Here is a 43585-nt window from a genome sequence, read left to right as displayed (position 1 = left end):
CTCTATGCCAAACTGAGTTAGATACAATTCAGAATGCTGTTTACTACGTGGCAAATATTCTATCACGCTAAATCTCCTTATGTAAATTATCAAGCATTATAACATAAATAGTGAGTACCATGCCATGTACTTCATATCTTAGTTTAATATATCATTTCTGTAGAACCTATTGCGACTAATGAGGAGCTTATCAAGCTTTACACCATGTGAACTTAGTTGGTGGTGTTACGAAAAGGTTCTTCTATGTCCTTTTTTAGGTGCGGATTTCCGAGGGGTATGATCTAGAGGGAGGGGTTGTTTTTCCAATGGGTATCATTGTTCAAGAGCAAACGGGGCTGTTTCATCTACAGTCGTCGGGCATGAGTTATATTATTCAGATTGTGGATGGATTTCCTGTGCATGTATATTGGGGAGATAGGCTGAAGCACCGCGAATCAATGACCGATCTATTGCTTCACACTTCTGCGACGGCTGGATTGGATCGGCTACCGCAAGAGTACCCGCAGTATGGGAGTGGGGACTTCCGTAACCCTGCGTATCAAGTAGAACTTGAGGATGGAACTCGTATCACGGAGTTAAAGTACGACGGTTACCGGATCATCAAGGGAAAGCCATCATTAACCGGACTTCCGGCCGTATATACCGAAAATGAAGACGAAGCGGATACGTTGGAACTGGAGTTAAAAGATGACTTTTCAGGTCTTAAAGTTGTTCTTCTTTACACCGTCTTCGCGGATCGAAACGTAATCGCTCGTTCGGCTCGTTTGAGTAATGCAGGGGAAAAGAATCTTAGGCTCCTTCGTGCACTAAGTGCTTGTGTCGATTTTTCGGGTAAAAGCGATTTAGAGTTCATGTATCTTTCGGGAGCATGGGCTCGGGAGGGAAATATCACCCGCAAACCGATTCTTCAAGGTGAAACCCGAATTGATAGTAAAAGGGGCATGAGCAGCCATCAACTCAATCCTTTTACTGCATTGGTCACTCGGGAGACAACGGAATGCTATGGAGAGGCATTCGGCTTTAGCCTCGTCTACAGCGGGGGCTTTGAGGCGGGAGCGGAAATGGATGCATTTGGCTCTACACGGTTTAGCATCGGCGTGAACTCCTTTGACTTTTCGTGGTTACTGAGCCCAGAGGAGAACTTCCAAACGCCAGAAGTAGTTATGGTTTACTCCGGTCAGGGACTGGGAGATATGTCGCGGACGTATCATCGCTTGTATCGGACCCGACTTTGCCGAGGGAAATATCGGGACGAAGAACGCCCTATTCTGGTCAATAACTGGGAAGCTACCTATTTTGACTTCAATGCAGATAAGTTGGAATCGATAGCGAAAGAGGGGGCTGAGCTAGGCATCGAACTATTTGTCTTAGATGACGGTTGGTTCGGAAAACGGGATTCCGACAATTCGTCTCTCGGCGATTGGTACGAGGATCGTCGGAAGCTGCCAGACGGACTTGCGGATGTCGCGAACCGTATCAATCGGCTGGGGCTTAAATTCGGGCTCTGGTTTGAGCCAGAGATGATCTCTCCAGACAGCGAGTTGTACCGGGAGCATCCGGACTGGTGCCTTCACGTTCCGGGACGGAGGCGCAGCGAAGCCAGATGGCAGCTGGTGCTGGACTATACTCGCAAGGAAGTGCGCGATTTCATCTACGATTCGCTTTCGGCCATTTTCTCCAGCGTGCCGGTTTCTTACGTGAAATGGGATATGAACCGCTGTCTGACGGAAATCGGTTCTGCTGCTCTGCCGCCGGAACGCCAATCCGAGACTGCCCATCGCTATGTTCTTGGATTGTATGAGCTGTTGGAGCGCATCACCACCGAATTTCCACATATTCTTTTCGAGAGCTGTTCAAGTGGCGGAGGACGCTTTGATCCAGGCATGCTTTACTACATGCCTCAAGTCTGGACTAGTGATAATACCGATGCGGTGGAACGCCTGAAGATTCAATATGGAACTAGCCTTGTCTATCCTGTAAGCGCAATCGGAGCGCATGTTTCGGCAGTTCCGAACCATCAAGTTGGACGGATAACGCCCCTTGATTTTCGAGGTGATGTCGCCATGTCCGGAAATTTTGGATATGAGCTTGATCTCACGAAATTCACCGATGAGGAAAAAGAGACGGTCAAACGCCAAATCGCAGTATACAAGCAGATACGTGGCTTAGTACAGAAAGGTGACTTGTATCGCTTAAAGAACCCGTTTGAAGATAACGAATCGGCTTGGATGTTTGTTTCTGAAGACCAAGAGGATGCCATCGTCTACTATTTCCAAGTGATGGCTGTTCCGAACGCGCCTTGGCGAGCCCTGCGCCTTGACGGACTAAATCCAGAGCTCGAATATGAAGTTAAGTCAGGAAATAGCGGGCAAAAGTCTATCCATGGGGGGGATCGGCTTATGAAGTTGGGCCTCCCTCTTCTCTACAGACAGAAAGACTATGAAAGTGGATGGTTCAGGCTTCGGGCAATAAAGCCTGGTAAGGCTTAAGGATCAGTACAACAGTATAATTGCCGAAAGAGAATAGAGTTATGCCCCTTTTTATATGAAAAGGGGCATTTTGCGTACAGCAGCTGTACTGATCGAGGAGGGGGAAGCCATTTTTTTATACGAATGATGAATGACATGAAACTGAGGAAGATGTAGGAGTTACATTTGAATGTTGATTGAAAACAGGATCATCAACAGAGTAAGTCGTTACGCTGACGGCTGCTTCATTCCTTAATTAATGAATTCATTTCTAAATTTCCGGAATTCATTAGGTGTTTTTTTATGATGTTTTTTAAAAGACTGAATGAAGTGATTTACATGATTAAACCCCACTCTGTGGGCTATTTCAGTTATTGTAGAATCTGTTGAAATTAATAACTCGCTGCTTTTCTTGATACGGTACTTAATTAGGTAGTCGTAAGGTGTCATATGAATGGTTCTCTTAAAACTACGAGTGCATTCCGAAATACTTAAATGTGCTATAGCAGCAATTTCTTGCAGTGTTATATTGTCTGAGTAGTTTTGATGGATAAAGCTGAGCATCAATTGAAGTCGCTCCTGTTGCAATTTCATGTATTTAGGTGCTTCCTCAGAAGACAGCGAAATATTAGATATTAAGACTAACCATAATTGTGCCGTTTTGATGGAAACCTCGTATTCCCAGCCCCATTTTTTTTTCATATCAAATTTCTGTTTCATATCCCAAAGCATTTGCAGTATTTGAATTTGCCATTCAGCATCTCCTTTGATTACTAATGACAATAAGAGAGAGTTTGTATAAGGCAGTACATAGTTTTTTTCCATCGCACTATCTGCATAAAAGGCCAGCAGCTTCTCAGGGAAATTAAAACTGACATATTGACCGTTATGTGTAAGGTGTGTAGTAACGTGAAGAACACCTTTATTAATTAAAATGGCCTGACCTGTTTCTAATTCATGATCAATGCCGTTAACTTGTATCACTAGCTTTCCTTTGGTAACCAAAGTGATTTGCAGTTCCTCATGCCAATGTAAATCGTTGAATCCTCTACCTTCAGGACTACTTGCATGAATAGTATGGGTGTACATGATGTATGGAAATGAAACATCGGGATATAGAATGGTCTCATGCAATTGTTTTTCCATTTTAGAGAGGTCCTTTCTGATGACGATATTTCTATATAAATTAAAGATATAGTTACACAAATAAAATAAAAGTGGTGATATTATTATACCAGATCTTCGGCTTATCATTACAATCCTGTGCACAGGCGATTGGATAAGACATCTTGGAGGCGTATATGTGAAAATAAATCAATCGTCGTTACCGTTTCATCCGTATATTTTGCTTTTAATCAGCATACTGTCTGTTTCTATCTCATCCATCATGATAAAATCCTCAGATACTCCAACCTCTGTGGCTGGGATGTACAGATTGTATATGTCAGTACTCATAATGCTTCCCTTTGTACCTTGGAAAATGTTTCGTTCCTTAGAAATGAACAAAAAAGATTGGAGTACTGTTTTCATCGCTGGTCTTTTTCTCGGGTTGCATTTCTTATTCTGGATGGAATCTTTAGTATATACCTCAGTTGCGAGCTCCATGGTCATCTTATCCTTACAGCCTTTATTTGTAATGATGGGTTCATACTTTATGTTCAGAGAACGAGCAAATATATTAACCATTCTTTGTTTGATCGCCGCTCTTGTCGGTTCAATCATTATAGCTTGGGGAGACATAGGGATTTCGAGAGAGGCATTAATCGGAGATGGATTATCTTTATTAGGAACAATCTTGGTTTCAGCATATATGTTGGCAGGACAGAAAGTAAGCCACAAAATAAATGCAAATTTATATAGTGTTATTGTTTTTTTTATTGGTGGCAGCGTCATGTTGGTCTACAATATGTTGAATCATTATTCCTTGATCGAATATGACTCGTCGGATTGGATGTATTTCTTTTTACTTGCAGTAATCCCAACTATTTTTGGACAATATATTTTTAATTTGTTGTTGAAATCGATGGGTGCAACTACGGTCTCAGTTGGTATTATTGGAGAGCCTGTTCTTGCCATAATTCTCGCCTACTTATTCTTGGGAGAAATAATCTCTGCATTTCAATTCATAGGTGGAATCATGACTTTATTCGGTATGGGGATGTATTTTTGGGCAAAATCTTTAAAGTATACTACGGTTGCAAAATATTAAATTTGAAATTCATTATCGCGAAATTGAAGAAAACAATCGATGAGGAGAATGTTTAGATGGCAACGATTGATGATTTTTTGAAACTAGATATTCGAGTTGGAACCATAATTAAAGCTGAGTTTTTTGCAGAAGCAAAAGTACCTGCTATTAAACTTGAAATTGATTTTGGACAAGATATCGGAATAAAAGCTTCGAGTGCACAAATCACAAAAAGATATGTGGCTGAAGATATTATAGGGGAACAAATCATAGGTGTAGTCAACTTTCCACCTCGACGGATAGCAGGCTTTAAGTCAGAGGTGTTAGTCCTTGGAGGAATTCCCGAAAAGGGGGATGTGGTTTTATTGAAACCAGATATCAAACTACCTAATGGAACACCTATTGGATGATTGATCGGCTGTTTAATCCGTAAAATATATAACTTCACAACAGGCAGGACATTGAACTAACGGGATACGATTCTTCAATAGCAAGTTGAAATAGATAGCGGCAGACTAGGACTTTATTTTCACGTCCTAGTCTGCCGCTTTTTCTTTTATTGGTCTGTCTAAAGCTTATTTGATTCATTAAAATCTGCAACAATTAGGCTGGAAATCACGAGTGTCACCAATCCAGTAAAAGCACAATTCTCCATACCAGCTATACGCCTTATACCTATCTGGCTGGGATGCTGCGTGTCCCCTCTGTCATCGGGGAGGCGCAGAGCGGGCATACCGGCGGTGTGCCTGTGCTAGCCGCGCTTGTACGGCGTCCGCTTGTTGTGTCGCGCCGCATCCACGCCTTGCAGGCGCCGTCGGTGCATTTCCACACGGGCACGTTGATACGTGGCTCTGCCGAAGACCCTGCCACCGACGAGGTCGTCCGTGCCGTAGCGCTGCTTGGTCCCGGCCTGCTGCTCACGCGGGTCGCTGTGCCAGACGCTGGCGATCCAGCGCCAGCACGGCTGCTATACCCGGAAGCACCCTTCGGTTGGCCGAAGCTGCTGCGGCGTGCTTCTGGCTTGGAAGCCTCAGGGGTGATCCCATAGGCTTCCAGCAGGAAGCGTGACACGGCGGCAGGCTTGCCATGATTAGAGGCGGGAGAGGTGATGTACAGCAACTCCTTCGCCCGGGTGACGGCCACGTAAGCGAGGCGGCGCTCTTCTTCAAGCGCTGCATCGTTATCCACAGCCGTAGTCGGGGCGGCGCCTGCCCGCCGATCCTCCGGCAGCTCGCTGTGCAGCGCCGAGCTGTGCGGCAGAATGCCTTCGCTGGCTCCGATCCAATATACGCAAGGGAATTCCAGCCCCTTGGCGCGGTGAATCGTCATGAGCCGAACAGCATCGCTGTCTTCCTCTCTGCGCAGCGATTCCATTTGGTGGTGACGCTCGGAAAGCTCGTCCGCAAAGCTGACGAACGCCTCCACGGTGTCAAACCGCTTGGCTGCCGTTTCGAGCTCCTCCAGACTTTCTTGCATCGTTTCCTTATAATGAGTCCACGCGCCCGTATCTCCGCTCTCCAAATATTTATCATAAAAGATGCGCCGCATTTCTTGAATGGCATAGGCAGGTTTCATTGTAGTGAGACTGCGAATCAAACGAATACGCTCTTTCACCTGTTCACGCTGAAAATCACGTAGTCGATCCCAGCGGCTGAGATGAATCAGCGGGTATTTTTTAGCCTGCTGTTTCTCCTCGCGCATAATCCATTCCATCCCCGCCTCACGGGAGACGTACAGCGGCCCAAGAGTGCTCGGAATGGATTCCATACGCCGGGGATTCAGCGACAAACGCAGGTGATCCATTAAGGGACGAATCAGGGACTGATCATAAAATACAGCTCCTGCTCCGTACTGAATAAATGGGACATCCCGCATAATTAATTGCTCAAAAATAGATCGGCTTCCGCTGGCTGTTCGGTGCAAAATAGCGATATCCCGGTAGCGCAGCCGACCTTCCTCTACCTGTCCGAGTAGATGGGTAACAATATGCCCCGCTTCCTCCTCGGGTCCGGATGGGGTGGCAAACTGCGGCGGCAAGCCTTCACGCCCGGCAGCCGAAAGACGTTTGGAGCGTCGATGAATATTTTTGGCGACAATGTTAGAGCCCAGCCCCAAAATCCGCGCATCGCTGCGATAATTAATATCCAGGGTGATGACCTTTGCATCCTTATAGACCTTGTCAAACTCCAGAATGGATTCCTGGCGTGCCCCATTAAAGGTATAGATCGTCTGATCATCATCCCCCACAACCATCAGATTGCGATGTCGGGCAGCCAATCGTTGCACCATCTCATATTGCAGGGCATTCGTATCCTGAAATTCATCGACCATGATATGTGAAAAACGCCGCTGAAGCGGCTGAAGCACATCCGGGTCACGCAGCAGTGCGGAGGCACGCAGCAGAATATCGTCAAAATCCATTTTATTGCGCTCCTGTTTCCACGCTTCATAGGCGAGCATGGCACGCTTGGCATCCGATTCCTCGCGCACGGTTTCCGGCAGCTCGTCCGCGCTGCGGCCTTCCGCTTTCCAGGCGGAGAGAGCAGACAGCAGGCTTTCCGGCTGGAAAGCCTCGCTGAGTCCAAGCTGCCGCAGCATCATTTTCATGACGGTATGCTGGGCCTGCGTTTCACCGAACACTTCATCTTGCACGCCGCGATGACGCAGCATCGCCAAAGCGAATGAGTGAAACGTGCGAGCCTGAACTGCACGTGCAGCGGCAGGGCGCACACCGGGTAATCCCGCGATGCGCAGTTTCATTTCGGCAGCTGCCTTGCTGGTGAAGGTCACCAGCAGAATGGACGATGCAGGGACATCCCGCATCGCCATCAGGTAGCCTGCGCGGGCAGCCAGCACTGTGGTTTTGCCGCAGCCAGCCCCTGCAAGGGTCAGAAGGGGGCCTTTGCCGTGGCGGACGGCCTGGATCTGCGGGCGGTTCAGGTGAATGCCGGCGTTCTCTAAAGCACGAAAATAGGCCGAGTCTTGGTCGGTGTCGGGCACCAGCGTCATACTGGTATCCATGGAAGCACGACGTGCCTGAGGGCTCGACGTTGAATAAGGAACCCCGATGGGTCGGGGGTAAAAAGAAGGATTTGGGTCCATAATCCTGAAACCCCTTTCGTTCTTAAAATCTTCCATTTTCACAAATGGGGGTAGTTTTTGGTATGATAGAGTTCTAGTCAGCTTTAGCTGACGATAAGAACAAGGCGATGGACTAAAATAATGCTGAAATTCATGCGGATCTTGCCGGAGCGACAGAACGTCAATACGTTGACGCTAATGCCAATAGCCTTCAAACAGGCAATATGACCGCATTCCATTATACAGGAGTTCGAGGTTTGCCAACAGAAAAAAACTTTGGGATATACGGACGGTATAGTGAAATCCGGCTGGATAATGGGGAGGAAATAACGATGAAGCTGATTCAACGTATAAAGGAAGGCGCTAATCGCGCAACAGAAAAGGCGCAGCATGCTGTCGAGATTAGTAAGATCAATTCACAAATTACAACGATTCAGCAGGAAATGGATGTTCATTTCTTACGAATGGGTCAGATCTTTTACGAAGGTTACCGTGCATCCGACATGTCGGTGGCAGAAACCGAGATGACACAGCTATCCACTGCATGTGATGAGCTTCAGGATGAAATTGACGAGCTGCGCAGTAGAATTGCAGAATTGAAAAACGCTCATTTATGCACCTGTGGAGCGGTTGTGCCTCTGGATGCCAACTTTTGCCCCAAATGCGGACGCAAGCTCAATGAAGGACAGGCTGCTTCCAAACAAGTAGCTGCTGTGCGTGAAGAGGTACCAACGGACGTCTATTCTTTTGATCTGCGCAAGCCAGAGGTAGTGAAGGATGCTGCGCCTGCTTACACGGAGTATGCAGAACAGGAAGTAGTCGATCGGCATGAACAGGAACAGGATGAGCGGTATGAAACACACGAACCAGCGGGACTAGACCGCGATTACACAGTATCTGATTTTACACCGGAAGAAAAAGCGGCATTCGACGCTGAGTGGGAGCGCCGTCGTCAGGAAGAACTGGAAAAAGAACACCGTCGTCTTGAAGAACTGGAACGCGAGCGTGAGCGCCAGGAGGAGCTGGACGAGCGAATCCGATATTGGAAGGCCAACAACTCCGGGGCCGAGAAGCCGGCAACGCCGTCTGCACAAGTACGTGAAAATGTAAAATGCCAAATCTGTACTGTAGAACTACCTAAAGGGTCCAAGTGGTGCCCGCGTTGCGGAGCTGAACAGATTTGACGCAGCCGAACAGGCTGCTGCAGGACACAGACATAACGCCGGGCAGCATAGGGGGAACAGAATATATGGAGCGTTTGCTGCATCATCTGCGGAATCTGGGTTTTACGGAAATGGAAGCCAAGGTTATGGTCGAGCTTTCGAGGCAAAATGCGGCTTCCGGCTATGAAGTGGCTAAGCGTCTGGGTGCATCGCGCTCCAACGTGTACGCGGCTTTACAGCGTTTGGCCGGGCAGGGATACCTCAGAACCAGTGCTGGAGAGCCTGTACGTTACAGCATGCTGCCACCGGGTGAACTGACCCGGATGATCGAAGGACAAATGCAGGAGTCCCTACGCGCAGTGGAGAAAGAAATGCCACGAACAGAACCAACCAAGCCGACCTTTTATAATGCGGAAGGCGATCGGAAGGTGCTGGAAAGTCTGACACGTGAATTGGAACGGGCAGAGCATGAGATTGTGTTGGATTTGTGGCGCGAGGAAGCTGAGCTGCTGCGGACAGAGTTGGAGAAAGCTGAGAGTCGAGGTGTGCGTCTGCTCTGGTCCTGCGATAACGGAGAAAGCATGATGGGACCGTGGTTACCGTCTGGGTCTGGTACAGACGGACAGGAACCAGCAGGGCGGAAGTTTTCTTTTGTTATTGATCGGCGTTGGTGCATGCTGGGTATGCGGGGAGAGAATTGCCCGACACAGGCGCTTATTACCGAGCATCCGGTAATGACAGGCCTGCTGCTTAATCATTTTGCTCAGGATCTTATTCTGTATGAGCTGGAGCATGATATGGGCAGAGAACTGTCGACCCGGTATGGCTGGCGGTATGAAGGCATTATCGGCAAATATATGTCAGCTGGAGAATAGCTAAAGATTACCGGGTAGGAAGTTCCATCAGTGCCCGGCATATAGATGTAATATAGCCCGCCTTATGAGGCACGAATTGATCCGATGTAATCAGGCGGCGGTTTTTTTCTGGATTTGGCCCCGACGTAATGCCATGGGCTTCGATAAAGGGAATATGGCCTTCAAAAAGGGCCAGTGCTTGGTCAAGATCTGCTTCGTACAGTCCGGCTACTTCTTCTTGCTGAAGGTGATAAGCTTCCAATGGCTGGTTCGATAGCAGTCCAAACACCGAGCTAACCTCCCGATCCCAAAAAGAGGTGCCCTGTGCGGTACCTTTGCTTTCATACCGAACGGTCATCAGCGGTGTTAATGAGGTAAAGGGAACATGAATGCCCAGTTCTTCCTCCAGCTCACGAGCCGCCTGAGACATATCTTCGCCTGCCGTCAAGTGACCGGCTGCTGTAATATCGTAGCATCCGGGGAAGGTGTCCTTCGTATCCTGACGCTGTTGGAACAGCAAGCGACGGCCTGTCGAAGTGTCTCGTGCTAGCCAGCAGTGAAAGGTATGGTGCCAGTATCCCTTGGCATGTGCGTCTTGTCGCGAGGCTGTGCCAAGAGGGTTGTCTTCATCATCGTAGATATCCAGAAGCTCGCTAGTCATCGTGGTTCCTCCTATAGTAAGCAGAAATCAAAGGTCTACTTTACAGTATAACGTGTTTTCTGTCCTGACGATATGAAGGCGGGTGTGGAATGTGGAGTGGCATTTGGGGTATGCTGGGAACATGAGGATTTGCAACATCACACAGATTTACGATTGAAAGGAGCGATTTTACATGGAATGTATAGTACATTTTCGAGTCATGCATCCGGAGGAACCCAAGGAACTGCGCGGGTTGATTATGCTGGAAAGCGGAGGCAAGCCGGGGATTGATCAAATCACGGATATGTTCAAAAATATGGGCTATGATGTCCGCCCAGACAATCCGGAGGAATTGATTTTTAAACCAGTCGATGTCAGAGCCAATTATACATATATCCGGGTTATTGAACTGGATACAGGTGAGGAAGTCTACCAGGAAGACAGGGATTTGCGCGCGATTTTGGAAAATTTGCTGAATAAACGTTAAAGATCAGGAGAACTAATCGATGGAATGAGATAAAGCGATCCTGTCGCCATTCATAGGAACGGAGAACCAATAATGAGATTGTATATTATCCGACACGCAGACCCCGATTACCCCAACAACACCATCACGCCGGAGGGGCATTTGGAAGCCCAGGCACTGGCCAAACGGCTTTCCAGTCACGGACTGGATCGAATTTATGCCTCTCCTTTGGGGCGGGCTTTGGATACAATGCGCTACACCGCCGACTCTCTGGGTATGACTCATGAAGTGGAACACTGGACACAGGAGCTGGCTCTAAAGCTGGAGGAAACTCCATACGGCCGTCTTTCCCATTGGGATTTGCCAGGTGAAGTGATCCGTTCCGAAATGCCCCTGCCGACTCATGACTCTTGGCAGGAGATTTCCTATTATCAGGGAACGCAAAGTCCCGAAACCTTCGAGCGGCTGAAGCTTCATTCCGATGAATTCCTGAAACGGCAAGGCTTTGAGCGGGTGGAGGGCAGGTACCGGATTCTGAAGCATACCGAAGATCAGGTGGCCGTATTTTGTCATGGCGGCTTCGGGCTGACCTGGCTTGCTCATCTGTTGGAGCTGCCATTGGCCTTGGCCTGGTCCGGCTTTTGGATGCCGCCTAGCTCCGTAACCACGATCTTGTTTGATGAGCGCTCCCAGGAATGGGCAGTTCCCCGTTGCATCGGCTTCGGTGATGTTTCTCATCTGTACGCTGAGGGTTTGCCCGTCAGACCCCGTGGCATTATCACCAATTTCAACTAATCAGATCTCTCACACCATACCAAAACGGCTTAAGACGGTACATCGTCTTAAGCCGTTTGTTGTAGTCATATAGGTGTGGGTTGAGTCAGCGTGCTTCGACGTACCCTTCCAGCTTGGAAGTGCAATGTGCGCAACGGGTAGCGGCTACAGGAATTTCGGATAGGCAGTGTGGACATTCCTTGATCGTTTTTTCCTGAGGAGGTTTTTCTTCCTCTTTGCGTTTCAGCATGTTAATCCCTTTGACCAGCATGAACACACAGAAGGCTACGATCAGGAAGTCCAGCAGGACGTTAATGAACTGACCATAGGCGAGGACTGCAATCCCTGCTTCTTTGGCCTGTGCCAAAGTCATGCGTGTACCGTCAGCATTTAAAGGATCGGCAGCTCGTAAAGCTACATACAAGTCTGGAAAATTCATGCCGCCCAGAAGTTTACCAATCGGAGGCATGATAATATCGTTTACCACAGAAGTGACAATCTTGCCAAACGCTCCACCGATGATAACACCGACCGCGAGGTCAATCACGTTACCCCGTACAGCGAATTCTTTAAACTCTTTTATAATACCTTTTCCGCTCATATGAGTGCTCACCTTCTTTACATAAAATCATTTATCTATAATACATGCTATGTCAATGGAGGGCAATTCCCAATTGATGTATTACACATTGTCACAAAATCACATGTTCATTTGTCTTCTATATGTAAACCAATAATGGAGGCGATGTATCGTGAGTTTGAGATTCAATCACAGAGCAGTGAGTCCTAGCACATTCAAGGTAATGATGGAGATGGAAAAATACATTTCCGGTCGTTTTACAGACAAAGTATTGTACGAACTACTGAAAATTAGAGTATCCCAAATCAATGGATGTTCCTATTGTCTGGATATGCATGCGAAGGATTTGCTCAAGCTGGGGGATTATGCTGACCACATTTTGCAGCTAGCCTTATGGCGGGAGGTTCCTTTGTTCACGGAAAAAGAACGTGTTATGCTTGAATTAGCTGAAGCGGTCACTCGCATCTCTGAACAAGGGGTACCTACGGATTTGTACAATAGGGTCAGAGAACATTTTACAGAGGAAGAATACGTAGATTTGATTACCGCGGTTAACGTGATTAACAGTTGGAACCGGATTGCGATTGCAACGGGGATGTATCCGGGCATTCTTTAAATGAACAGGGGGCTATGCTTTGTCTGGCAAAGAACACAGAATTGAACAAGAATCGGTGGATTTAAATCTGGAGGAGCTGTATCAAAGATATCGCAAATATTCTTTTGCCATTGCTTATCGCATGCTTGGAACGGTTACGGATGCCGAGGATGTAGTTCAAGACTGCTTTGTCGAGCTGAAGAATAAGCCCCTGGATGATATACACAATCCCAAAGCCTATGTAGCCAAAATGACGATGAATCGGTGTCTGAATCTGTTGAACTCTGCGCGCAAGCAAAGAGAGACATATGTAGGACAGTGGCTGCCAGAGCCGTTGGGTGAAAGCGCAGATCTCCCTGCGGATTGGTTAGAGCGTAAAGACATGATATCTTACGCTTTTCTGGTTTTGCTGGAGCAGCTAAAGCCGATAGAGCGGGCTGTTTTTGTGCTGAGGGAAGCTTTTCAATATGATTACAAAGATATTGCGGAATTGCTGGGGAAGACTGAGAGCAACTGTCGTCAGTTGTTCAGTCGCTCCCGTCGTATTCTATCTTCAGGAGAATCTGCTCTTGAGGCTCAGTCCAGTCGTAATATGAATAACTCATCCCGAATAAAACTACTAGAACGTTTTACAACCGCCTTTCTTGCCTACGATGTGACTGCTATGCTGGAACTACTGGCTGAACAACCTGTATTCGTGTCAGATGGCGGAGGTAATGTGCATACGGTGATGAGACCGATGGTTGTGCGCAAAGGCGTTCTTGCCCTGTTGACTTCTCGTCGGGTATTAACCGTTTTACGAGAAAGAGATGTGTTCCACACCGTCATCAATGGCGAGGTCCAGCTGGCATTTCTGGAAGATGGAAAAGTGAGAGAAACCTTATGTCTCAGACTGACACCGGACGGGGAGCATATTCAGAGTTTTTATTTAATGGTTAACCCAGATAAGTTGGGATACATTCATATAGGACAGAAGAAGCGAACATGCGATAAAAAGTAATCATCGAAACAGCAAAAACCTTGAATCCTGCTAAGGATCAAGGTTTTTTGTTGTCTTCACAACTGCCGGGCTTGATGAAGAGCCAGATCACCTACCCAGGGAAGCTTGAGCCACTTGCCTTGTCCCGCGCGAATTAACAGGATGACCCACAATACAAGGCCTGCCAGCGTTAGCAGGGAAGCGAGCAGAGGACCGAGCAGCGGAATGAATCCAACAAGCACATGCCCGATCATGAGGGTGACAAACAGAAATATGGATTGCAGCGCGTGAAATAATACAAATCGACTTTTCTTTTCCAGCATGACAAAGGCCAGTGCGCCAATAAATGCGAACAGATAGCACAGGACAGCTGCTATATTTTCATCCAATCCCGTGGAAGACTTATAGACTGACATGTCAGGCAAATCCCCCTTTATAAGTTATCCGTACTATACAAGCTATGAGGACAGGAATTAAAGATATACCCGAAACGCCAGAAAAAGTTCAATCAGGGAATGTGTATAAAAACACGAAAAAGACTGAACGAAAAGGATTCGCTCAGTCATTCACAGGGTTATACACAGGTTTTGCACATGTTGTACGCATTTTATCCACTATACGCCACTACTTGTCCACAAAATAAGCGTGGGTTATGCACAAATTGTGCACAAACTGTAGACAATATAGCGATTAAGCTCATTTTGCACACAGATTGTCCACAAAATATCAACAGATTCGTATTAACCGTGGATAAGTTGTCTTATTTAGCGATCTCCGCGTTGTAAACGACGGCGTGGATGTGTGATTTTACCCTTTTTATCCTCATCGTCCTCTTTGGGGATAAGTCGTTCATCAGTACGTCCTTCATGATGATTATCAAAGGCGTATTCGGTCATTTTCCACTCGGAAGTACCCAGAACAACATCAGCGGGAAAATGCTGACCTCTGTGCAAATGCTGCTCATGTCCATCCTCATCAATATAAACACCATCCACTTCTACCTTTTCTCCTGTTAGTGGGAGCAAATCCTTCCCTTTGTGTTCCATAGGTATCCCCTCCGTCTGACTTTATTCTTCGTTAATTTGTCCGGACGGAAGGTCTTTTATCCACAAGCTGATGCAAAATATCCTCGGCAATCTGGTCTGCGGGATGAGGTTTGCGAAGCAACTCAATCGCCTGCATCATCTCCTCGGCAAGAGAGGGGGTGGAAATCAGGTCGAGACAATGCTGAATCAGCTCCTCCGTAGTGCGAGCAATACGGGCAGCTCCTTTTTGCTGCAAATACAGAGCATTATTTAGCTCCTGACCGGGTACGGGCTTGAACACAAGAATAGGTAAACCGGATGCAATGCTTTCCGAGAGTGTGATGCCGCCGGGCTTCGTAATCACCAGATTGCTCGCACGCATAAGTGCTGGAACAAAGTCCACGAATCCATAGGTGTAAATGTTTGGGTGGTCTGCATACAGCGCATCCACTTCTGCTTTCAGTTGCTGGTTACGTCCGCAGACGATCAGTAGCCGCAACTGAGGAAGCTGGCTTAATTGCCGACAGATATCCAGTATGCCGGATAGCACACCATAGGCGCCAGCCATAATGAGTAGCGTAGTAGTCTCAGACTGTAGTGATGGAATTACCTGTTCCTGAACAGGAATTTCGTCGGCAGACATGTTATAAAAAGAAGCGTGAATCGGAATACCCGTAGCGATAATGCGTTCGATAGGTATTCCCCGCTGGGCGGCTTCCTGCTGGATATCCTCAGTGGCTACATAGTAGCGGTCAATATCGGGATGCAGCCAGCGCCCATGCAGATCGAAATCCGTAACCACGTTGACAATAGGCAAATTCATTCCCATTTTGCGGCGTAACGCCGGGAGCGCGAGCTGCGGGAACGTATGTATCACGAGATCCGGCAACTCCTTTTTCAGAGTGAGCGTAAGTTGACGCATTCCGAATGAATGCAGCACATGGCCGAAGGCCGATTTAGCCTGCATACCGCGCGTGATGTTATAGACCCAGCCGTAAAGCTGAGGAATGGTTTTGAAGCTTTGCATATATACAAATTTGGTCAGACCGTTCAACCAGGGATGAGATTCAGCCATCAGGTCGAGAAGTTGTACCTCGCAGCGTCCGAGTCTTCGTAAACTGTCCATAATTGCCCGAGCGGCCTGCACATGGCCTTCCCCGTAACTGGCGTATAATATTAGAATTTTTGGTGCTGAGACTTCCATGATTGTTTAGCCCCCTATATTCAATAAGCACATTAAAGCTCATATCAGGAACGTTCTAAGTTGAGGGAGGATACGGCTGGCAAAACGTAGCGCTCCAGCAGTGTTCGCGGATTTTTCCAGCGGCTCACCTTGCTGTCTGCTGTAAATACCACGACTGCGTTCGCTTCTGGCACAAGATAAATTTGCTGTCCTCCATGTCCGTGCGCACACGCGTAGTTGATGCCGTGGAGTCGTCCTGTCCACCATTGGAATCCGTAATCCCCGAATTCTGGATAGCCTTCAACCTGTCGCTGTGTCGCCTGATGCAGCCAATCGGCCGGAATCAATTCTTTTCCGTTCCAGCTGCCTTGATGAAGGCAGCAATCGCCGAATTTAGCCATGTCACGCGATGTCAGATATAGCCCGATGTGTCCCATGGTGTAGCCCTCTGGATCTTGTGCCCAACCACTTCTTCCAAAACCTAAGGGTTCGAACAGATGCTGGAGAGCGTACGTATAGGCGTCAATCCCACAGCATTGGGTCAGCAGCACGGACAACAGGTGAGAATCAACACTACGATATTGGAATACACCGAGTTGGTCCTCCTGTACAGGTAAGCGCAGGGCAAAGGACGGCCAGCTTTTGCTGCGATGAAAACGGTGGATAAAAGCTTCTCCGAGCTTTTTGCCCGTCTGCCAATACAAGCCGGATGTCATGGTCAACAGATGGCGAATCGTAATCTGCTCTAGCAGTGTTTCCTTCCGCCTAGGTAAATACTCAGACAACAGCTTATGCACAGCCGTCTCTGGCCCGGGCATATCACCACGAGCCATAGCTATGCCGATGAGCGTGGAAGTGAAGCTTTTGGTTGCGGATCGCAAATCGTTCAGAGAGCTTACTTCATGCCCGTTATAATAGCGTTCCCAGATCAGTTTGCCGTGGCGCAGCAGCATGAAGCTGTGCATTTTAGGAAACTTGGCTTGGATTTCACGGTCTGCATGATCAAGTAGGGAGACATTGATGCCCTCCTCTTCACAAGTTCCTATGTTCAGGGCAGACATACGGGCAACAGGTGCAGTGAACAGCGGAGCATAGCGGCGCATCCTTTTCCCTCCTTGTTATGTTTATTTATTTTACCCCAAACACATACACTCCAAAAACCGATAAATAAGGTATACCTCCTGTGCAACAGCTGATTGAGTACCCCAAATGACATGATGCGTAAAAGATAGGTAAAATCAATGTAAATTTACTGGAAAGCTGAAAGCTGTATCTGAATATGTTATAATGGGGTAGTGATTCAGCCAAAAGAAAATCGGTTAATAATAGTGTCAGGTACATGCCTTGTATAAGGTGTTCCCGACCTAAGCTGCAATTAGACATACTACTTCACTGCATAAGGACATCAATACTTTTCGGCATTCTCTTCAACGGAGCACTTATTTTCAACGTTTTGGGAGGGAGTTACATGGCAACGAAAGGTCACAATGAAGTTAAGGAAAGTCTGCGGGAAATGACTCGAATTTTCCGGCCTAAGGATCCCAAAAAATTTGTAAAGGAATATGTGCGAAAATACCGGATTACAGGAGGGTATGAGGAAGAGTTGACCATGGTGGTGGAAAACGAACTCGGTCGCATAAATTCTTCAGTATCTTAAAGGGTTCGATTACCCGAAAAACTAGAAATACGACTTTTATAAACCGTCTATCCACAGAGGAGACGGTTTTTTTGTGTCCGCCCTGCATACAATGGGATAGGTTTAGTGAATTTGTATGCTCAAAGGAGGAGGATTCCAATAGAGATAGCAATACGAACACCGGAGGAAATCGGCTACATGAGGGAGGCCGGACGTATTTTGGCAGATTGCCATCGTGCGCTGGAAAGTCGTATTCTTCCGGGAATTACAACGCTTGAAATCGATGCTTGGGTTGAGCAGTTTTTAAACAAGCGTGGAGCCACGCCTGAACAAAAGGGCTATAAAGGTTTCCCTTATGCCACCTGTGCTTCGGTCAACGAGGTGGTGTGTCACGGTTTTCCATCGGAGCGAGTACTTCATGATGGGGATATTGTGACCATCGACATTGTGGTTAACAAGGACGGTTGGCTGGCTGACCGAGGATGGACCTATGCGGTAGGTAACATTAGCCGCCCGGTAGCACGACTGTTGCGGCAGACCCATAAGGCACTGATGCGCGGGATCGAGGTTGCTCGCCCGGGGAGGACGTTGGGGGATATCGGGCATGCTGTGGAAAAAGCGGCAGGCTGGCGGCGGTTCGGCAACGTCAAGCCTCTGATCGGGCATGGCATTGGCCGCCAAATGCATGAGCCGCCAGAGGTTCTGCACTACGGTCGTCCCAAAACGGGATTACCACTGCGCGAAGGGATGGTGATTACCATTGAGCCGGTATTTACCCTCGGAACCGAGGGGGCCGTGCTCTGGGGGGACGATGGCTGGACCATCAGCACAGCAGATGGCAGTTGGGGGGCTCAATACGAGCACACGATTGCGATTACAAAGAACGGTCCTTATATTTTGACCTCATAAAAGAGAGTTGTGCCATAGGGAGTCAATGTGCGGGGCGTTTGCATAAGGCTCTCTAGGTAAGTTTTTTCAGGGTGACACATTCATCGTGGTTGTAGAGATTTTTCGGTAAAGCAACAGATAAATCCCCAGCTCGACAGGCGAGGAAACAGCCATCACAATTCCCGCCACTTTGCCGTCCAGTCCTGGAAAAAAGCAGATACACAGAATAAGCGCGAGAATCGCAAAGCTTACAGAAAACAGCCTGCCGATAAAGATAGGTTTGGTATTACCGATTAATATTGACCTTCCAATAAAATATTCCACCCAAGGATAAAATGCGACATAGACAGCCAGTATGCGAAGCAATCCTCTGGTTTCTAGCAACAATTCTCCTTCCAATCCCAATACATTCCGTAACACAGGATCGCCAGCAAATCCGAAGGAAAGTAACAGGAGTAGCAGCGGCGACAGGATAGACAAAAAGCTCAAAAATATCAGCACTTCCCTGCGTTTGGACGTATAAAATTGAATCACAATTTGATGCAAAGAGCTGCAAAACCAGACCAATAGATTTAGGATTTGCAGTGCTACAGAAAAGGATGCCACGGCCAAAAGTGGATCAGTTGTATTGTTCAGCGCAGCTTGGATGGAAGGATTCAGGATAACCAGCACCAGCGCCGAATATAGCAAAGGAAGATAAAAAGGTAGGAGATGCTTCGCGTGATGGATGGTTTGCTCCGCGTTGTCAGGAGGCAGCTTTCTTTTGAGAACCCGGCCTTCTAAAAAAGTAACGACCAGCTCTATGAGAATACCTGCAATAAAAATGGCGGCACCGACTCGTCCGTCATTCGTCCAGCCAGCACGGATCAAAAACCAGGAAGCAATTAGCATCACGATAATACGTATGGACGAGCTGAATGTCATCCATGCCGTTCGGTGCTTGTTAATAATAAGTCCCTGATATATGTTACGGACAGCTACCAATATGTATAGTAAAGTAAGAACCTGAAATACGTTCTTGGTGGGTTCGATCAATACTGGGGACACACCAAATACATATTGAAAGACCAGATTGCCTACGGGCGTCAACCCGATGCTCCAGCCTATGATCAATACAGCCACAGCGACGAACGTACATAAAATACCGATAGAATGAACGGACTTGCGATCATAACCGAATTTCGTGGTCATCTGCCGTACTGCGGTTAACGGAGTTTCCAACAGTAGGCACAGGCTGACGGCAACCGCATAGCTGCTTAATGTAAACGAAGGATGTTCCGAACGAGCAAGCACAGCATTGACGATGACATGCGTTAGTGCAGCAATTAATGACGAAATGCCAAGCGGCACATAAAATGAAACAATTTTATTCAAGTCGAATCCTCCAGTAATGAACGAGTAGTGTAGTGAACGGTTATCCTACCCAACTTCACTAAACAATGAATATTCCTATTATAGATCAAGATTTGGATCGTCGGTATAATAGAGTGCATAATATTGGAAACTAGGAGTGGAACTTACATGAACATCAGGGAAGCAACGATATCAGATGCCGAGGGCATCGCCAAGGTGCACGTAAATTGCTGGAGGACGACGTACAAAGATGTAATGCCTGCCCAGGTTCTGGAACAGCTTTCCTATGAGCAAAGAACAGAACTGTGGAATGCGAATCTATCCAGTGAAGACGGTCATCGGGTATATGTTGCTGAAAATGAGAAGGGGGAAATCATCGGATTTGTGAGTGGGGGTCCAGAAAAGTCAGGTGAATATCCCCCGTATGGGGGAGAAATAACGGCTATTTACGTTTTGAGTGAATACCATAGTTTAGGCTTGGGGAAGAGACTATTTTTACGTCTGCTTCAACATTTTAATAGTATGGATATTCACTCTGTAATCGTATGGGTGCTAGCAGATAATCCAGCATGTACTTTTTATGAAAAGCTGGGGGCCAAACTTATAGTAGAACAACATATTATAAGTTTGGGTGGCAAAAACCTGAACATGTTGGCTTACGGTTGGATACTATTCGGATAGAATACGCTTTTGTCCTTCCAAAGCACGAATCGGTGCAATATTTTGCGTAAATTCCAACGTTCCCAGATAGCGGCCTTCTGCATCACGGATGGCAAAATAACGGATGTAGACAAATTTGTCCTTGATTGGAATCCAAAAATCTTCAGCATCCTTGCGGCCTGCTTTAAAATCTTCGAGTAGCTTCTCAACGACATGCACGCTTTGGGGCGGATGGCAATTCTGTACGGTACGACCAATGACGGCTTTCGTGCGCGCGAAGATTCGTTCCTTACCATGGGAAAAATAGCGAACAACATCATTTTCATCGATAAAAGTCAGGTCAACGGGTAGATGATTCAACAGCAATTCCAATTGTTGTACGGATATAATCCCCGTCTCGAATCTCACGAAGCCTTGCGGTGTTCCGGATGTGCCTTCCGTTTGCTCAAGGGCTTCTGCAGGTTCCTCTGCCCGTTCGGGTATCCATTCACGTTCGGGAGCGGTCAGGCAGAACCCGATTTCCTCGCTTTCCCGGGCTATTTTCAGCCACTCATCCTCTGTCAGCTTACTGAGTGCCATCGGCAGCAAAATATTTTCTTCCTTGAATATCATTTCATTCACTTCGCTCATGATATGGGCAAGTGCCTTCCCAATCTGTTCACGATCTCCGTTATATTCGGTGAGCAGACTCTTTGCCTCCTTAATCGCAGCACGAATGCTGTCGTCCACACCCCACATAACTTTAGTTGGACCAAAAATCCCATAGCGTTCTAGATAAGGAAAGACCAGATTTTCTTTGCGGCTATAGTGCTTGTCGAGATCGAGCAGCAGACTTAAATCTTCCAGTAGCTTGTAGATGATTTTGGGGCTGTCGTCCTTTTGAAATTGGTCCGCGTGCAATGACAACTTGAAGTTGACCAATTGTTCGATCTCCCGATTTTCCAGCTTGAAGGTATGAACGGGATGTCCCGGTTGTTCCTCTGGTCCTGAAGGACGGTGGATATCCTCAATGGAACCCTTGAATATCGATGTATGCACGGAACAAAGACGCTGCACTTCCGATACGGGAATTCCTTCCTCAGTCATCAATGCATGCTCCATAGCCGAAATTTCGGCTACGCTTACTCCGCCAACAGCCTCTGCGAAACGCGCTTTGACTTCCTCCACGCTTTTCCCGGCATGTAATTCTTTTATAATTTCCTTTAGCGTTTGTTGGCGTTCCGTTAATTCCTGTGCTGTATGTTCACGGTTGTTAATTAGCTCGCTCATGATCGTTAGCTCCTTTATTTTTGAATGGTAAAACCATGTTGCAAAAACGTGCGTTCCACGGTTTCCATAGCTACTTTTTTTAATGCAATACCTTTGGACAGTGTCATAAAACGACCTGCGGTTTGTAACATGCCAGGCTTGGCGATATCGTGAAAACCCAGCTCTACCATAATGTCCTTCACTTCGGGATAACGGCTAACAAGGTTAAATATAGGCTCATCCCAGTGCAGTAGCTTATCCATTTGTTCATCCCCTTGATTGAGAACGTTTATCATTTACAGAGTAGCATAGGTCCTGGCGAGCTTTTGTGATTGTACGCACAACTTACATTCAGGTGTTGACAGTTGTAATTCATGGTTTATATACTGTGTATAAGGATATATACAGTAATAACACTGATTACTGTAATAACAACTTCGTATGAAGAGAGAATGAGGTCGTCATTACAGGCAGTGCAGAAGGGATCAGGATAAGAAAATGACAATCATCAAACAGGCATGGAAGATTACCCGGCACGATTTTCGCAACAATCCATATGTCATGCTGTGGACATTGCTGTTTATTGCGTATTTGGGATTTACCATGAGTTTTGCTGTAAGTGTGCATTGGGATGAGCGTGGAAACTTGAGTCCAGTAGCCGATTTTATCATGCTGGTGTTGATTCCGTTTCTCGGATTCATTTATAACCGTCGTGCATTTAAATATCTTCAGGAAGATTCCTATACGCATATGCTAGCCTTTTTCCGCACCTTGCCTATACCGATGAATGCGGTGATTATGAGTCGAATTCAACAGGCGCTTTTGGCGTTTGTTATGAATAGTGTAATATTTTTCACTCTCTTTTTTACGTTGTCAGCTACGTTTCGGGTATATGCGAGTACAGGTTTCTTTGTATCGTTTGCACTTACCTGGATAGGCTACGGCATGCTGATTCAAGCCATTTATATTCATTTGGAATTTCTTAAAAAAGGAAAATCCTACTTTTGGATATCCATTGTCATCATGCTCATTTGTGGGATAGTTACGATTATAGTTCGAGTATGTGGGGCCAATCTGGTATTGATAACGGCATTTTATAGTAAGGAATGGCAGCTGTTGTCTCCGGTGATGTGGGGAGCGTTGCTGGCAGGAGTTCTGGGTATGTGGGTGTCCTATAAGGTGACACAGCGTAGGCTTATGAAACGGGACTTGACTTAGCGGTATGTGTACAAAGATAGATAAAAAGGGGGGAGAAGCAGGTGAATATACCAGTGCAAATTGATGAGAATAGCGCGGAACCGCTGTATGCGCAGATTGAAAAGCAACTTCGTTCACTCATCGTAACCGGACAGATTGCAGCGGGGACGCTGCTTCCCTCCATTCGGGAGTTTGCAGGGACGCTCCGCTGCAGCGTCATCACCGTCCGGCGGGTCTATCAGGATTTGGAGAACGAGGGCTTGCTTCGTACCCGGCAGGGGACGGGCACCTTCGTAGCTTTGGTTGAGGACGATAAGCGCTCAGGTTACCGCCTTAAAGCAGTGACCGAGGCGTTGGAAACGGCGATTGACACAGGCATTGCTGTGCAGATGACAGAACAGAAATTGTTGGAGCTTTTCGCAGAAATGGTGAAGAGAAGGTATGAAGTCCAAGTGAAGGAGTGAAGCCCGTGAAGAACGATGTAAACCATCATGTGGAAGTTCCTATGGAGATACAGATAAAAACACCCATTATTGAGATGAGCCAAGTCTATAAAACCCGAGGTAACCGGGAAATTGGACCGATTAATCTAACCATTGAACCGGGATATGTAGTCGCTTTGGCTGGACATAACGGATCGGGCAAAAGTACATTGATTCACCTGCTGACTCAGCTTATCCACCCGGATTCCGGTGAAATCCGTTGGTTCGGTCAAGCGTATCCAGACGGCATGCCAGCAGATACACGACAATGGGTTGGGTATGTGTCAGAGCAGTCGACGCGTGAGGAAGATCGACTCACAGCAGAAGCAGCAGCGGCTTTTCGAGCCTTGTGGTATCCCGGCTGGGATGAAACACGTTTTCAGCGTCTGATGGAACGATTTCAGGTTCCTCAGCATACGAAATTATCGCGCATGTCCAAGGGAGAGCGCCGTAAGTTCGAGCTGGCTGCAGCCTTGGCGCCTCACCCCCGTTTGTTGCTGCTGGATGAGCCTTCGTCGGGTTTAGACCCTTTTGCCTGGAAAATCATGCTGGAAGAACTGCGGGATTGTATGGAGAACGGCAAAACGACGGTCATTATTGCTACTCATATTATAGACGAGATTAAGCGTTTGGCGGATTATATTGTTCTGATGCATGATGGCAGGCTGCTCGGCAAGCTGGAAAAAGACCATTTGCTCGAAAATAGCAAGGAAATGTGGTTTGAAGGCACGCCAGAGGAGGCATCGGAGCTTCCGGGAGTGGTAGAGACGGAGAGCGAAGGCGGATTGCAACGAATTGTAACGTTGGCAGCCGGAGAGACCAGCGCCATATTGGAACAAGCGGGCATTCGCCCCATCCGTGTGCGGCGTTTGGAGCTGGATGATATTTTAATACATTGGTCTGCTGGACAACTATCAGATGATGCGGAGACATACTTGCAGAAAAAAGGAGCGGAGTAATCATGAGCATGCTGCAATTGAAAGAGGTCGTGAAGCAATATGGGAACCACACGGCGGTGAACGGAATTTCGCTGAATGTGAACGGCGGGGAGATTTACGGACTACTGGGAGGCAATGGAGCAGGCAAAACGACAACGATGCGCATGGTGCTCGGCCTGATTTACCCTGATGGGGGAAGCATTCAATATGAGGGAAAGCCCTACAGCAAGGAGCTTCAGCGGACGATGGGCTATTTGCCTGAGGAGCGTGGACTATACCCCAAGGTGAAGGTGAGCGAGCAAATTAACTATTTGGGCAGGCTGCGCGGCATGTCGGTCAAGGAGGCAGACAAAAGTCTACGCTACTGGCTGGAACGCTTTGGAGTGCCGGAATACTACGACAAGCGGATTGAGGAGCTATCCAAGGGGAATCAGCAGAAAATGGGCTTTATTGCCGCTGTTGTGCATCGCCCCACGCTGCTTATTTTGGATGAGGCCTTCAGTGGGCTTGATCCGGTGAACGTTGAATTGCTTAAGGATACGGTGAAAGAGCTGCGGGATGATGGGGCTGCGATTTTATTCTCGACCCACCGCATGGAGCATGTGGAGGAACTGTGCCGCCATATTACGATTTTGCATCGCTCCAATACAGTTGTGCAGGGAAGTGTGCAGGAGATTAAGGGCCGTTACCCACGTGAAAAAGTTCGTCTCATTACTACAGGTGAAGTGAACGGACTGGAGCAGCTGCCCGGCGTGCGCCGTGCAGAGCCTATGGATCGCGGCTGGATGCTGCATATTGAGCAGCCGGATGCGGCGAAGTTGATTTTACAAACGGCGTTGGAGCAAACGGATGTGGAGCATTTTGAGATCAAGGAACCTACGCTGAACGAGATTTTTATAAGAGAGGTGGGTGATTCCCATGAATAGACTGGGTACGGTGATCGGTTTTACGTTTCGTCAGAAGGCGAGAACCAAATCTTTTATCATTACAACGCTGGTACTGGCCTTGCTCATTACAATTGGTATGAATCTGCCGTATATGATTTCTTTGTTTAAAGGAGATGGGGCAGGAGGTTCGGGCACAACGGCAGCCGAGCATCATCGCTTGGGACTGATTGCTGGGAGCCGGATAGAAGTGGCGAATCAGCTGGAGCAATTTACAAAGAAGCAATCCAACCCGGCAGCCATCTGGGTGCGTTATGACAACGTACAAACGCCGGCCATGCAGCAAGCCTTGAAAAACGGGGAGCTGCAAGGTTACGTGCAGTTCACGGAGCCTGACGCCAAGGGAGACACGTTTCCTAAAGTGGAGTACGTCTCTGTAGAAAAAGAGCCATCTCCTGCTGTAATTACATTGTTGCAGACGGGACTTCAGGAAGCTAAGGTCAAAGCCATTATGGGTGGCAATGCATTGACCAGCGATCAAATTCGTGAAATTAGCACACCTGTAATGGTGGATAGCAGGGAAGTAGACGGTCCATCTGAGGCAGGAGGAGCTGTGGGGACAGAGGAAAAAGAGACCTCTATGATTAACTATGGTTTGGTCTATGTACTGATGATTTTATTCTTCACCTCCTCCATGATGACGGGGAATATGATTGCTGCAGAGGTGACATCGGAAAAAAGCTCACGTATCATGGAGATTCTCATCACAAGCGTATCGCCGTTGACCCAGATGTTCGGAAAAATTATCGGCATCTTCCTGGTCGGTCTACTGCAAATTGCTGTTTTTGCAGCCGTTGTATGTGCCAACCTTATGCTGCCGCATAATAATGTCATTCTTAGCTCAGCCGGGCTGGATCTGTCGCAACTGAATATCGCGGTGTTGGGTTATGGTCTGGTATTCTACATCCTCGGCTACTTTCTGTACGCAGTATTGTTCGCTGCGGTGGGCTCCATCGTTAGCCGTACCGAGGAGTTGGGACAGGCGATCATGCCGATTACCGTGCTGTCACTGGCAGCCTTTTATATCGGTATCTTCAATATCGCCGCACCTGATACGATTTTCGTAAAAGTGGCCGGGTACATCCCATTTTTCTCGCCAACCGTCATGCTGCTGCGGATTGGTCTGGAGCGGGCGAGCCTGCTGGAAATCTGGCTGTCCCTTGGTATTCTGGTCGCCTCCATTTTGTTGTTTGGTTGGCTGGCCGCCAAGATCTACCGTACGGGCGTCTTAATGTATGGCAAACGTCCTTCATTCAAAGAGTTAAGAAAAGCTATGAAGGCTTACAAGATTTAAGAAGCTGTTGTCGATGTGTGATGTGTGGTGTCATAATTAATGAGATTTTTTTTCATAATTAGTGAGAAATGTAATTAATAAATGAAATTTTATTTAATATATGTTTTGGACAGAGTGGGGGCCTTGACTCATCAGAAGTACCGATGGATCAAGGCATTTCTACTTTAAATGGTGATGATTAATAATTTGGAGTGAACGAAATTGTAAAAGGAGAAAATTAGTGGTGTTTCTAAACAGAAGCATCAATTGGGTGAACTTCTTTCCAAGATAGTTGCCGATGATACCTTAGTTGTGACTAGAATGGAAGGTCATGATCGAAATACTGACAGTTGTTGCAGCTGGTTGAACAACTTCGTGAAAGAAACATACATTTTATTATCTTAAACTTAGGAATTGATACAAGAACACCTACTGGTAAATTCTTTTTAACTGTTATGGCAGTATTCAGTGAGCTAGATCGAGAAATGATTAAAGAAAAGCAACGTTCGGGGATAAAATTGGCTAAGCAAAAGGGAAAATATCGAGGAAGGGTAAAAAAAAATACAGATAAACACCCAGGAATGAACCATGCAATTGAATTACGAAAAACAACAGATAAAACTGTAAAGGAAATTTGTACTATTACAGGGGTTAGTCAGGCAGCGTTTTAAAGGAAATAGAGGAAAAAGGGGTATAATAACTGGGGATTATTTTATATGTGGCCTCTCAATCCCCGAATCGTTTCCGTACCCCTCTTAGGAACTAACTACAGGTATTGAACGAATATATTTCATATCCAGTTATCTCCTTACCATTGTTAAATATTATTTTACTATCCAAAGGAATAATATAAATGGGTATGTTGGAAAGCTGATTAACTAACCAGCCAATGACCGATCTGTCTGAAAAATCCCTTCAGTTTCACTCAGTACTAGTTTCCTTTTGCTGTATTAATATTGTTTGACATGAATCCTTTTGTAATCACAGTCGCTAATAAAAAAATAAAACAAATATTTATATTAAATATAATAACTAATTTACTAAATAATGCTACACCAATACTCATACCGATAAAATTGCATAAATTATAAACACCAATACTTATTTTCTTGGATTCTTTCAGTTCCAAATCTAATAAATTATTTAAAGCAACTTGTACAACAGAAAAGGCAATGAAGCAACAAACACTTGTTAAAATGTATACTATGCCTATTTTTGAGTTAAAAATACTAATTAAATAACCTATGAAAAAAATATATAATCCTATTCTATAGAATTTTTTCACATTTTTATTAGTCATATTCTTCCCAATCCCTATACTTGCAAACCCTCCTATTAAAGCACTTATAAAAAATAGGATTCCAGACTGTATGGGATTAAAAGTATAAGAAAAAATATAAGAGAGAAGAAAAACATTTGCTCCTAGCAAAAAAAATAACAAAAAACTAAGACTAGTTATTCTAACAAAAATTGTATTATTAAATATTTTTTTATCAATAATTGGGGAAGAAACGGTATTGATATGGCGAATGAATACTAGGGAAAATAAACTACAAAAAACAATAAAAAGAAAATTAATGTTCAAGGCACATAATAAAAAGAGAATACATAATAATAAATAAAACGTCCCTAACCAATCAAATGGAGTCTTATTTTCTACCTTATTTTCTGGAAAAGTAAAATATAAAATTGGTATAAAAATTATTGCACAACTCATAAATAAAAATAACATGTGCCAATCCGTTATGGATAGAATAATACCACTCAGTAAAGGTCCTAAACCTGATCCTAAAGCCATAGCAAAGCTTATAAAAGCAAGACCTATCGGTAATAATGCTCGATCAAGTACATCTATAATTGCAACCATTGTCAGTGAAATAAAGGCTGCCCCTCCGACTCCTTGTGCCATTCTAGATAATACAAGTAAATAAAAATGATCCATAAAAAAGCCCAAGATAGAGAAAAGAACAAAGATAACTAAAGCAAATAGATATAGTTTTTTTAATTGAATGCTTTCAGCAAGCTTACTGTATATTATTGAACCTACTGTAACCATAATTGAATACCCTAAGATAAACCAACTGCTAAAAGATATAGAAATATTTAAGTCTTTAGCAATTGGTACGAGAGCTAAATTAAAAAAGAAACTATTCATTACTCCGAGTAATACAGTACTTAGTAAACAAAACAATATAATCTTATTCTTCAAAGACAAACCCTCCGTTTAACTATTCCATAAAAATAAGACCTTCTTTCCTTTTGTTATAGTTCTAATAGAAATATAATTGAATTGCGGTCAGGATAATCATATTTAATTGGCAAATCTTCTTTATCAATCTCTTTAAATCCAGCCTTTTTATAGAAACTGTGTGACCTAGTGGCTTTAGATGGGGTATCTAAAATTATCTTAGAAAAACCTTGTTTCTTAGCAAAATCAAGCAGTGCTTCATAAAGCTTTTTTCCTGTCCCAAATTCTTTACCACGGTAGTCTTTATAAACAAAAAATTTCTTTAATACAGCAACCTCCTTATTTTTCTTTTGCAAACCAATTGAACCTACGACCTCTCCGTTATCATTTAACGCTATCCAAAAATTACCGCCATCATTTATATAATTTGAATGAATGTCCAGAATGTCCGGTTGTTCTTTAAGACTAATACCCACTTCATATTCGACATTCTGTACATGCAATATTAATTTAATGACTTCTTCTTTATAACTATCATCGTAAACCGTAATCATTTATTAACTCCTCCAACCGTGTTTATTAAAAGAATGCTATTATATATACCTTTTATTAAGATTTCGCCGCTTTTGCTGCTCCCCAAAGTGCACCTGGATTAGCTCTATTTGGATAGAGTTCTAACATCTTATGGTAGAGCTCCTGTGCTGTTTCCGTTATTTCATTCAATCGGTTAAAATCTCGGATGTAATTTTGTGTCTCGGCGATAATTTTGGGATTATCTTCATTTTCGGGTTTCCTATGTCCAGCAACCACTGCACGTGGTTTTAGTACCTCAAGTTTGTCGAGCACAGCTATCCACTCAATTCGAGTTTCGTTAGTGGTTTCAGCCAAGTAAAGATGAATGTCGTTATAAGTTGCATCCCCTGAAACGATTAAATCAATTGATGGGACGTGTAGAGACGTTGTATCTCCAGTATCAGTAAACCCAGATAAGTTTTTGTCCTTCTAGCTCGAACTCACTTCCTTCAAGTTCCTGAGCGACGACTAGATCCTCAGGTATCTCACCAGGAAAGAGTTTATGCCAGAAAGATTCAGGAGATATTTGTTCTTGCATGGCTTTGACAGCACCTGGAGTTGCTATCGCTCTTGCATCAGGGAAACGATCTAAAAGCATCTTTATACCAAAGAAATGATCACCATGACCATGAGTGATATAGATTGTGGTTAAGTTTTTACCACTTTTGACAACCCAATCTACCAATGCTTGATTTTCTTTAATAGTAAGAAATGTATCAATGAGGACTGCGTCTTGTTCACCATAGATAAGCGTGACCGTATTTGCCACCCACTTCAGCAAATCTTGTCCTTCTGGTAAATCTCTACTGAGACCTTGACGCTTTGACACTAACACATCCCAGTTTAGGGGATTTTTTTTGATTTTAACTTTCGTAATGTCATTTCTCCTCCCTGACTATTTAGCGTTGTAAATACCTTAATTAAAAGGTACGTCCAGAATGGTTTTCACATAATATCCTTCTGTTTTCAAATTTCCTTAAGATTAACCCGGAACTAATTGTTAGTAAAATTGAAATTCGAGAAGTTATCCATTGATTTTTTTGATACTATAGAATTGAGATTAAATTGAAAGTTGGTGAACTGATGGAAATACGTCATTTTATTACATTTAAAAAAGTTATTCAATTTGGTAGCTTTACACAAGCAGCAGAACATTTAGGTTACACTCAATCCACGGTCACTTCTCATATTCAAGCACTTGAAGAACATTTGGGTGCACCTCTATTTGATCGGATGGGTCGAAAGGTAAGATTGACTGATATAGGCAAGAAATTATTGCACTATACTCAAGAAATTTTGGATACTTACGGGAAAATCGAAAGCATTGTAAATGATGGTGATGAAATAAGAGGCGAGTTAAGGATTGCTGCTCCTGAATCTTTAACGGTTTATCGACTTGAACCTATATTAAGAGAATATAGAAATAAGTTTCCCCATGTAAGCATCATTCTAAGTAACGCTACTTGCGGAGATAACAAGAGAGCAATACTTAATGGTAGTGCAGATATTGCATTTCTTATGATGCCAACGTTTCAGGATTCAGATTTAATCGTACATTCTTTATTGGACGAGCCTATTGTCCTTGTTGGAAGTCATGACAACCCGCTGAATGTTTTAGATCAAAGCTATGAAAACCAAAAGTTAAACGAGTGTTTGATCACGAATGAGAAAGAATGCAGTTATCGAACCATGTTTGAAGAATATCTTCGAGAAAGAGGAATCTTACTTTCCAACACGATGGAACTTTGGAGTATTGAGGCGATAAAACGTTGCGTAATGAGTGGGCTGGGTATTGCTTGTTTACCATTAATAACTGTAAATAATGAAATCAAGGATGGAAGGTTAAAGGTTATTCCTTGCAAAGGTGATCTTAAACAGATCTCAGCCCAAGTTGTTTATCATAAAAACAAGTGGATTTCCCCCGCTCTATCAAAGTTTATCGATATTACATTGAAACACACAAGAGACTGGTCACGAGAGGAAATTATTTGTTAAGGCAACCGGAGGCCTTAGTTACATTTTCTCCTCCATTAATAGCAGCTTAAAGCATGAAAAATAGGCAAATGATTCAGACTCAAGCGACCCTCATTTTGAAATCTTAATACCTATAGCTAAACCATAAACGGTTTTTCTTGAAACGGGCGCTGTAATGGAGTAACGAAAAAAGTCTTATTTCCCAGCATTTATTGAAAAATCAGGCTTTTAATATGAGGATTTCCTTAACGTTGTAATTTCGCATTTTCCTGACGTTACCCCGTAAAGAAATATTAGAAAAGGTAAAGACGGGCACACATATTGATAAAAAATGAATTAAATTCAGTAGTTTAATTATATTATTAGTACTATTTTTTTATAAATATATTATAAATAATGGATTAAAGCACACAACTTTATTGTATACCGACAGGGGGAAATAATTGTAGTTGACTCGCTAGTACACAACTTTATTGTTCGAAGAAAGTGGTGTCATATTAAATAAGAAAATTTTTAGATTAAACGAGAAAATTATCATAATTGATGTTCGAAGAAAATAAAGTTGTAGACTGGAGTTGCTGATTTTACGCGATTGTCCATTTCAAAGGTCGTCAGCTTTTGAGAAATATGTTTTTCGACTGATCCGACAAATGCAACAGCGGCAGATAAGGAAGCGAAAATAAAATCCTAGACTGGCCGCTGTTGTGGTCAACATTCAACATCGTGTCCCGTTAGCCAAATAACACTGCAGTTTGTAAGAGAGCGTCCAGCCGCTCTGGGTCTATGTTCTGCAGCGACGCCCCAATCTCATGCATGTGGCGCCTTGCTTCCTCCAGCTTGGCGACAAGCTGCTTCTTGCTCTCTGGCTGAGGAGGCGTATATTGTAGGTCGGGGTAGTACCAGCGAAGCTGTCACAGCCCGTAAAGTAAACCAGTGAAAAGTCCGGTTTTTGTTGGTATCGTAACCATAGTTCTGCTGTGCACTCGTTATTCTGGTTCAACGTGGTTTCCAAGGCGCAAATTGAATTACTTTCATCATATGAGAGGGCTCAAGAAAAAAGATTATTCGAGGTTTATATCTTTAATGCTTTATTTTCCAGTGAATCAGGATTATTAACAATTTTAGTGCGAGGTAATGACCCGTCTGTACTTCTGAAAAAACTGTTAGCTAGGGTGCACCTTCAGTGATTCCGACCTGGATCAGTTCTGGTTACCTGACTTGCGGAAACAGAATCTTTTTCAACACAACATAGGTATGCTCGTTTTGCTTAATGTTGTGTTATGGCGACTTTTGTTGTTATCAAAAAATCCCTTTGGCCACAAGCAAATGAATTTCATCACTTTGTAGTTCAAGGGGGACAGCGTATGGTTCGTCTAGTTTATCTATTCATTCGATTGGCAACCCTCTATATCTCCAAAGCGTAGGCAAGCGCTTGAGCTTGGGTCATCTCTTTCCCTTTGTTCCACCATCTATACCATTCCTGTTCCTGCAAACCCTGCTGAATGGCGCTTACACTCTTACGATGTTCGTCAGGAAAATTGGGTATGCTACCCTCATCATAGGCTTGACGACCTTTCTCGGCTGCTCCAAGAAGGATCGCTGCATCGGTCAGCGCTCCCTGAGCGCATAAGGTAATCCCTAACCCCTCAATTCCTCGGGAGAGAACCCAGGACCCTCGATATATTTGGCTTGCGGCAATGCATTTCTTGAAATATTCGATTGATTGATCCAGCTTCCCGAGTTTCAAAGCGGTATACCCAAGACATTCATAGGGACCGGACACTTCCCACTGATCCTGTACCGTTTCAAAGAGATGTACACTTTCTCTCAGCAATACGGAAGCATCATTGTATCGGTGCTGTTCCAGCCGTATTTTGCCGTATGCATGCAGAGAAGAGGCAAGATTCCATGAGTCATGAGCGCTTCTCGCCAAGTCTGCACTCTGCTGTACAACCGTTTCCGCTTCCTCGATACAATTCTGCTTAATGTGGAGAAAAGCGAGCAAACGCAGGGATGAGGCTAACAGGGAAATCTCTTGTTGTTCACGGGCAATTTCCACACTTCGTGTCGCTGCTTCCATAGCTGTTTTTGTATGGCCCTGTATAAATTGAATAATACTCAATCCATGCCACGCTTTGGCTGAATCCGTACGAAAGGCATGGTTTTCTTCTTCCGTGTACAGAAATCTCTCCAACCAAAACAACCCATCTTTCAACCTGCCTTCGTGAAGCCAGAACCAATACAGATGCGCCGCCATATGAAGACCACTAGGACGGACCTGAACACTTGAATAAGACCATTGAAGTGCAGAACGCAGATTGGCATATTCCCGTCTTACCGCCTCGATGCAGGACTCACGTTCAATGCTCCGAAATTGGGATTCAGCCTGTAGAAGGTACTTCATGTAATACCTCACATGACGCTCATAGAGAGTATCTCGCTTGCGATCATCGGATTCTTCACGGAACTTGTCACTCGCATATTCCTTGATGGCCTCCAGCAGAAAATAGCGAATGGAGCCATAGTGCGAGCTGATTTGTGTGGAGACTAGAGACTTGTTAACTAGGCTCGACAAGAGATCAACCACGTCTACCACAGTTATGCGGTCTTCCCGATCGGGTATGTCTGGTTCACAGATGCAGATTCCTTCCACCGCCTCCAGTGTGAAACCTCCTTCGAATACACTAAGCCGTCTTAATAAAAGACGTTCCCTGCCCGTAAGTAGATTATAGCTCCAGTCAATTGTTGAACGTAACGTTTGGTGCCGGGGCGTGGCTGTTCGTTTGCCTACGGTCAGCAGGGTCAGCTGATTCGTCAGACGTTCTTCAATCTGTTCCAGGGTCAGCATATTCATTCGTGCCACAGCAAGCTCAATCGCTAACGGGATGCCCCCAATTTTCTTGCATATCGAAGCAATCCGTTTCAGATGGGGAAGGGAGACCGCAAAATGGGGAGCCTGAATGCTGGCTCGTTCCAGGAACAGTTGTACGGATTCATAGTTTATCAATTCCGTTTCGGAAAGTTCATCCAGTGTGACTTCATCCACGGGAAAAGAAAGCGGAGGGATTCGGTAAACATACTCTTCTGCAATGTTAAGTGGCTCTCGACTGGTCGCCAAAATGGATAACTCTGGTGCCTCTGCCAGAAGAGACTCGGCCACCGTGGCGATGACATCAATGAGATGCTCACAATTATCGAAAATAAATAGCATATTACGGTTGATTGCCGTTTCCAGTACAACTTGTACATCGGGCTGGCTCCCTTGGTTTGACAGCCCCAGCGTGGATAAAAGAAACGGACCCACGTCATGCGCTTCACTGATTGCACCAAATTCAAACATCCAGATACCTTGCGGAAAACGTTCCGTAAGCGTCGAAGCCAGTTCGACAGCAAGGGACGTTTTGCCGATTCCACCAGATCCAATGATGGAAACTAGCGCGTGGTGAGTTAACTGCTCCGCCAAGGCATCTCTGGATTGATGTCGTCCAACAAAGGTGGATGGCATCTTCCGTAATCGGGCTGGTGCAGTGACCGCGGTACCTCGCTTTTCTTTGCCTGTCTCCGGCTGTATAGCTTTGGTTGTCATCAGCGTATCAAACCAGGCCTTATCAAAATCCTCAAACTCGCGTCTCGTGGCTGAACGCGCTTCCGATAAACGCTTTACAGCCATCCAAAGCTGTTCAGCTTCCTGGCGAGGATCTCCCTTCAGAAACAACCCTTCTTCCCAAAAAACCTGAATAATCTGCTTGAGGTTTCCGATGCTGGGTAGACGATCTCCACTTTCCCATTGCTGTACCGTCCTTGGATCAACACCAACCCGCTTCGCCAGATCCACTTGCCGCATCTTTTTTGACGTCTCTTGTCTGGAAGGTCTCGTACGAATTTTTTTGATCCATTCATGGGGCCAATCTTTTGCGTATTTACTGTCATCCATTCAATCACCTGAATTTCATAGTTTGAGCAACTTGAACACACGAACAAACACGAACTTATGTACATTCGTGCTCTGGATTGTAGCAGATAAAATAATCCATATCAACATAAACAAAACAAGGAGGTAACACTGATGCCTTTAACTCGCATTGTTACACTGAAGGGTCGTCCGAGTAAAGAGAAAACGCAGATCGGGGAAGTTGTCTTGCAAACTGTCGTGGATAAACTGCATGTACCTGCAAACGATCGGTTTTTGATTATTGAAGAACTGGATCGCGAAAATTTGAGTTTTGATCCAACGTGTCTCGACATTGAAAGAAGTGATGGATTTCTTATCATTCAAATCACTTTGAACATCGGTCGTTCTGATGAAGTGAAAAAAGATTTTTACGCGGCACTTGCCGAGCAGTTGCATCAGAAGATTGGTATTCGTAAAGAGGATGTATTCATCAATCTTATTGAGGTTACGAAAGAAAACTGGTCGTATGGCAATGGTCTTGGTCCATTCCTCGCCTAACTCATTATCCATCATAAATTTCGTTTATATAAGAAAGGAAGTCATAACCATGTCAACATTATTATATATTACTGCTCACCCTGGTAACCCGGAAGCATCCTACAGCCTTGCTGCCGGCGAACAATTTGTACAAGCTTATCGCGAAAGCCACCCACAGGATGAGGTTATTCATGTGGATCTGTATCGACGCAACATTCCGTACATTGATGCTGACGTATTGGAAGCGTGGGGCAAGCTGCAAACGGGCGGTACGTTCAATCAACTGACAGTGGAACAGCAGCAAAAAGTAACTCAGTTAAATGAACTCCTGGAGGAGTTCGTGACCGCAGACAAATATGTGTTCGTGACACCGATGTGGAATTTCTCATATCCTCCGGTGATGAAAGCATACATTGATTCCTTCTGTGTCAGAGCTAAAACATTCAAATACACCGAAAACGGCCCGGTCGGCCTGCTCAAAAACAAAAAAGCGTTCCACATCCAAGCTAGTGGCGGCGTGTACTCCGCAGGTCCTGTCGCTGATCGGGAGAACGGCAGCCGTCACCTGAAAACCGTACTGAATTTTGTGGGAATTACTGACGTGGATCATCTATACATCGAGGGTATATCTTCAGCAGGAGAGCGTGCGCCTCAGATCAAAGCCGAAGCCATTGGACAAGCACGTACAGCAGCGCAAAACTTCTAAGCAATGATGAAGCATGTATCGTAAAACATGTTTGCATACATCTCCGGCTCACGTTTGTCATTCAAAATCTGTTCGGTACGTCTCCGCAGCTATTCAGCATACTGTTTGCCCTGAACGGACTGGGACTAATCATTCCAGATCAGATTACAGGGCGACTGTCAGTGAGCATTAGCGGGCAAACTCTGTTTATAAGCGAAATTACGCTGGCAACTGTGAGTGGTTTAATCTTATTCATTGTGCTGATCAGTGGTGGGAGACTGTATGCCGTTTGCACCCCTCTATTTTTCACCGTTTCCAGCGTCGGTATCGTAACCACAACCGGTTTCTCCCTTGCGATGCAAAACTATGTACAAGCGGCACCTTTGACCGGCCTCGGTGGGGGTAAATCGGCCATACCCATGGGCCTAATTATTGTGTTATCCAACATGGTTGCGTTTTATATGATCTTCACCCGCAGAAAACCCGGCAACAATCAATGAATTCAAGGAGGAAGCATAATGAAGGTGACCTATCATGGACATTCTGTTGTAAAAATTGAGACTCTCGGGAAAATCATTCTGATCGATCCGTTTATTACAGGGAACGCCAATACGGACCTGGATGCATCCACGGTAAAGACGGATGTGATTCTGTTAACCCATGGGCACGGCGATCATGTGGGAGATACCGTAGAGATTGCCAAACGTAACAACGCGCTGGTTATTGCTTCGGCAGAACTGGCGGACCTGCTCGGATGGGAAGGCGTACGTACACATGCAATGAGCATCGGCGGAGCGTATACATTTGACTTTGGGAAAGTAAAATTGACACAAGCTTTTCATAGTTCAAGTCATGTATACAAAGAAACAAAAACAATTATCTATACGGGGATGCCCACGGGAATACTGTTTTCCGCCGAAGGCAAAACGCTGTTTCATGCCGGGGACACAGGCCTGTTTTACGATATGAAGGTGATTGGAGAACGCAATGCAATTGACCTGGCTTTTCTCCCCATCGGGGACAATCACACTATGGGTCCAGAAGACGCCGCAGTGGCTACAGAATGGCTTCAGGCCAAACAGGTTGTACCGATCCATTTCAACACGTTTCCGTTCATTAAGCAAGACCCCCATTTCTTTGTTTCGTTACTGCCGACCGGGGTAGGGGTAGTTCTTGAAGCTGGTGAGGGAATTGAACTTTAACGCTGATCATTTTGACTTTATCACGAAATAATCGGCCGAAAACAAGAAAACAAAGAAGTCCATCTTATACGATTATCAAGAGATATTTTTTGAATAGCCCAGTAAGGTAGGGGGGGGATTTCAATTATCCGCTCTTTCGAACAGATTGAAGACGCGTTGCGTCATAGCACACAGCAGGATGAATATATATTGGATGGTACGCTGGTGATTGAGGAGTATATAGACGACGGGGAAGAATACAGCGTTGAGGTGCTGACGACTAATGGAAGGCACGAAGTGCTTGCAATCACAACCAAAGAGGTGGTAATGCCTTATTTCATAGAGGCTGGTCACCTGTTACCCGCACCTTTGAAAATGGAAGATCGAGAGGCTATTCAAGAAACGGTATGCAGTTTACTCACTTCCATTGGACATCTTGAAGGCCCCTCACATACAGAAATCAAGCTACGGCGAGGCATACCGTACATTATCGAGTCTCACACACGATACGATGGCAATCAAATTTGGGATATGGTTCGGCTAACCACAGGCGTCAACATGCAGCGTGCTACCGTGTGTCATTTGCTCGACATTCCTTATGTGAAAGAGAAGGTGAAATATCCGTTCTGCTGCATAAAATTGTTGCTGCCACAAGTGGAAGGAAAGGTCGTCATTATGAGCGTCAATGGAGTAAACGAGGCGGAGCATATGGATGGAATCCATCGAATCAGTTTAGATGTAGGAGAACACTCGGAGCTCGTCCCGGCGACTAGCAACAAAAACTATATAGGATATTTTTTGGGAGGGGGGAGTACCCCCGAAGAAGCAGCGGCATCGGTAGAGCATGCGCTTTCATTAATCCGAATTGAAACAGCCTCCATCCAGCAGGTTCAATCTATCTGAGCACAACTTGCACGAGACTGTTCATTTGTATCGGGTCTGCCCAAGGGCAGACTCTTTTTTTATACAAGAAAAAGTCCATCTTATAATCGTCAGCTTGGTTTTTTTTGTGAAAATATGGTCCAAAGGTCCTTTGTTCTGAACCAATTAATAAAAATATATAAAAAAGATAGAGAATTCCTTATCAAAGATATTGGATTTTGGTACTCAATTTTATTGTTTATCGCACAAATTTTAGTTGACTCGCTAGTACACAACTTTATTGTCTGAAGAGAGGTGTCATATTTAATGAAAAAATTTTCAGATTAAACGAGAAAAATCATCATAATTGACAAAGAAGAAGTTATACAAATTATTGATTGTATAAATACTCATTTTTAGAGTTGTGGATATTCTCATGAAATATGAAAATTAGGGCAGATCTAACAACTTCGAGTCAATGAGTTCTCATTAATTATGAAAATGATCCTCAAATAATGCATGTATTCTGCTGTTGTTTTCTCACTAATTCTGACGCCACACAGTGTGAGTAACTATTAGAAGAGGAATTACTGAATAAAAATTATCTGCAATTATAATTAAGATTAATTGTAGTATGCACCGAGTCTAAACGGGAGAAATAGTTTGTTTAATAATTACTAGTTTGTAAGATGTCATACTTGTTGGAAACATGTGATGATATTTTCCTTGAATTTATTGGATCGCTAAAGCAGCCTCCTTTTGTTTCCGAATATTTCATAGCTCTCTATGCTGTAATCAAAACCATGCGCAGTCATTTGCGCGTGGTTTTTTACGTAAAAACATTTACAATATACATTTGATTGTTTTCCCCTGAATGATTAATATAATGGACAATGTCATAAACCTGCCGTATTAAAAATAGAGATGAGGATTGCTATGAATAAAGCAAAGATTCTTATTATTGAAGATGATGCCCCGATTGCCGACTTGCTTTCGTACGGGCTTTCTATGGAGGGGTTCCAGACACGCACAGCGGCCAGCGGAGCAGCGGGAATGCATGAGTTGCAGTCGTTTCAGCCCGATTTGCTGCTGCTGGATTGGATGCTGCCTGACCAGAGCGGTCTAGATATTTGCAAAAAGGTGACTATGGACTATAACATACCGATTTGCATGATTACGGCCAAATCGGATATTACCGATAAGATTCTCGGCCTTGAATTCGGTGCCGATGATTATATTACCAAGCCTTTTGATCTGCGCGAAGTTGTTGCACGCATTCGAACCATTTTGCGCAGAGTGGAGCAGGCGAGCAGCCCGGACAGGGAAGAAGCTGCGAAAGCCGTCATTAGGTTTGAAAATATTGAAGTGATCGAAGAAGAACGGCTTGTCCAAAAAGAGGGCCGTCCCGTTGAATTGACCCCCAAGGAATTTGACCTGCTTATGATGCTGGTTAAACATCCGGGCAGAAACTTTACACGTTCCGAACTGCTTGATCTGGTATGGGGTTATCATTTTGCCGGAGATACCCGTACGGTTGATACGCATATCCAAAGACTCCGCAAAAAGCTGGATGCCACTGGATACATTACTACCGTCTTCGGAATCGGGTACAAATTTAAAAAAATGGGTGGATAAGCATGATACGTAAAATCAGCATCAAATTTCTGATCGGTTTTTTTCTGATTTTTTCGTTTTCTTTTGTCGTGCTTAATCAGACAGTCAAGGAATTTATCCGGACAAGCAATCAGAATTTGGTTACCTCCGAACTGGTCGGACTGAAAAACAATAGCAATGTGTATGTGCGCCAGGCTTTCCTGATTAACCATTTCAGCAGCAATGAGCTGTATTTTGGAGAGATTGCCAGGGAGATAGCAACTGATCTGAACCATACCACGGACAGCAGTGTTGGCGTATATACGGTGAAAGGCAAATTGCTTTATGCCCCGGACAGCTCCTTATTTCAGCAGCAAATGCAAAGCGATCTACAGCAGGCGATTGATGGCAATACAGCGTACAGCATTACTTATGATCGTAATAAGACGACTGTCCTTTTCTCCTATCCGGTTGTTATAGACGGTTCAAAGGTGGGCATACTGCGTTTTTACAAAGATTTCAGCTCACTCTACGAACAAACCGGACAGATTCGGCAGATTACTCTCTATATTGCCTTGGCGATTTTTGCGGCAGCCTTTCTGTTTTCCTATATTCTTTCCAGGCATATTACCATCCCGCTGACCAGACTGACGCAAGCATCCACCGAGGTGAAAAACGGGAATCTGGATATCCGCCTTCATTTTAAACGCAGAGATGAAATTGGCCGACTGGCTGAAAATTTTAACGATATGATTGATCAAATTAGTAGACAGATTCATATTATTGAGAAGGACCGGGACCATTTGAAGCAACTTCACCAGCAGGAAAAGCGCTTTTTTGACAATATCACTCATGAACTGAAAACGCCGTTAACCTCCATTCTGGGATATGCAGAGCTGATCAGGCTGAATGGTGAGAAAGATCGTGCTTTTTTTGATAAAGGAATGAATCATATTATCGAGGAGAGCAGGCGCCTGCATGCGATGGTGCTAAAACTGCTGGAAGTTTCACGCAAAAATATCATGATCAATGAGCTTGAGCGGGTGGATATCGGGCTGATCCTGCGGGATGTGTGTGAATCAATGACGATCCGGGCACAGCGCTATAAAAAGACCATTGAATATGAGATTAGTGAGGAATTGATCATGTTGGCCGATGGGGACAGAATCAGACAGCTGTTCATCAATTTGATAGATAATGCGATAAAATACAGTTTGCCGTTTTCGGCAGTATCGGTAAAAGCGGTGCGGTCAGAAGAAAAGATCCGCTTGATCTTCAGCAATCCAAGCGATCCGATTGAGGCAGAACATCTGTCACGCTTGTTACAACCATTTTATCCGGCTTATTCCGACAGTGCGGAAGAAGGCAGTGTAGGCTTGGGGCTCAGTATTGTGAAATCCATCGTTGAAGAATTGGCAGGTTCCATCATGATTACAAACGAGCATAATGAAACAATCGTAACGGTGGAATTTAAAGCTCTGGAAACCGCGGGGAACGGAGAATGAATAATGGGCAATAAATATAAATATTTTGTAATGCTGCTGGTCGTATCTCTTGTGGTATTACTGTTGTCAGGATGCGGTTCAGAACCAAAAACAGAGACCGTCGTCATCGCCGACAGCAATGAAGTTTCCAGTGCCGATCAAAGCTCTCGGCCGTTTCAGGTCCAAAGAATATATCGGCTTCCGGATCGTTTTGTGAATACGGGTCAGCTGCTGGGCTGGTCGTCTGCAGATGCTGTCATCGCTTCGTTCGGAGCCATGACCATACTGAAGCGAGGCACGCTGGAACGTTTAACTTATCCGTATGAGCAGAGCAAGGCCATACCCGGAATCGGCAATGTAACTTCCAATACTATACTTTCTCCCGATGGTAAATATATTTGCGAATTTTCTCGTTCTTCCTCGGAGACAACCTTAAAGCTTATTTCCTTGCAGGATGGCAAAGAAAAGGAAATAGACAGGATCAGTACCAGAAACGATTCTTATGTACAATATGTTTCCTGGTCTGCCAACAGTTCGTATATCGGCTACCTGGTAGAAAACCCGGTTGATAATGGAGCTGATAGCCTGTACATCTACGATATGGGGGCTCAAACTTCCAGCAAATATCAGTTAAAAGGTATCCTAAAGGGAGACACGCTTTTGAGTGTTAACCTTGCAAATGATGGTCGCAGCGTACTGCTGCAGTTATTTCGTGCAAAACAAGGTCAGAAAAAGGTGTTAACCATGGGGAAGGTTTCCGGGAAGAATATTGAGTTTCAATACGAGCGTCAGTTTGGTGGAGATTCAGTAGCCTGGATGAATAACGACCAGTTTGTGTTTCTCGGAACGGATAGTTCATTGTACGAATATGATCAGCGAAACGGAGAGCTCTCCGTCATTCTGGAAAAAGTGCTTGATTTTGAATTCTCGCCTGACAGGAAAAATATCGCATACACCGTGTATGATCAAAATGTCACTTACGTAGGCAAGGTGCAAGGAAGAAATATAATGTACAACGAACCGGTGTATCGCGGAATTTTGCCGACGCATATGTACTGGAATCCGAACAATAAAAGTGTACTGCTTCAAGGACAAAAGCAATTGGATTCCTCGCAGACTGCGCCAACAGATTCTCCTAGCAAGGAGTCATTGATCATTGAATTGAAATAGTGATTAGGATCGCCATATTTGTATATGTCAAAAACCTTATTTCGGTTGTTCAGCCGGAATAAGGTTTTTCTTTTTGCAACCGTTGTGACAATTTGTTTACATGTTGATCAAACTTTAGCGACATCTTTTTTCTATAGTAAATGAAGCAAGATCATTAGCCTATAAGGACAAGGAATGGACCATAGTGAATGGAAACCGGAATTTGCACCTGAATCAACCCATAAAACGTTATATGACCGGTCTGGATGGGCTAAGGGCCATCTCCGTGCTTGCTGTTATTGCTTATCATCTTCATTTCAGATGGGCAGAGGGTGGGCTGCTGGGAGTGGAGATTTTCTTCGTCCTGTCAGGATATCTAATTACGGATCAGATCCTTTTTGAATGGAGGACGCGCAGCGGTTTTTCTATTGTGCAATTCTGGATAAGACGAATGCGCAGACTACTGCCAGCAATGATCTTTATGATGACTGCAGTGGCATTGTGGTTTTTAATTACCGATTTCTCCAGACTGCAGGAATTAAGAGGGAATTTTGTATCCTCGCTTTTTTACGTAAACAACTGGTATCTCATTTTTCATCATGTTTCCTATTTTGAGAGCTTTGGCCCGCCTTCTCCAATCGGGCACCTCTGGTCGCTTTCCATTGAGGAACAGTTTTACGTAATCTGGCCGCTTGTTCTACTGATCGGTCTGTGCCTTGCACCGCGACGAGGCAGACTGATGTTATACATTCTGGGTTGCGCCGCCGTATCCGCCATAGCAATGGCCGTTATATACGAACCCGGAACCGATCCAAGCAGGGTGTATTACGGGACGGACACGCGGGCGTTTGCC

At 44.9% G+C, this 43585-nt stretch carries 43 protein-coding genes and 1 pseudogene; 28 read left to right on the top strand and 16 right to left on the bottom strand.

What is annotated here, in order from left to right:
• Nucleotides 1-305 precede the first annotated feature (305 nt).
• The gene (locus GRP75_RS05910) at nt 306-2489 is read left to right on the top strand and encodes an alpha-galactosidase (RefSeq protein WP_160788832.1); all 2184 of its coding nucleotides are present in this window, start codon (nt 306-308) and stop codon (nt 2487-2489) included.
• A gap of 231 nt (nt 2490-2720) precedes the next feature.
• On the opposite strand, the gene GRP75_RS05905 is transcribed toward GRP75_RS05910, so the two are convergent.
• The gene (locus tag GRP75_RS05905) at nt 2721-3614 is read right to left on the bottom strand and encodes an AraC family transcriptional regulator (RefSeq protein WP_068941254.1); all 894 of its coding nucleotides are present in this window, start codon (nt 3612-3614) and stop codon (nt 2721-2723) included.
• A gap of 157 nt (nt 3615-3771) precedes the next feature.
• Here GRP75_RS05905 and GRP75_RS05900 point away from each other — a divergent pair, with 157 nt between their 5' ends.
• Nucleotides 3772-4677, top strand: coding sequence for an EamA family transporter (locus GRP75_RS05900; protein WP_160788831.1), 906 nt, complete (start codon nt 3772-3774; stop codon nt 4675-4677).
• 56 nt (nt 4678-4733) lie between these two features.
• Nucleotides 4734-5066, top strand: coding sequence for a chaperone CsaA (csaA, locus tag GRP75_RS05895; protein ID WP_053324545.1), 333 nt, complete (start codon nt 4734-4736; stop codon nt 5064-5066).
• A 265-nt stretch (nt 5067-5331) separates the two neighbouring features.
• On the opposite strand, the gene GRP75_RS05890 is transcribed toward csaA, so the two are convergent.
• Nucleotides 5332-7758: a UvrD-helicase domain-containing protein gene (locus GRP75_RS05890; RefSeq protein WP_160788830.1), complete on the bottom strand. Its 2427-nt coding sequence runs from the start codon at nt 7756-7758 to the stop codon at nt 5332-5334.
• 311 nt (nt 7759-8069) lie between these two features.
• Between GRP75_RS05890 and GRP75_RS05885 the strand changes: the two genes are divergently transcribed.
• Together GRP75_RS05885 and GRP75_RS05880 are read left to right on the top strand one after the other, a co-directional pair.
• The gene (locus tag GRP75_RS05885) at nt 8070-8921 is read left to right on the top strand and encodes a zinc ribbon domain-containing protein (protein ID WP_160788835.1); all 852 of its coding nucleotides are present in this window, start codon (nt 8070-8072) and stop codon (nt 8919-8921) included.
• Nucleotides 8922-8986: 65 nt separating this feature from the next.
• Nucleotides 8987-9775, top strand: a complete 789-nt coding sequence (locus GRP75_RS05880; protein WP_023986822.1) for a TrmB family transcriptional regulator — start codon at nt 8987-8989, stop codon at nt 9773-9775.
• A 7-nt stretch (nt 9776-9782) separates the two neighbouring features.
• Here the strand turns inward: GRP75_RS05880 and GRP75_RS05875 are convergent, their stop codons facing one another.
• Nucleotides 9783-10415 carry an NUDIX hydrolase gene (locus GRP75_RS05875; protein ID WP_053324547.1) on the bottom strand — a complete coding sequence of 211 codons (633 nt, stop codon included), beginning with the start codon at nt 10413-10415 and terminating at the stop codon, nt 9783-9785.
• A gap of 172 nt (nt 10416-10587) precedes the next feature.
• Between GRP75_RS05875 and GRP75_RS05870 the strand changes: the two genes are divergently transcribed.
• Nucleotides 10588-10881 carry a hypothetical protein gene (locus GRP75_RS05870; RefSeq protein WP_023986824.1) on the top strand — a complete coding sequence of 98 codons (294 nt, stop codon included), beginning with the start codon at nt 10588-10590 and terminating at the stop codon, nt 10879-10881.
• Nucleotides 10882-10953: 72 nt separating this feature from the next.
• Complete coding sequence (locus GRP75_RS05865; RefSeq protein WP_160788829.1) at nt 10954-11655, top strand: histidine phosphatase family protein; 702 nt, start codon at nt 10954-10956, stop codon at nt 11653-11655.
• Nucleotides 11656-11740: 85 nt separating this feature from the next.
• Here the strand turns inward: GRP75_RS05865 and mscL are convergent, their stop codons facing one another.
• Nucleotides 11741-12235 carry a large conductance mechanosensitive channel protein MscL gene (gene mscL, locus GRP75_RS05860; RefSeq protein ID WP_023986826.1) on the bottom strand — a complete coding sequence of 165 codons (495 nt, stop codon included), beginning with the start codon at nt 12233-12235 and terminating at the stop codon, nt 11741-11743.
• 151 nt (nt 12236-12386) lie between these two features.
• On the opposite strand from mscL, the gene GRP75_RS05855 reads away from it, so the two are divergent.
• Together GRP75_RS05855 and GRP75_RS05850 are read left to right on the top strand one after the other, a co-directional pair.
• A complete protein-coding gene (locus GRP75_RS05855; protein WP_023986827.1) occupies nt 12387-12830 on the top strand; it encodes a carboxymuconolactone decarboxylase family protein in 444 nt (147 codons plus the stop codon).
• 19 nt (nt 12831-12849) lie between these two features.
• Nucleotides 12850-13809 (top strand): sigma-70 family RNA polymerase sigma factor, encoded by a 960-nt coding sequence (locus GRP75_RS05850; RefSeq protein ID WP_028541124.1) that lies wholly within the window; start codon nt 12850-12852, stop codon nt 13807-13809.
• Nucleotides 13810-13865: 56 nt separating this feature from the next.
• Here GRP75_RS05850 and GRP75_RS05845 read toward each other — a convergent pair whose 3' ends face one another.
• The 4 genes from GRP75_RS05845 to GRP75_RS05830 all read right to left on the bottom strand — a co-directional run bounded on the left by GRP75_RS05845 (nt 13866) and on the right by GRP75_RS05830 (nt 17099).
• Nucleotides 13866-14204, bottom strand: coding sequence for a DUF4870 domain-containing protein (locus GRP75_RS05845; protein ID WP_023986829.1), 339 nt, complete (start codon nt 14202-14204; stop codon nt 13866-13868).
• A 348-nt stretch (nt 14205-14552) separates the two neighbouring features.
• Nucleotides 14553-14834 (bottom strand): hypothetical protein, encoded by a 282-nt coding sequence (locus tag GRP75_RS05840; protein WP_023986830.1) that lies wholly within the window; start codon nt 14832-14834, stop codon nt 14553-14555.
• A gap of 31 nt (nt 14835-14865) precedes the next feature.
• On the bottom strand, nt 14866-16017 hold the full coding sequence (locus GRP75_RS05835; protein WP_068941260.1) for an MGDG synthase family glycosyltransferase: 1152 nt from the start codon (nt 16015-16017) through the stop codon (nt 14866-14868).
• 44 nt (nt 16018-16061) lie between these two features.
• On the bottom strand, nt 16062-17099 hold the full coding sequence (locus GRP75_RS05830) for a serine hydrolase domain-containing protein (protein WP_160788828.1): 1038 nt from the start codon (nt 17097-17099) through the stop codon (nt 16062-16064).
• Between the two features lie 365 nt (nt 17100-17464).
• Here GRP75_RS05830 and GRP75_RS05825 point away from each other — a divergent pair, with 365 nt between their 5' ends.
• Entirely contained in the window at nt 17465-17653 is a 189-nt protein-coding gene (locus tag GRP75_RS05825; RefSeq protein WP_007428354.1) for a hypothetical protein, read from the top strand.
• Between the two features lie 105 nt (nt 17654-17758).
• Nucleotides 17759-18541, top strand: coding sequence for a type I methionyl aminopeptidase (gene map / locus GRP75_RS05820; protein WP_160788827.1), 783 nt, complete (start codon nt 17759-17761; stop codon nt 18539-18541).
• A 66-nt stretch (nt 18542-18607) separates the two neighbouring features.
• On the opposite strand, the gene GRP75_RS05815 is transcribed toward map, so the two are convergent.
• Entirely contained in the window at nt 18608-19894 is a 1287-nt protein-coding gene (locus tag GRP75_RS05815) for a hypothetical protein (protein WP_160788826.1), read from the bottom strand.
• Nucleotides 19895-20041: 147 nt separating this feature from the next.
• Between GRP75_RS05815 and GRP75_RS05810 the strand changes: the two genes are divergently transcribed.
• Complete coding sequence (locus GRP75_RS05810; protein WP_160788825.1) at nt 20042-20554, top strand: GNAT family N-acetyltransferase; 513 nt, start codon at nt 20042-20044, stop codon at nt 20552-20554.
• Here the strand turns inward: GRP75_RS05810 and GRP75_RS05805 are convergent.
• Together GRP75_RS05805 and GRP75_RS05800 are read right to left on the bottom strand one after the other, a co-directional pair.
• Entirely contained in the window at nt 20543-21802 is a 1260-nt protein-coding gene (locus GRP75_RS05805) for a DUF438 domain-containing protein (protein WP_160788824.1), read from the bottom strand. The genes GRP75_RS05810 and GRP75_RS05805 overlap by 12 nt on opposite strands.
• A gap of 14 nt (nt 21803-21816) precedes the next feature.
• Entirely contained in the window at nt 21817-22044 is a 228-nt protein-coding gene (locus tag GRP75_RS05800; RefSeq protein WP_160788823.1) for a DUF1858 domain-containing protein, read from the bottom strand.
• Nucleotides 22045-22279: 235 nt separating this feature from the next.
• Between GRP75_RS05800 and GRP75_RS05795 the strand changes: the two genes are divergently transcribed.
• From GRP75_RS05795 to GRP75_RS05770, 6 genes and pseudogenes are all read left to right on the top strand, one after another.
• Nucleotides 22280-22999: a hypothetical protein gene (locus GRP75_RS05795; RefSeq protein WP_160788822.1), complete on the top strand. Its 720-nt coding sequence runs from the start codon at nt 22280-22282 to the stop codon at nt 22997-22999.
• A 41-nt stretch (nt 23000-23040) separates the two neighbouring features.
• Nucleotides 23041-23442, top strand: a complete 402-nt coding sequence (locus tag GRP75_RS05790) for a GntR family transcriptional regulator (RefSeq protein WP_160788821.1) — start codon at nt 23041-23043, stop codon at nt 23440-23442.
• Nucleotides 23443-23483: 41 nt separating this feature from the next.
• On the top strand, nt 23484-24419 hold the full coding sequence (locus GRP75_RS05785; protein ID WP_160788834.1) for an ATP-binding cassette domain-containing protein: 936 nt from the start codon (nt 23484-23486) through the stop codon (nt 24417-24419).
• Between the two features lie 2 nt (nt 24420-24421).
• Nucleotides 24422-25324, top strand: a complete 903-nt coding sequence (locus tag GRP75_RS05780; RefSeq protein ID WP_160788820.1) for an ABC transporter ATP-binding protein — start codon at nt 24422-24424, stop codon at nt 25322-25324.
• The gene (locus GRP75_RS05775) at nt 25317-26636 is read left to right on the top strand and encodes an ABC transporter permease (RefSeq protein ID WP_023986842.1); all 1320 of its coding nucleotides are present in this window, start codon (nt 25317-25319) and stop codon (nt 26634-26636) included. Before GRP75_RS05780 ends, GRP75_RS05775 begins: the two co-directional genes overlap by 8 nt.
• Nucleotides 26637-26821: 185 nt before the next feature.
• A pseudogene (locus GRP75_RS05770) lies at nt 26822-27286 on the top strand (recombinase family protein); the annotation flags it as partial.
• A gap of 260 nt (nt 27287-27546) precedes the next feature.
• On the opposite strand, the gene GRP75_RS05765 reads toward GRP75_RS05770, so the two are convergent.
• The 4 genes from GRP75_RS05765 to GRP75_RS29150 all read right to left on the bottom strand — a co-directional run bounded on the left by GRP75_RS05765 (nt 27547) and on the right by GRP75_RS29150 (nt 30205).
• The gene (locus tag GRP75_RS05765) at nt 27547-28824 is read right to left on the bottom strand and encodes an MFS transporter (protein WP_160788819.1); all 1278 of its coding nucleotides are present in this window, start codon (nt 28822-28824) and stop codon (nt 27547-27549) included.
• Nucleotides 28825-28877: 53 nt separating this feature from the next.
• Nucleotides 28878-29357, bottom strand: coding sequence for a GNAT family N-acetyltransferase (locus GRP75_RS05760; RefSeq protein WP_160788818.1), 480 nt, complete (start codon nt 29355-29357; stop codon nt 28878-28880).
• 55 nt (nt 29358-29412) lie between these two features.
• Entirely contained in the window at nt 29413-29649 is a 237-nt protein-coding gene (locus tag GRP75_RS29155; protein ID WP_237448933.1) for a hypothetical protein, read from the bottom strand.
• Between the two features lie 127 nt (nt 29650-29776).
• Complete coding sequence (locus GRP75_RS29150) at nt 29777-30205, bottom strand: MBL fold metallo-hydrolase (RefSeq protein WP_202404000.1); 429 nt, start codon at nt 30203-30205, stop codon at nt 29777-29779.
• Nucleotides 30206-30441: 236 nt separating this feature from the next.
• Here GRP75_RS29150 and GRP75_RS05750 point away from each other — a divergent pair, with 236 nt between their 5' ends.
• Complete coding sequence (locus GRP75_RS05750; RefSeq protein ID WP_231517152.1) at nt 30442-31371, top strand: LysR family transcriptional regulator; 930 nt, start codon at nt 30442-30444, stop codon at nt 31369-31371.
• Between the two features lie 1384 nt (nt 31372-32755).
• Here the strand turns inward: GRP75_RS05750 and GRP75_RS05745 are convergent.
• Nucleotides 32756-35284, bottom strand: a complete 2529-nt coding sequence (locus GRP75_RS05745; RefSeq protein WP_160788817.1) for a helix-turn-helix domain-containing protein — start codon at nt 35282-35284, stop codon at nt 32756-32758.
• 132 nt (nt 35285-35416) lie between these two features.
• Here GRP75_RS05745 and GRP75_RS05740 point away from each other — a divergent pair, with 132 nt between their 5' ends.
• The 9 genes from GRP75_RS05740 to GRP75_RS05700 form a co-directional block, all read left to right on the top strand.
• Nucleotides 35417-35800, top strand: a complete 384-nt coding sequence (locus GRP75_RS05740; RefSeq protein WP_023986848.1) for a tautomerase family protein — start codon at nt 35417-35419, stop codon at nt 35798-35800.
• Between the two features lie 49 nt (nt 35801-35849).
• Nucleotides 35850-36485 (top strand): FMN-dependent NADH-azoreductase, encoded by a 636-nt coding sequence (locus GRP75_RS05735; protein WP_023986849.1) that lies wholly within the window; start codon nt 35850-35852, stop codon nt 36483-36485.
• A gap of 161 nt (nt 36486-36646) precedes the next feature.
• Entirely contained in the window at nt 36647-36964 is a 318-nt protein-coding gene (locus GRP75_RS05730; RefSeq protein WP_053324556.1) for a hypothetical protein, read from the top strand.
• Between the two features lie 18 nt (nt 36965-36982).
• Nucleotides 36983-37666: a metal-dependent hydrolase gene (locus GRP75_RS05725; protein WP_068941283.1), complete on the top strand. Its 684-nt coding sequence runs from the start codon at nt 36983-36985 to the stop codon at nt 37664-37666.
• A 117-nt stretch (nt 37667-37783) separates the two neighbouring features.
• A complete protein-coding gene (locus GRP75_RS30425; protein WP_337194212.1) occupies nt 37784-38548 on the top strand; it encodes an ATP-grasp domain-containing protein in 765 nt (254 codons plus the stop codon).
• Between the two features lie 894 nt (nt 38549-39442).
• Entirely contained in the window at nt 39443-40141 is a 699-nt protein-coding gene (locus tag GRP75_RS05715; protein WP_023986855.1) for a response regulator transcription factor, read from the top strand.
• Nucleotides 40142-40143: 2 nt separating this feature from the next.
• Nucleotides 40144-41604, top strand: a complete 1461-nt coding sequence (locus GRP75_RS05710) for a HAMP domain-containing sensor histidine kinase (RefSeq protein WP_160788815.1) — start codon at nt 40144-40146, stop codon at nt 41602-41604.
• Between the two features lie 3 nt (nt 41605-41607).
• Nucleotides 41608-42753 (top strand): hypothetical protein, encoded by a 1146-nt coding sequence (locus GRP75_RS05705; RefSeq protein ID WP_160788814.1) that lies wholly within the window; start codon nt 41608-41610, stop codon nt 42751-42753.
• 184 nt (nt 42754-42937) lie between these two features.
• A partial coding sequence (locus GRP75_RS05700) for an acyltransferase family protein (RefSeq protein WP_337194211.1) occupies nt 42938-43585 on the top strand: 648 nt, incomplete at its 3' end.

Origin of the sequence: Paenibacillus sp. OT2-17 (assembly GCF_009827695.1) — a bacterium.
GTDB lineage: Bacteria > Bacillota > Bacilli > Paenibacillales > Paenibacillaceae > Paenibacillus > Paenibacillus polymyxa_B.
This window is presented reverse-complemented; position numbering and strand designations above follow the sequence as displayed.

Coding starts and splice junctions, on each gene's coding strand:
- GRP75_RS05735 (WP_023986849.1), top strand. CDS start 35,850: ATGTCAACATTATTATATATTACTGCTCACCCTGGTAACCCGGAAGCA.
- GRP75_RS05710 (WP_160788815.1), top strand. CDS start 40,144: ATGATACGTAAAATCAGCATCAAATTTCTGATCGGTTTTTTTCTGATT.
- GRP75_RS05905 (WP_068941254.1), bottom strand. CDS start 3,614: ATGGAAAAACAATTGCATGAGACCATTCTATATCCCGATGTTTCATTT.
- GRP75_RS05725 (WP_068941283.1), top strand. CDS start 36,983: ATGAAGGTGACCTATCATGGACATTCTGTTGTAAAAATTGAGACTCTC.
- GRP75_RS05830 (WP_160788828.1), bottom strand. CDS start 17,099: ATGCGCCGCTATGCTCCGCTGTTCACTGCACCTGTTGCCCGTATGTCT.
- csaA (WP_053324545.1), top strand. CDS start 4,734: ATGGCAACGATTGATGATTTTTTGAAACTAGATATTCGAGTTGGAACC.
- GRP75_RS05740 (WP_023986848.1), top strand. CDS start 35,417: ATGCCTTTAACTCGCATTGTTACACTGAAGGGTCGTCCGAGTAAAGAG.
- GRP75_RS05775 (WP_023986842.1), top strand. CDS start 25,317: ATGAATAGACTGGGTACGGTGATCGGTTTTACGTTTCGTCAGAAGGCG.
- GRP75_RS05780 (WP_160788820.1), top strand. CDS start 24,422: ATGAGCATGCTGCAATTGAAAGAGGTCGTGAAGCAATATGGGAACCAC.
- GRP75_RS05910 (WP_160788832.1), top strand. CDS start 306: ATGGGTATCATTGTTCAAGAGCAAACGGGGCTGTTTCATCTACAGTCG.
- GRP75_RS05840 (WP_023986830.1), bottom strand. CDS start 14,834: ATGGAACACAAAGGGAAGGATTTGCTCCCACTAACAGGAGAAAAGGTA.
- GRP75_RS05890 (WP_160788830.1), bottom strand. CDS start 7,758: ATGGACCCAAATCCTTCTTTTTACCCCCGACCCATCGGGGTTCCTTAT.
- GRP75_RS05805 (WP_160788824.1), bottom strand. CDS start 21,802: ATGAGCGAGCTAATTAACAACCGTGAACATACAGCACAGGAATTAACG.
- mscL (WP_023986826.1), bottom strand. CDS start 12,235: ATGAGCGGAAAAGGTATTATAAAAGAGTTTAAAGAATTCGCTGTACGG.
- GRP75_RS05875 (WP_053324547.1), bottom strand. CDS start 10,415: ATGACTAGCGAGCTTCTGGATATCTACGATGATGAAGACAACCCTCTT.
- GRP75_RS05745 (WP_160788817.1), bottom strand. CDS start 35,284: ATGGATGACAGTAAATACGCAAAAGATTGGCCCCATGAATGGATCAAA.
- GRP75_RS05715 (WP_023986855.1), top strand. CDS start 39,443: ATGAATAAAGCAAAGATTCTTATTATTGAAGATGATGCCCCGATTGCC.
- GRP75_RS05835 (WP_068941260.1), bottom strand. CDS start 16,017: ATGGAAGTCTCAGCACCAAAAATTCTAATATTATACGCCAGTTACGGG.
- GRP75_RS05845 (WP_023986829.1), bottom strand. CDS start 14,204: ATGTCAGTCTATAAGTCTTCCACGGGATTGGATGAAAATATAGCAGCT.
- GRP75_RS05870 (WP_023986824.1), top strand. CDS start 10,588: ATGGAATGTATAGTACATTTTCGAGTCATGCATCCGGAGGAACCCAAG.
- GRP75_RS05705 (WP_160788814.1), top strand. CDS start 41,608: ATGGGCAATAAATATAAATATTTTGTAATGCTGCTGGTCGTATCTCTT.
- GRP75_RS05760 (WP_160788818.1), bottom strand. CDS start 29,357: ATGATTACGGTTTACGATGATAGTTATAAAGAAGAAGTCATTAAATTA.
- GRP75_RS05800 (WP_160788823.1), bottom strand. CDS start 22,044: ATGGATAAGCTACTGCACTGGGATGAGCCTATATTTAACCTTGTTAGC.
- GRP75_RS05810 (WP_160788825.1), top strand. CDS start 20,042: ATGAACATCAGGGAAGCAACGATATCAGATGCCGAGGGCATCGCCAAG.
- GRP75_RS05795 (WP_160788822.1), top strand. CDS start 22,280: ATGACAATCATCAAACAGGCATGGAAGATTACCCGGCACGATTTTCGC.
- GRP75_RS05785 (WP_160788834.1), top strand. CDS start 23,484: ATGGAGATACAGATAAAAACACCCATTATTGAGATGAGCCAAGTCTAT.
- GRP75_RS05825 (WP_007428354.1), top strand. CDS start 17,465: ATGGCAACGAAAGGTCACAATGAAGTTAAGGAAAGTCTGCGGGAAATG.
- GRP75_RS05865 (WP_160788829.1), top strand. CDS start 10,954: ATGAGATTGTATATTATCCGACACGCAGACCCCGATTACCCCAACAAC.
- GRP75_RS05885 (WP_160788835.1), top strand. CDS start 8,070: ATGAAGCTGATTCAACGTATAAAGGAAGGCGCTAATCGCGCAACAGAA.
- GRP75_RS05880 (WP_023986822.1), top strand. CDS start 8,987: ATGGAGCGTTTGCTGCATCATCTGCGGAATCTGGGTTTTACGGAAATG.